We start from the raw sequence: 56030 nt of genomic DNA on the forward strand, positions 1-56030 counted from the left end.
GTCGGGGGGTGTCCGCCCGCAGCGGTTGTCGCGTCAACGAACAGTCAGTCGGCGTGAGACCCCCTCGCGACGTTCCGAGGACGGACACCCCCCGACACGGCCCCGACCCCCCACTCGACGGCCAGCCGCTACGCGACGATCACCGATGCCCGTGATGATGCCTCCGCCGCAACACCCCGACAGCCACCACCGCCCCCGCGGCCGCCCCCACCACCAGCACCGGCCGCGGATGCCGCAACCCGGCCTGAACAGCGTTCCGCACCGGCCGAGGCCCCGTATGCGTCGCCCTGTCCTGCACCGTATGCCCAGCCTCCACCGCACTGCTGCGCAACTGCACCGTCATCGCCCCGGCCTTGTCCCGGAGATCAGCCGCCCGCGCCCGCGCACGCCCCTTCACATCCGCCTTCCCCGCCAACTCCTCCACGGTGTTGCCGAGTTCACTGCGAGTCCGCTCGATCTGCCGCCGCAGCTCATCGGGCCCCTTGGCCCCACTCGTCGCGTCCGTCATCGATGCGCCCTTTCCTTGATCTCCTCCACGTCCGCCTTCACACTGCCGAGGGCCTCCTCAGGCGTGGGAGGCGTGGCCCGCCGCAACTGCCCCCGGCCCACGACACCCAGGACAGCGGCGAGAGCGAACAGCACCCCCGTCACGATGAGCGCCGAGGCCCACACGGACAGCACCAGCGAGAGCGCGGCAATCCCCGTCCCGGCCAGCGCGAGGAACCCGGCATAGGCGACCGCCCCCGCCGCACCGAGCAGCCCACCGCCGCGCCCCGCACGTCGCCCCTTCTCGGCCAGCTCCTCCTTGGCGAGAGCCACTTCCTGCCGCACGAGCAGGGAGAGCTGCTCTGCGGCCTGTCCGACGAGTTCCCCCACGGAGTGGTGCTCGTCGTGCACTACCCGACGTTCCATGGTCCCGGTCACAGCGTTCCGCCTCCTCTCGAAGTAGGAACCCCCGAGTACCCTCACCACCCTCACACAACCTCGAAGTAAATCTAACCAACACCTGGTAGTAAATTTAAGTGGAGCTACATAATCATCGCGCCGACACTACTGAGATGACGACGACGCCACCGTTCGGCCGCACCCTCTGCGCCATGATCACCCCGCTCACCGAGACGGGAACCCTGGACCTCGACGGAGCCCAGCACCTCGCCGCCCACCTCGTCGCGCACGGCTGCGACGGCCTCGTACTCTCCGGCACGACAGGCGAATCCCCCACCACCACGGACGCCGAGAAGTCCGCCCTGATCACCGCCGTCCGCGAGGCCGTGACCGACAGGGCGTCGATCGTCGCGGGCATCGGCACAGCCGACACCAGGCACACCGCCGACCTGGCCCGGGAGGCCGAGAAGGCGGGCGCGGACGGCCTGCTGGTGATCCCGCCGTACTACAGCAGACCCCCGCAGGACGCGATCGAGGCACACTTCCGCGAGATCGCGGACGCCACCGAACTCCCGCTCATGCTCTACGACATCCCGATCCGCACCGGCACCCGCGTCGAACCCGACACGATCCTCCGCCTCGCCGAGCACCCCAGGATCGTCGCGGTCAAGGACTGCTCGTACGACTTCCTGGCCGCCCAGAAGGTTCTGGCCCGCACGGACCTGGCGTACTACGCGGGCTGCGACGAGCACAATCTGGCGCTGTACGCCGTAGGCGGGACGGGCTACGTCAGCACGGTCGCGAACGTGATCCCGGGCCAGCTGCGAGCGGTCCTGGACGCGTTCGACGCGGGCGCCACCACACAGGCGGCCCGCCTCCAGCAGCGGGCCACCCCCCTCATCGAGGCGATCATGTCAGCAGGCCTGCCGGGCACCGTCACGACAAAGGCGCTCCTCACCGAACTGAACCTCCCCGCAGGCCCGGTCCGCGCTCCCCTGCGCCCCGCCGACCGTGCCACGACCGACGGACTGCTGTCGCTCCACAGAACCGTGACCACCACCCGCACCTGACAAACCGGCTCAGTTCCAGGCGTACCCGTCACCGAACAGCAGCGTGTGCTCCAGCACGTCCTCCGCCGGGTCGTCGACCTGGCCGGTGCTGACGTTGACCAGACCGAACCGGTGGCCGTTGTGCGAGTTCGTGTTGGTCTCGTCGGCGTGCGCGGCCCCCGCCGGAAGCCAGCACACCGTCAGTACGGCGACCGCCCCGGCCAGACGACGTGCCACAACCCACTCGCGCTCGTTCCTCATACCCCGGTCGTTCCTCATACCCGGTCCTCGTTTCATCGGTTCGGCGTCAGATCGGACACTGCGTCCACCGGTTCATCTGCCTGGCCCGTCACGAGGTCACGCCCGCTCATGCGTCCGCATATGTCCCGGCTCAGCGGAAGGCGTCACCGTTCTCCGCCGCCCACTGCCGGAACGACCTGGCCGAGGAACCGGTGACCTGCGCGATCGTGTCGCGCACCGCCAGCAACTCGTCGTTGACGTCCCTGCCCATGAGATCGAGCACAGCGTGTGCGGTCTCGTCCCCCAGGAACGACGCCATCTGCCGATGCGCCTCCTCCGGGCTGATCTCGACGAGGGTCACCGCCCGCCCCAGAGCCGCCGCCACGGCAGCGACCTGCTGCCGCACGGTGACGCGTGCCGGCCCGGTCAGTGCGTACGTCCGACCTCGATGCGCCGGCTCGGTCAGAGCCGCCCGGGCGACCGCGGCGATGTCCGCGGGGTGCACGGCGGGAAGCCCGACGTCCGCATACGGCGCCCGCACCACGCCCTCCGCGCGGATCGACGGCGCCCACCACAGCGTGTTCGAGGCGAACTGCGTCGGCCGCAGGATCGTCCAGGCCATACCGCTGTCCTCGAGCAACCGCTCGACGGCCAGGTTCTCGCCTGCCGCGGGCAGGTGCGGATGGGTCTGCACGGTGATCGACGACACGAGCACCACATGCTCCACACCCGCTCGCCGGGCGGCCGCGAGAACCTCCTCCTCAGCCCCCGTCCCCGACAGGAGGAACAGCGAACGCACCCCCTCCAGCGCGCTCTTCAGGGAATCCGCCCGCGCGAGATCGCCCTCGACGACGTCGACCCCCTCGGGAAACGAGACCCGTCCCGCATCCCTCGTCAGAGCCCGCACAGGCACGGAACCCCTCAAGCCCGACTCCCCCAGCAGAGCCCTTCCGATGTTCCCGGTCGCACCGGTCACAAGAATCATCGCCGCCCGCTCCTGCCCCCAGATATCGATCACTTGCCCGGCAGGCTAGGACCTCGACTTTGCTTGAGGTCAAGGCGGCGGAACGGCCCCGGACACACGAGCGCCCTCCCGGGCCGTTCTCGGGTCCGGGAGGGCGCTCGGCGATGACCGAAGCGGATCAGTTGTGGCTGTGCAGGATCTCGTTCAGTCCGCCCCACACCGCGTTGTTCGGCCGGGCCTCGACCGTGCCGGTGACCGAGTTGCGGCGGAACAGGATGTTGGAGGCGCCGGACAGCTCGCGGGCCTTGACGATCTGGCCGTCGGGCATGGTGACGCGGGTGCCGGCGGTGACGTAGAGGCCGGCCTCGACGACGCACTCGTCGCCGAGGGCGATGCCCACTCCCGCCTCGGCGCCGATCAGGCAGCGCTCCCCGATGGAGATGATGACGTTGCCGCCGCCGGACAGCGTGCCCATGGTGGAGGCACCGCCGCCGATGTCCGAGCCGTCGCCGATCAGGACGCCCGCGGAGATACGGCCCTCGACCATCGACGTGCCGAGCGTGCCGGCGTTGAAGTTGACGAAGCCCTCGTGCATGACGGTGGTGCCCTCGGAGAGGTGCGCACCGAGGCGGACCCGGTCGGCGTCGGCGATGCGGACGCCCTTGGGGGCCACGTAGTCCGTCATGCGCGGGAACTTGTCGACGCTCGTCACCTGGAGGTGCAGACCCTCGGCGCGCGCGTTCAGGCGGACCTTCTCCAGGTCGTCGACCGCGACCGGGCCCAGCGAGGTCCAGGCGACGTTCGCGAGGTGGCCGAAGATGCCGTCGAGGCTCTGGCCGTGCGGCTTGACCAGGCGGTGGGAGAGCAGGTGCAGGCGCAGGTAGACGTCGTGCGCGTCGACCGGCTTCTCGTCGAGCGAGGCGATGACCGTACGGACCGCGACGACCTCGACGCCGCGGCGGGCGTCGGGGCCGACGGCAGCGGTCGCGCCGTCGCCGAGCAGCTCCGCGGCACGCTCGGCGGACAGCCGCTCGGTGCCGGACGGGCCGGGCTCGGCGGACAGCTCGGGCGCGGGGAACCAGGTGTCGAGGACGGTGCCGTCGGCGGCGATCGTGGCGAGGCCGGCGGCCACGGCGCCGGTGGTGCGAGGAGCAGTCGTGTCGGTCATAAGGGCAACCTAACCGGCGGACGGCACTCGATGCGAACCGGTACGGGGCCGTCTCACGTGCCGGGCGGTACGTCTCCGTGCTGGTCGGCGGCGGGGACGGCCGCCCCCGCCGACCTCACTCCTTCCGCGCCTCGCGAGGATCCGCCCCCGCCACGACCCGCCCCAGCACCTCCCGCGCATACGCCTCGTCATACGCCGCCCCCGTCAGCAGCACCTGAAGACAGATCCCGTCGACCACCGCCACCAGCGCCCGAGCCGTCACGGGATCCGTACGCCGGGACAGCAACTCGGCGACCCCCTCGGCCCACTCGGCGGCGACAGGCCGCAGGGCGGGCCGGCGCAGGGCGGCCAGGTACAGCTCGTACTCCAGCTCGACGCCGGTACGGTCGCCCGCGAGCCACTCCCCCACCCATGCCGCGAGCTCCGCCGCCAGATCGGTCCGGGGATCCCGCAGTCCGCCGCGCCCCGCGACCACCTTGGCGAACCCTTCGTTGGCCTGCCGCAGGGCGGCGACCAGCAGTTCGTCGAGGGTCTTGAAGTGATACGTCGTGGAGCCGAGCGGCACATCCGCCTCGGCGGCGGCACTGCGGTGGCTCAGCCCCGCGATGCCCTTCGTCCCGACGACCCGGATCGCCGCGTCGATGATCCGCTGCCGCCGCTCGGGGTCGTAGCGCCGGGGCATCAGTGACCGCCGCCCAGGTTCAGCACCACGACCCCGACGATGATCAGCGCGATACCGGCGGCCTTGGCGGCGGTCAGGCCTTCCCCGAGGAAGAGGACACCGATGGTGGCGATGGCCGCGGTTCCGACGCCTGCCCAGATCGCGTAGGCCGTGCCGACGGAGACCGTCCTCAGCGTCTGCGCGAGCAGCGCGAAGGAGACGAGGTAGCCGAGGAGCGTGAGCAGCGAGGGTCCGAGCCTGCTGAAGCCGTCGCTGTACTTCATGGCGGTCGTCGCACCCACTTCGGCGGCTATGGCCGCGGCCAGCAGCAGATATCCCATATGTACAAGCGTACACACCATCTGTACGCCCGTACACATCACAGGACGGAAACCGCTCTCCCAAACGCCCCCGGTGATCCCGGACGTCCACTACGGTGTCACCGATCACACACCGGGCCACCACAACTGCGCCGCCGTCAAGGGTGTCCCGATGGAGGAACCAGCGCATGACTAAAGACAAGTCCCGGCCGCCACAGGACCGTCCGTGGGAGAACGGTTGGGCCCCGGACACCACCCGGGCACCGGGAACGCGACGGCTCTGGCTGGCGGGCGCCCTCGCCCTGGCCACGGTCACCGCGTGCGTGACGGCGATCGCCGTGATGGACAGTCAGGCCGGCGAGCCCGCGCCCGAGTCGGCGGAGCCGACGACACTCAGCAGTTCGGCCCCGGGCGGCCTGATCTCCTTCGCGACGCCCTCCGGGAGCGCCACCCAGACGCCCGGCAAGGACCGCGAACGCCGCCCGTCGCCGACCCCCACGACGAGCGCGTCCACCAGCCCGAGCGCCTCGCCGAAGCCGCGCCCGAAGGCACCGAAGCCCTCGGAGTCCGACCGGACTTCACCGGCCCCGAAGCCCCCGAAGTCCAACGGGATATCCATACGCTCGGTCAACTACCCGGACCGCTACTGGCGTGTGCGTGACGGCTATGTGCGCCTGGACTCGATCGGCTCCGGTTCCGAGCAGCGCGAGGACGCCACGTTCCGGCGTGTCGGCGGCCTCGCCGACTCCTCCTGCTACTCCTTCACCACCGCGGACGGCCGCTACCTCCGCCATCGCAGCTTCGTCCTCGTCAGGGACAGCGACGACGGGTCGGACCTGTTCCGCAAGGACGCCACCTTCTGCCCCCGCCCCGTGTACCCCTCGGGCGCGGTCATGCTGGAGTCGGTGAACTACCCGGGCCGCTTCCTGCGCCACCGCAATTTCCAGCTCCGCCTCGACCCGTACCAGCACTACGGCGACTTCCGCTCGGACGCGTCGTTCCGGCTGGTGGCCGGGCTGGACTGAGCATGCGAAGGGGCGGCACCGGATGGTGCCGCCCCTTCGTCGTACGTGAATCTCAGACCTGGATCTCAGACGTCTCAGACGTCTCAGACGTTGAACCCGAGCGCCCGAAGCTGCTCCCGGCCGTCGTCCGTGATCTTGTCGGGGCCCCACGGGGGCATCCAGACCCAGTTGATGCGCAGTTCGTTGACGATGCCGTCCGTGGCGGACTTCGCCTGGTCCTCGATGACGTCGGTGAGCGGGCAGGCCGCCGACGTCAGGGTCATGTCGATCGTCGCGATGTTCGCGTCGTCGATGTGAATGCCGTAGATCAGCCCGAGGTTGACGACGTCGATGCCCAGCTCGGGGTCGACGACGTCGTACAGGGCCTCACGGACCTCGTCCTCCGAGGCCGGCTTCATCTCGATGGTCTCGCTCATGCCGTCGTCTTCCTTTCGGCTTCGGGCTCGCCCAGGGCCTGGGCCGTAGCGTCCTTCCAGGCCATCCAGCTCAGCAGGGCGCACTTGACCCGGGCCGGGTATTTGGAGACCCCGGCGAACGCGACCGCGTCCTCCAGGACCTCCTCCATGGCGTCGTCGGGCTCGAGCTTCCCCTTGGACTGCATCAGCTCCAGGAAGGTCTCCTGGATCTTCCGCGCGTCGGAGAGGTCCTTGCCGACGAGGAGTTCGTTCAGTACGGACGCGCTCGCCTGGCTGATGGAACAGCCCTGACCCTCGTACGAGACGTCCTCGATCGTCGTGCCGTCGTACTTCACACGGAGCGTGATCTCGTCGCCGCACGTCGGGTTCACGTGGTGCACCTCGGCGTCGCCATCCCTCAGACCACGCCCGTGCGGGTTCTTGTAGTGGTCCAGGATGACTTCCTGGTACATCGAATCCAGCTTCACGGTTTCCGCACGCCTCTCAGCCGAAGAAGTTCCGTACGTGCTCCAGGCCGTCGACCAGTGCGTCGATCTCGGCCGGCGTGGAGTACAGATAGAACGACGCTCGCGTGGTCGCGGGAATTCCGTAGCGCAGGCAGACCGGCCGCGCGCAGTGGTGGCCGACCCGGACCGCGATGCCCTGCTCGTCGAGGACCTGGCCCACGTCGTGCGGGTGGATGTCCCCGAGGGTGAAGGAGATCGCCGCGCCCCGCTCCTCGGCCGTGGTGGGGCCGATGATCCGGAGGTCGGGGACCTCCAGGAGCCGCTTCACCGCGTACTCGGTGAGCGCGTGCTCGTGGGCGAAGATCTTGTCCATGCCGATCGAGTTGAGATAGTCGATCGCCGCGCCGAGCCCGACCGCCTGGGCGATCGGGGGCGTGCCCGCCTCGAACTTGTGGGGCGCCGGGGCGTAGGTCGAGGAGTGCATCGACACCGTCTCGATCATCTCGCCGCCGCCGAGGAACGGGGGCAGGTCCTCCAGGAGTTCCTGCCGTCCCCACAGGACGCCGATGCCGGTCGGGCCGCACATCTTGTGGCCGGTGAAGGCCACGAAGTCGGCCTGGAGGGCCTGTACGTCCAGCGGCATGTGCGGCGCGGCCTGGGAGGCGTCGACGCACACCAGCGCACCGACCTCCTGGGCGCGGCGCACGATCGCCTCGACCGGGTTCTGGGTGCCCAGGATGTTGGAGACCAGCACGAAGGAGACGATCTTCGTCTTCTCCGTGATGACCTGGTCGATGTTGGACAGGTCGAGGCGGCCGTCGTCGGTGAGGCCGAACCACTTCAGCTTCGCGCCCGTGCGCTGCGCGAGCAGCTGCCACGGCACGATGTTGGAGTGGTGCTCCATCTCCGTGATGACGATCTCGGTCTCGGAGTCCACGCGGTAGGGCTCGTCGGCCCAGCCCAGCATGTTCGCCACGAGGTTGAGCGACTCCGAGGCGTTCTTGGTGAAGATCACCTCGTTGCGCGAGGGCGCGTTGATGAACTCCGCGACCTTGTCGCGCGCGCCCTCGTACAGCGCCGTGGCCTCCTCGGCGAGGACGTGCACGCCACGGTGGACGTTGGCGTTGTAGCGCTCGTAGTACTCACTGAGTGCGTCCAGCACCTGGCGCGGCTTCTGGCTGGTCGCCGCGTTGTCCAGGTACACGAGCTTCTGGCCGTCATGGACCTGCCGGTCCAGGATCGGGAAGTCCTTGCGGAGCGCCTCGGTGTCGAGGAGGCCCGGCAGCTGTGTCACGCGGATGCGCCACCCTTCGTGTATGCCTCGTAGCCCTCGTTCTCCAGCTTGTCGGCGAGCTCGGCGCCGCCGGACTCGACGATGCGGCCGCCGGAGAAGACGTGCACGTGGTCGGGCTTGATGTAGCGGAGGATGCGCGTGTAGTGGGTGATCAGCAGGGTGCCGACCTCGCCCGTCTCACGGACGCGGTTGACGCCCTCGGAAACCACGCGCAGGGCGTCGACGTCCAGGCCGGAGTCGGTCTCGTCGAGGACCGCGACCTTCGGCTTGAGCAGCTCCAGCTGGAGGATCTCGTGGCGCTTCTTCTCACCGCCGGAGAAGCCCTCGTTGACGTTGCGCTCGGCGAAGGCGGGGTCGATGTTGAGGCGCTGCATGGCCTCCTTGACCTCCTTCACCCAGGTGCGCAGCTTGGGGGCCTCGCCGCGGATGGCGGTGGCGGAGGTGCGCAGGAAGTTGGAGACGGAGACACCGGGGACCTCGACCGGGTACTGCATGGCGAGGAAGAGGCCGGCGCGGGCCCGCTCGTCGACGGACATCTCCAGGACGTCCTCGCCGTCGAGGGTGACGGTGCCGCCGGTGATCGTGTACTTCGGGTGACCCGCGAGGGAGTAGGCGAGGGTCGACTTGCCGGAGCCGTTCGGGCCCATGATGGCGTGCGTCTCGCCCTGCTTCACGGTGAGGTCGACGCCCTTGAGGATCTCCTTCGTGGCGTTGTCGGCCTCGACGGTGACGTGCAGGTCTCGGATTTCAAGCGTTGCCATGGGTGCCTCAGGACTCCTGGGTGAGGGAGACGAGCACGTCGTCCCCTTCGATCTTTACGGGGTATACGGGGACGGGGCGCGTCGCCGGAAGGGCGTCGGGCTTGCCGGAACGGAGGTCGAAGCGCGAGCCGTGCAGCCAGCACTCGATGTGACAGTCGTCGACCTCGCCCTCCGAGAGGGAGACGTTCGCGTGCGAGCAGATGTCGTACACCGCGAACACCTCGCCCTCGGTCTGCACGATGGACATGGGCGTGCCGTCGAGTTCCACCCGCTTCGGGGTGTCGTCCTCCAGCTCGCTCAGGCCACAGACGCGTACGAATGCGAGGCTCATGCCACCGACGCCTCCAGCTCTTCCTCGATCTTGGCGATCAGGCGCTCCTCGATGTCGGGGAGGCCGATCTGCTGGACCAGCTCGGCGAAGAAGCCGCGGACCACGAGACGGCGGGCCTCGTGCTCCGGGATGCCGCGGGCCATGAGGTAGAAGAGCTGCTCGTCGTCGAAGCGGCCGGTCGCCGAGGCGTGGCCGGCGCCGACGATCTCGCCGGTCTCGATCTCGAGGTTGGGTACGGAGTCCACGCGCGCCCCGTCCGTGAGGACCAGGTTGCGGTTCATCTCGTACGTGTCGGTGCCCTCGGCCTTGGCCTCGATGAGGACGTCGCCGATCCAGACCGCGTGCGCGTCCTCGCCCTGGAGCGCGCCCTTGTAGACGACGTTCGACTTGCAGTGCGGGACGTTGTGGTCGACCAGGAGGCGGTGCTCCTGGTGCTGGCCCTGGTCGGTGAAGTAGAGGCCGAACAGCTCGGCCTCGCCGCCGGGGCCGGCGTAGCTCACGCGCGGGTGCAGCCGGACGACGTCGCCGCCGAAGGTGACGACGACGGACTTGAAGGAGGCGTCGCGGCCGACGAGCGCGTTGTGCTGGGCGACGTGGACGGCCTTCTCGTCCCAGTCCTGGACGGAGACGACGGTCAGCTTGGCGCCGTCGCCCAGGAGGTAGTCGACGTTGGCGGCGAGCACCGCGTCACCGGTGTGGTCGATGACCACGACGGCCTCGGCGAAGGCGCCCAGCTCGATCACCTGGTGGCCGAAGGCGGTGCCGCCCTCGCCGTGCACCGCGATGCGGATCGGTTCGGTGAGGACCGTCTCCTTGGGGACGGTCACGACCGAGGCCTTCTCGAACGCGGAGTAGGCCTGGGCGGCGACGCGGTCCACCGGGGTGCCCGCCTTGCGGAGCCGGGCGTCGTCTCGGCCGACGGCCTCGACGGTGACGCCCTCGGGGGCCTGCACGTCGACCTTCACGCCGTTGCCGTTCGCGACGGCGGTGCCGTCGTGCAGGCCGCGCAGGCGCTCCAGCGGGGTGAACCGCCATTCCTCCTCCCGGCCGTGCGGGACGGGGAAGTCCGCCACGTCGAAGGAGGGGGGCGCGCTCATGCGCGTGGCGACGGTCGACTCGGCCGCCACCGCGATCGAGCCCGTGGTGGTGGCGCCCACGGGGATGTTCTGAGCCTCAGCCATGGCTGTCGTAGTGCTCGCTTTCCGTTACGTAAGGGGCTTGATGGGGCTGCGGACCGGGACTAGCCGACCGCGCCTTCCATCTGCAGCTCGATCAGCCGGTTGAGCTCGAGCGCGTACTCCATGGGGAGCTCCTTGGCGATGGGCTCGACGAAGCCGCGCACGATCATCGCCATGGCCTCGTCCTCCGACAGACCGCGGCTCATCAGGTAGAAGAGCTGGTCCTCGGAGACCTTGGAGACGGTCGCCTCGTGGCCCATGGACACGTCGTCCTCGCGGACGTCCACGTAGGGGTAGGTGTCCGAGCGGGAGATCGTGTCGACCAGCAGCGCGTCGCAGAGCACGTTCGACTTCGAGCCCGGGGCGCCCTCGCCGATCTCGATGAGACCGCGGTAGGAGGTGCGGCCACCGCCGCGCGCGACGGACTTCGAGACGATGTTGGACGAGGTGTTCGGCGCCATGTGGACCATCTTGGCGCCCGCGTCCTGGTGCTGCCCCTCGCCGGCGAAGGCGATGGACAGGGTCTCGCCCTTGGCGTGCTCGCCCATCAGGTAGACGGCCGGGTACTTCATCGTCACCTTGGAGCCGATGTTGCCGTCGACCCACTCCATGGTCGCGCCCTCGTAGGCCACGGCACGCTTGGTGACCAGGTTGTAGACGTTGTTCGACCAGTTCTGGATGGTCGTGTAGCGGCAGCGGGCGTTCTTCTTGACGATGATCTCGACGACCGCGGAGTGCAGCGAGTCCGACTTGTAGATCGGGGCGGTGCAGCCCTCGACGTAGTGCACGTAGGCACCCTCGTCGACGATGATCAGGGTCCGCTCGAACTGGCCCATGTTCTCCGTGTTGATACGGAAGTAGGCCTGGAGCGGGATCTCCACGTGGACGCCCGGCGGCACGTAGATGAAGGAGCCGCCCGACCACACGGCGGAGTTCAGCGACGCGAACTTGTTGTCACCGACGGGGATGACGGTCCCGAAGTACTCCTTGAAGAGCTCCGGGTGCTCCTTCAGGGCCGTGTCGGTGTCGAGGAAGATGACGCCCTGCTCCTCCAGGTCCTCGCGGATCTGGTGGTAGACGACCTCGGACTCGTACTGGGCGGCGACACCGGCGACGAGGCGCTGCTTCTCCGCCTCGGGGATGCCGAGCTTGTCGTACGTGGCCTTGATGTCCTCGGGCAGGTCCTCCCAGGACTCCGCCTGCTTCTCCGTGGAGCGCACGAAGTACTTGATGTTGTCGAAGTCGATGCCCGACAGGTCCGAGCCCCAGTTCGGCATGGGCTTCTTCTCGAACAGGCGCAGGCCCTTGAGACGGAGCTTGGTCATCCACTCCGGCTCGCTCTTCTTGTCGGAGATGTCGCGGACGACGTCCTCGTTGATGCCGCGCTTGGCAGAGGCGCCGGCCGTGTCGGAGTCGGCCCAGCCGTATTCGTACTTGCCCAGGCCCTCGAGCTCAGGGTGGGCAGTCTCCGTGGGGAGAGTCATGCGGGGTTCCTCCCGGCCGTGCTTGCGGATGCGTTGTCAGTGGTGTGGGAAATCTTGGGGATGAACGTCGTGCAGACGCCGTCGCCGTGCGCGATGGTGGCGAGCCGCTGTACGTGCGTACCGAGCAGCTCCGCGAAAAATTCCGTCTCCGCCTCGCACAACTGGGGGAACTGCTCGGCGACGTGGGCGACCGGGCAGTGGTGCTGGCAGAGCTGCTCACCCTTCTGCGGGTGGGGCGCACTGCGCGCCGTAGCAGCGTACCCGTCCGCGCTCAGGGCCTTGGCCAGCGCTTCGGTCCGCTTCTCGGGTGACGCCGCCTCGACCGCCTGGCGGTACGCGCCCGCCTGTGCGGCGATCCTGGCGCGGGCGAAGGCGGCGATCGCCTCGCTGCCGCCCTCGCGGTCGGCGATCCAGCGCAGCGCGTCCGCCGCGAGCTTGTCGTAGGACTGGTCGAAGGCGTCCCGGCCGCAGTCCGTCAGGGCGAACGCCTTGGCGGGGCGGCCGCGGGTGCGCGCGCCGTAGACCCGCTGCTCGCGTGCTTCCACGACACCGTCGCCCGCGAGGGCGTCGAGGTGCCGGCGTACGGCCGCCTGGGTGAGGCGCAGCCGCTCGGCGAGTTCGGCGACGGTCGACGGGCCGTGGTCCAGGATGGACCGCGCGACACGGTTGCGGGTGGACCGCTCACCGGTCGCGAGTTCCTCCTGTGGGGCACCCATGGGAGCCTCCCGAGCCTCGCCGACGTTTTTCACAACGCCATTGTTGCGTAATTCTTCAGGGCCGGGCAAGCCGTGCCCGACCCGCCCGACGGTGCCTTACGTCACTTAGGTAAAGCTAACCTGACCTGCGGAAACGATCTTTGATCGATCAAACCGCTGGCATCCGGCAGCCCCTTCAGGGACACTCCGGAACCATGCCCACACCCCCTCCGACCGGCCCTCTTGTCACCCGGGACACACTGCGGACGCAGTTGGGCGAACTGGGCGTACGGCCCGGCGAGACCCTCCTCGCGCACTCCTCGCTCAGCGCCCTGGGCTGGGTCAACGGCGGCGCCGTCGCGGTGGTGCGGGGACTTCTCGACGCGCTCGGCCCGGAGGGCACCCTGGTGGTTCCCACGCAGACGGGCGAGCTCTCCGACCCGGTCCTGTGGCGCGATCCGCCCGTTCCCCCGGAATGGTGGGCGGCCATCCGGGCCACGATGCCCGCCTACGACCCCCGGATCACGCCCAGCCGCGGGGTCGGCGTCGTCCCGGAGACCGTACGGACCTGGCCCGGTGCCCTGCGCAGCGCCCATCCGCAGACCTCGTTCGCGGCGGTCGGGCCGCGCGCGGCGGAGCTGACCGAGGGACACGCACCCGACTGCAGGCTCGGCGAGCGCAGCCCGCTCGCGAAGCTGGAGGCGACCGGCGCCCGGGTCCTGCTGCTCGGTGCCGGCTACGCCTCCTGCACCAGCTTCCACCTCGCCGAGTACCGGATACCGTCCCCGCGCGTCGCCGTGGGGCGGCCCGGTCCGCGAGGCTGGGAGACCGTGACCGAGGTGTCGATCAGCTCGGACCGCTTCGACGAGCTGGGCTACGACTTCGAACGGGACCGACCCGTCGTACGCGGGAAGGTGGGGGCGGCCGAGGCCCGGCTGTTCCCGGTGGCGGACGCGGTGGCCTACGCCGAACGGTGGCTGGCGGTGCACCGGCCGCGCGAGGACGAGTTCCCGCACCCCCAGGTCTGAGCCCCGTTCGGCGTACCTAGACTCTGGACCCATGCGAAGTGAGCCCGTGGTCCAGGTCCAGGCCCTGGTGAAGCGGTACGGCCCGAAGACCGCGGTGGACGGGCTCGACCTGGTGGCCCGGGAGGGTGTGACCGCCGTGCTCGGCCCCAACGGGGCGGGCAAGACGACCACGGTCGAGACCTGCGAGGGGTACCGGAGGCCGGACGCCGGCACGGTGCGCGTCCTGGGCCTCGACCCGGTGAGGCAGTCCGGGCGGCTGCGGCCCCGCATCGGCGTGATGCTCCAGTCCGGCGGCGTGTACTCGGGCTCCAGGGCCGACGAGATGCTCCGCCACGTCGCCAGGCTGCACGCTCATCCGCTGGACGTGGACGCGCTCATCGAGCGTCTCGGGCTCGGCTCCTGCGGGCGTACGACCTACCGGCGGCTGTCCGGCGGGCAGCAGCAGCGGCTCGCGCTGGCGATGGCCGTGGTCGGGCGCCCCGAGCTGGTGTTCCTGGACGAGCCGACCGCCGGTCTCGACCCGCAGGCCCGCCGCGCCACCTGGGACCTGGTCCGGGACCTGCGCGCCGACGGCGTCTCGGTGATCCTCACCACCCACTACATGGACGAGGCCGAGCAGCTCGCCGACGACGTGGCGATCATCGACGCGGGCCGGGTCATCGCGCAGGGCTCCCCGGAGGAGCTGTGCAAGGGCGGCGCGGAGAACACCCTCCGCTTCACCGGCCGTCCCGGCCTGGACGTGGGCTCGCTGCTCAAGGCCCTGCCCGCCGACTCCTCGGCCGCCGAGCTCACGCCGGGTTCCTACCGGGTCGTCGGCAAGATCGACCCGCAGCTGCTCGCGACGGTCACCTCCTGGTGCGCCCAGCACGGCGTGATGCCGGAGAAGATCTCGGTGGAGCGGCACTCCCTTGAAGACGTGTTCTTGGAGCTCACGGGTAAGGAGCTGCGTTCGTGACCGCCACCGGCACCTATGCGCCGAAGCCGGGGGCCGCGCCCCTCCCCCGCATGATCGCGGCCCAGGCCGCGCTCGAGACGAAGATGCTGCTGCGCAACGGCGAGCAGCTGCTGCTGACGGTCGTGATCCCGACCCTGCTGCTCGTCCTCTTCAGCACCGTGGACATCGTCGACACGGGCGAGGGGAAGACCGTCGACTTCCTCGCCCCCGGCGTCCTCGCGCTCGCGGTGATGTCGACCGCGTTCACCGGCCAGGCGATCGCGACCGGCTTCGAGCGGCGCTACGGCGTGCTGAAGCGGCTCGCCTCCTCGCCCCTGCCGCGCTGGGGGCTGATGACGGCGAAGACGCTGTCCGTGCTGGTCACCGAGGTGCTCCAGGTGATCCTGCTGACGGTGATCGCCTTCGCGCTCGGCTGGTCGCCGCAGGGCAACCCGTTCGCCGTCCTGCTGCTCCTGGTCCTCGGTACGGCGGCCTTCTCGGGCCTCGGCCTGCTGATGGCCGGGACGCTGAAGGCCGAGGCGACCCTGGCCGCCGCCAACCTGGTGTTCCTGCTGCTGCTCGTCGGCGGCGGGGTCGTCGTCCCGCTGGACAAGTTCCCCGAAGGCGCGCAGGACGTACTCGGCCTGCTGCCCATCTCGGCGCTGTCCGACGGGCTGCGGGACGTGCTCCAGCACGGGGCCGGGACGCCCTGGGCGGACCTGGGGATCCTGGCGGTCTGGGCCGTGGCCGGGCTGGTCGCGGCCGGACGGTTCTTCCGCTGGGAGTAAGGCCATGAGGGACCCTCGTGAAAGCGTGCACAAGCGGCGCCCTACGATGGGTCGCGTGCCAAAAGTGACCCGCGCCGACGCCATGGCCGCCCTGCGCAACCCGCTCGCCTTCATCGCCGCACGCTGGACCCCGGAACCCCGGACCGTCCAGCGGGCCGCCATGTCCGCCATCGTGATGTCGGTGCTCATCGTGGTCACCGGCGGTGCCGTGCGGCTGACCGGCTCGGGCCTGGGCTGCCCGACCTGGCCCAAGTGCACCGACAACTCGCTCACCGCGACCAGCGAGATGGGCGTCCACGGCGTCATCGAGTTCGGCAACCGCATGCTGACCTACGTGCTGTGCGCGGCCGTGGGCTGGGCGATCATCGCCGCGCGCTCGCAGAAGCCGTACCGGCGGGGCCTGGTCCGGCTGGGCTGGGCGCAGTTCTGGATCGTGATGAGCAACGCGGTGCTCGGCGGCATCGTGGTGCTGGTCGGTCTCAACCCGTACACGGTAGCGGCCCACTTCGTGGCGACGTCCGCGCTCATCGCGGTGGCCACGGTGATGTGGCAGCGCACCCGTGAGGGCGACACCGCACCGCGCCCGCTGGTCGGCAAGGCCGTGCGGCAGCTCGTGTGGTTCCTGACGGCGGCGGCCGTCCTGCTCATCCTGGTCGGCACGGTGGTCACCGGCGCGGGCCCGCACGCTGGCGACTCCAGCGAGGTCGAGCGGATGCCGGTCGACTGGGAGACGGTGAGCAAGCTGCACGCCGTGCTGGCGTGGATCGTGGTGACGCTGACGTTCGCCCTGTGGTTCGTCCTCAAGGCGGTCGACGCGCCGAAGGACCCGCTGAAGCGCACCCGCGAACTGTTCCTGATCCTGCTCGCGCAGGGCGTCATCGGATACGTCCAGTACTTCACGGACCTGCCCGAGGTCCTGGTCGGCCTGCACATGTTCGGCTCGGCCGTGATGTGGATCTGGGTGCTGCGGGTGGCGCTGTCGCTGCGCGAGCGGCCGGAGGAGGCCGTGGACCTGCCCGGTCCGGCCGCCGAGGCCACCCTGACGAAGGCCTAGTCGAGCCCGTACACCCTGCGCGCGTTCCCCGACGCCAGCATCCCCGCCACCCGCTGCGCGTCGGTCAGGGACCACGCGCCCTCGGCGACCCAGGTGCCGAGCACCCGGCCGAGTGCCTCGCGGAACAGCCGGGCGGCCACCACGTGCAGTTCGGGCAGCCCCTGGGCGCCGCTGGAGAAGAGGATCTTGCCGAACGGGGCCAGCTCCAGGATCTCCGCGAGGACGGTCGCGGCGCGGGCGCCGGTGCGGACCAGGGCGGCGCCGCAGTCGACGTAGACATGCGGGAAGACGCCGGCGAGATGGGCGGCGTGCCGGTGGTACGGGTAGCCGTGCAGCAGCACGAGGTCCGTGCCGAGCCCGGCCGTGGCCCGTACGAAGTCCGTCAGCAGCACCGGGTCCGTACGGTCGATGCGCAGGCCCGGCGCGCCGAGCCCCGCGTGCAGCTGGAGCGGCCGGCCCGAGGCGACGGCGCTCCACAGCAGATGCCGCAGGAGCACGGGGTCGCTCAGCTCCCCGCCGACCCCGCGCCTCGCGAACCAGCGGCCCACAGCCCCCCGCACCTCTCCGGGCCCGGGCGGCTCGGGAGCCAGCGCGAGGCCGTGCCTTACGCCCGCGACCGAGGTGAAGGCGACGGCGTGCGCGGCGGCGGCGTGCACGGACTCGGCGAGGTTGGCGAGGAAGGAGTCGACGGTCCCGGAGGTGTCGGCTACCTGCTCGGCGAGGAGTTCCAGGCGCACGATCTCATGGGCCTCGGCGGCACCGGCGGAGGCCAGCTCGCGGGGTTCGGTGAGGTCTCCGGGGAGGCCGGTGTCGACGAGGTAGGTCGTGATGCCGCTGCCGCGCAGGAGGCGGCGGCCGGACTCCAGGACGCCCAGTTCACGGCGGCGGGCCAGGTAGTGGGCCGGGGCGCAGTGGGGTTCCAGGCCGAGCAGGGGCGGGCACCAGCGGCGTACGGCGAAGCCGGTCTGGGTGTCGAAGAGGGTGGTGCCCGGGGCGGGTGGGCCCTCGGTGCGGGAGAGGTGGGCCTCGAAGGTGCCGAGGCCCAGCTCTGTGCGGAGTACTCCGTGGCAGTACTGGTCCACCAGTGAGGGTGTTTCGATCATCCGGGCCTCCCGGTGTGGACCCTGTTGCTTTCAGGGTCCTAACGGGTGAACCGGGTTTGAGGTCGCGGTCCCGGGGGCGGGGGCGGGGTTTGTTCGGCGGGTGCGGGCTGGATGTGGTTGCTCGCGCGGTTCCCCGCGCCCCCAAGCCAGAAAGGCCGGCGGCTCAGCCGTTGGACGGGCCGCCCACCTGGATGCCCGCCATGCGCGACCACTCGTAGCGGCCCGTCTTCACCTTGGCCGCGAATTCGCCGTCGAAGGACTCGTGGCGGGTGATGCCCGCCTTCTCCACCGCCTGCTCGGCGATCTCGTGCGAGGGGGCCACCAGGTCGCCCCAGTTGCCGTCCTCGCCGACCAGGACGATGCGGGCGCCGCGTTCGCCGAGGTAGGCGATCTGGCCCTCGGCGCCGCCGTGGTCCTTGGAGAAGGAGGTGATCTGCTTGGCGAGCCGGGCGACCTTGCGCTCGGCCTTCGGGTCAACCTGCTGCGTGTCTGCCATGGTCAGGATGCTACTCACGAGTAGATCGACTGGCGAGGGCAGGGCGCTGTGACGTACGTCAGCGCAGGAACGGGTCGACCGCGACGGCCACGAACAGGATCGACACGTAGGTGATCGACCAGTGGAAGAGCCGCATCTCCTTGAGCTTGGCGCCCGTCACCTCGGCCTTGGCGCGGTTCTGCAGGCCGTGGGCCTCCCACAGCCAGAACCCGCCTGCCAGCAGGGCGACCGCCGTGTAGAACCAGCCCGTGTAGCCGAGCGGGGTCAGCAGGAGCGAGACGCCGACCATGACCCAGCTGTAGATCACGATCTGCTTGGCGACCACCTTGTTGGAGGCGACCACCGGCAGCATCGGCACCCCCACGCGCGCGTAGTCCTCTTTCACCTTCATCGACAGCGGCCAGTAGTGCGGCGGCGTCCAGAAGAACATGACGAGGAACAGGATGATCGGCGCCCACGACATGGAGTTCGTGACCGAGGACCAGCCGATCAGCACGGGCAGACAGCCCGCGATGCCGCCCCACACGATGTTCTGCGAGGTACGGCGCTTGAGGATCATCGTGTAGACGACGACGTAGAAGAGGAGCGCGCCGAGGGAGAGCCAGGCCGAGAGCCAGTTGACCGTGAGGCCGAACAGCAGCGTCGAGACCACGGCCAGGGTGATGCCGAAGGCCAGGCACTCGCGCGGGCTGACCATGCCGGTGACCAGCGGGCGCTGCGAGGTGCGGTCCATCAGCGCGTCGATGTCGCGGTCGATGTACATGTTGAGCGCGTTGGCGCCGCCGGCGGACAGATATCCGCCGACACAGGTCAGCAGCACCAGCGTCAGATCGGGCACACCCTGCTGCGCCAGGAACATCACCGGAACCGTGGTGATCAGCAGCAGCTCGATGATCCGCGGCTTGGTGAGAGCCACGAACGCCATGACACGGGCCCCGAGCGGCCGGTGGGCCGGGCTCTGGTCCGTCCCGGTCATCCCCGCTGGACGGGATTCAACGGCCGTCACGCACACCCCTACAGAGACATCCCAGCAAGCCTCAGCCGTGTGAAGTCCCGGTAAAGGCTCGCGCGTACCACGCCACTTTAGACGTTGCCCAGAGTCGGACATTCGCGGGGGTCGGGTCGTGTTGTGGGGAGGGTTCCGACGGGCGCCTGGAAGCTCGATTGAGCACCCGGATGAGCGGCTGCGTATTCACATGCCTAATGCGGTTCGGCCCAGTCAGGAGGCGGATCGGGAGGAGTCCCGGCACTCTGGAACGACCTGGCAGAACGCATGTCCCACGGGGGTAGGCTCGACTGCGGCCGGTGGGCGCCCCGATACACCGGTATCCGAACATGTGGAGAGGAGCCCTGACCCAGGGTGAGCACCAAGCCGACCACAACAGACCTCGAGTGGACCGAGTTGGATCAGCGGTCCGTCGACACCGCGCGTGTCCTGGCCGCCGATGCCGTACAGAAGGTCGGTAACGGCCATCCGGGTACGGCGATGAGCCTGGCGCCTGCCGCCTACACCCTCTTCCAGAAGGTGATGCGGCACGACCCGGCGGACGCCGACTGGGTCGGGCGGGACCGCTTCGTGCTGTCCGCCGGCCACTCGTCGCTGACCCTCTACACCCAGCTGTACCTGGCCGGTTTCGGCCTGGAACTGGACGACCTGAAGTCCTTCCGCACCTGGGGTTCGAAGACCCCCGGTCACCCGGAGTACGGCCACACCACCGGTGTGGAGACCACGACCGGGCCCCTCGGACAGGGTGTCGCGAACGCGGTGGGCATGGCGATGGCCGCCCGCTACGAGCGCGGCCTGTTCGACCCGGAGGCCGCCGAGGGCGAGTCGCCGTTCGACCACTTCATCTACTGCATCGCCGGTGACGGCTGCCTCCAGGAGGGCATCTCCGCCGAGGCGTCCTCGATGGCCGGCCACCAGAAGCTCGGCAACCTGGTCCTGCTGTGGGACGACAACCACATCTCGATCGAGGGCGACACCGAGACCGCCGTGTCCGAGGACACCGTGAAGAGGTACGAGGCGTACGGCTGGCACGTGCAGCGCGTGGCGCCCAAGCCGGACGGCGACCTGGACCCGAACGCGCTCTACGACGCGATCGAGGCGGCCAAGGCGGTCACCGACCGGCCGTCGTTCATCGCGATGCGCTCGATCATCGCCTGGCCCGCCCCGAACGCGCAGAACACCGAGGCGGCACACGGCTCGGCGCTGGGCGACGACGAGGTGGCCGCGACCAAGCGCGTGCTCGGCTTCGACCCGGAGCAGAGCTTCGAGGTCTCGGACGAGGTCATCACGCACACCCGCAAGGCGCTGGAGCGGGGCCAGGCGGCCCGCGCCGTGTGGGAGAAGGCGTACCAGCAGTGGCGGGACAACAACCCCGAGCGCGCCGCCGAGTACGACCGGATCGCCAAGGGCGAGCTGCCCAAGGGCTGGGAGGAGAAGATCCCGGTCTTCGAGGTCGGCAAGGGCGTGGCCACGCGTGCCGCCTCCGGCAAGGTGCTGCAGGCCCTCGGCGGGGTCATCCCCGAGCTGTGGGGCGGCTCGGCCGACCTGGCCGGCTCGAACAACACCACGATCGACAAGACGTCGTCGTTCCTCCCGGCGGACAACCCGCTGGAAGAGGCTGACCCGTACGGCCGCACGATCCACTTCGGTATCCGTGAGCACGCGATGGCCGCCGAGATGAACGGCATCGCGCTGCACGGCAACACCAGGATCTACGGCGGCACGTTCCTGGTGTTCTCCGACTACATGCGCAACGCGGTGCGGCTGTCGGCGCTGATGCACCTGCCGGTGACGTACGTGTGGACGCACGACTCCATCGGCCTGGGCGAGGACGGCCCGACCCACCAGCCGATCGAGCACCTGGCGTCGCTGCGGGCGATCCCGGGTCTCAACCTCGTGCGCCCGGCGGACGCCAACGAGACCGCGATCGCCTGGCGCGAGATCCTCAAGCGCTGGACGAAGGAGTTCGGCAAGGGCCAGCCGCACGGTCTGGCGCTGACGCGTCAGGGTGTGCCGACGTACGAGCCCAACGAGGATGCCGCCAAGGGCGGTTACGTCCTGTTCGAGGCCGAGGGCGGCGAGCCCGAGGTCCTTCTCATCGCCACCGGCTCGGAGGTGCACGTCGCTGTCGAGGCGCGCGAGCAGCTCCAGGGCGCCGGCGTGCCCACGCGCGTGGTGTCCATGCCGTCGGTGGAGTGGTTCGAGCAGCAGGACCAGGGGTACCGGGACAGCGTCCTGCCGCCGGCCGTGAAGGCTCGCGTCGCGGTCGAGGCCGGTATCGGACTGACCTGGCACAAGTACGTCGGGGACGCCGGCCGCATCGTTTCCCTGGAGCACTTCGGTGCTTCGGCCGACGGCAAGGTCCTTTTCCGCGAGTTCGGCTTCACTGCCGAGAACGTGGCCGCCGCCGCCCGGGAATCGATCGCCGCAGCTCAGCGCTGACGCTCATATACGACACGTAGGAGATGGAATTTCCATGACAGACGCACTCAAGCGCCTCTCCGAGGAAGGCGTAGCGATCTGGCTGGACGACCTGTCGCGCAAGCGCATCACGTCCGGCAACCTCGCCGAGCTGATCGACCAGCAGCACGTCGTGGGCGTCACCACCAACCCGACGATCTTCCAGAAGGCGATCTCCGAGGGTGACGGCTACGACCAGCAGCTGTCGGACCTCGCCGCCCGCAAGGTAACCGTCGAAGAGGCCATCCGCATGATCACCACGGCGGACGTCCGCGACGCCGCCGACATCCTGCGCCCGGTCTTCGACGCCACCGGCGGCCAGGACGGCCGGGTCTCCATCGAGGTCGACCCGCGCCTCGCCCACAACACCAAGGCGACGGTCGCCGAGGCCCGCCAGCTGGCCTGGCTGGTGGACCGCCCCAACACGCTGATCAAGATCCCGGCCACCAAGGCGGGCCTGCCGGGCATCACCGAGACGATCGGCAACGGCATCAGCGTCAACGTCACGCTGATCTTCTCGCTGGAGCGCTACCGCGAGGTGATGGACGCCTACCTGACCGGTCTGGAGAAGGCGAAGGCCAAGGGCCTGGACCTGTCCAAGATCCATTCGGTGGCGTCCTTCTTCGTCTCGCGCGTCGACACCGAGATCGACAAGCGGATCGACGCCCTGGGCACCCCCGAGGCCAAGGCGCTGCGCGGCAAGTCCGCCATCGCCAACGCCCGGCTCGCCTACCAGGCGTACGAGGAGGTCTTCTCGAGCGAGCGCTGGAGCGCCCTGGAGCGTGCGGGCGCCAACAAGCAGCGTCCGCTGTGGGCCTCCACCGGCGTCAAGGACAAGGCGTACAAGTCCACCCTGTACGTCGACGAGCTGGTCGCGCCGAACACGGTCAACACCATGCCGGAGGCGACCCTGTACGCCACCGAGGAGCACGGCGAGATCACCGGCAACACCCTCGCCGGCACGTACGAGCAGGCCCGCGCCGACCTCGACGCGGTCGAGCAGCTCGGGATCAAGTACGACGACGTGGTCCAGCTGCTGGAGGACGAGGGCGTCGAGAAGTTCGAGGCGTCCTGGACCGACCTGCTGAAGTCGACCGAGGCCGAGCTCAAGCGCCTCGCCCCCTCGGAGGGCTGAACAGGTGTCGAGCAGCAATCCGCTGCGTGACCCCGCGGACCGACGGCTCCCGCGTATCGCGGGGCCGTCGGGCCTGGTCATCTTCGGCGTCACGGGCGACCTCTCACGCAAGAAGCTCATGCCCGCCGTGTACGACCTCGCCAACCGGGGTCTGCTGCCGCCGGGCTTCTCGCTGGTGGGCTTCGCGCGCCGTGAGTGGGCGCACGAGGACTTCGCGCAGGAGGTCCACGACGCGGTCAAGGAGCATGCCCGCACGCCCTTCCGCGAGGAGGTCTGGCAGCAGCTCATCCAGGGCATGCGCTTCGTGCAGGGCACGTTCGACGACGACGACGCGTTCGAGCGGCTGCGCTCCACGATCGAGGAGCTGGACAAGGCGCAGGGCACGGGCGGCAACTTCGCCTTCTACCTCTCCGTGCCGCCGAAGTCCTTCCCGGTGGTCATCCAGCAGCTCAAGAAGCACCAGCTGGCCGACCAGCAGGGCGGCTCCTGGCGGCGCGCGGTCATCGAGAAGCCCTTCGGTCACGACCTGAAGTCGGCCGAGGAGCTCAACAAGGTCGTGCACGAGGTGTTCGCCCCGGAGCAGGTCTTCCGGATCGACCACTACCTCGGCAAGGAGACCGTCCAGAACATCCTGGCGCTGCGCTTCGCCAACACGATGTTCGAGCCGATCTGGAACCGGTCCCTCGTGGACCATGTGCAGATCACCATGGCCGAGGACATCGGCATCGGCGGCCGGGCCGGGTACTACGACGGCATCGGCGCCGCCCGTGACGTCATCCAGAACCACCTGCTCCAGCTGCTGGCGCTCACCGCCATGGAGGAGCCGGCCTCGTTCGACGCGGACGCGCTGGCCGCCGAGAAGACCAAGGTGCTCGGCGCCGTGCGGCTGCCGAAGGACATGGGCCGGGACACCGTGCGCGGCCAGTACTCGGCCGGCTGGCAGGGCGGCGAGAAGGTGATCGGCTATCTGGACGAGGACGGCATCAACGCCTCGTCGAAGACCGACACCTACGCCGCGATCAAGCTGGAGATCGACAACCGCCGCTGGGCGGGTGTCCCCTTCTATCTGCGCACCGGCAAGCGGCTCGGCCGCCGGGTGACGGAGATCGCGGTCGTCTTCCAGCGGGCCCCGCACTCCCCCTTCGACACGACGGCCACCGAGGAGCTGGGCTCCAACGCGATCGTCATCCGCGTCCAGCCGGACGAGGGCGTGACGGTCCGCTTCGGCTCGAAGGTCCCCGGCACGTCGATGGAGATCCGGGACGTGTCCATGGACTTCGCGTACGGCGAGTCCTTCACGGAGTCCAGCCCGGAGGCGTACGAGCGTCTCATCCTGGACGTCCTCCTCGGTGACTCGAACCTCTTCCCGCGCACCGAGGAGGTCGAGCTGTCCTGGAAGATCCTCGACCCGATCGAGGAGTACTGGGACAAGAACGGCAAGCCCGCCCAGTACCCGGCCGGTACCTGGGGGCCCGTCGAGGCGGACGAAATGCTCGAGCGACACGGACGGAGCTGGCGCCGGCCATGAAGACAGACCTGACGGACACCACCGCCAGCAAGATCAACAAGGCGCTGGTGCAGGGCCGCCGGGCGATCGGCACCCCTGCGGTCGGCATGGTGCTCACGCTGGTCATCGTGACGGACGAGGAGAACGCCTACGACGCGCTGAAGGCGGCCAACGACGCCTCGCACGAGCATCCCTCGCGCACGCTCGTGGTCATCAAGCGCGTCTCCCGCTCGCCCCGCGACCGTACGCAGTCCCGCCTGGACGCGGAGGTCCGCCTCGGCGCGGACGCCGGCTCGGGCGAGACGGTGGTGCTCCGCCTGTACGGCGAGGTGGCCGAGCACGCCCAGTCGGTGGTGCTGCCGCTGCTGCTGCCGGACGCCCCGGTGGTGGTGTGGTGGCCGGTGAACGCGCCGCTCGACCCGGCGAAGGACCCGCTGGGCGCCCTCGGCCAGCGCCGTGTCACCGACACCTACGCCTCCGAGCAGCCGGTACGGGACCTGGCGACCCGGTCGGGGACCTACACCCCCGGCGACACGGACCTGTCCTGGACCCGGATCACGCCCTGGCGCTCCATGCTGGCGGCGGCTCTCGACCAGGTCACCTGCGAGGTCAGGGCCGTCGAGGTGGAGGGCGAGGAGTTCAACCCGAGCTGCGAGCTGCTGGCGATGTGGCTCGCGGACCGGCTGGACGTCCCCGTGAAGCGCTCGTTGTCCGGCGGCCCCGGGCTGACGGCGGTCCGCATGGAGACCAGCTGCGGCCCGATCAAGCTGGACCGCGCGGACGGCTCCCTGGCCACGCTCTCCATCGACGGCCAGCCGGACCGTGGTGTGGCGCTCAAGCGCCGGGACACGGCCGAGCTGATAGCGGAGGAGCTGCGGCGGCTCGACCCGGACGACACGTACGCGTCGGCCCTGCGGTACGGGGTGGACAGGCTGAAGTCCTCCTGGGCGGCTCCGGCGCCGCGGGGCTCCGAGGAGTCGGTGGAATCACTGGCCAAAGGAGAGCGGGGCGAGCCCAAAAGTGACGGGACCGGACGACTCGCCCTCCCCGCGCCGGTCGAACGGGCTGCGAAAGCACCCGCTGCGGAAGCGACGGCGCAGGCACCGGTGAAGCAGGAGCCGCCGAAGCTGGAACCGGTACGGAAGACGACGACGAAGTGAGGGCTACGACGAAGTGAGTACGGCACCGCAGCTGGTCGTGCACCGCGACAAGGAGCTGATGGCGCAGGCCGCGGCGGCCCGGCTGATCACGAAGATCGTGGACGCGCAGGCCTCCCGGGGTTCGGCGTCCGTGGTCCTCACGGGCGGCCGCAACGGCAACGGCCTGCTGGCCGCCCTGGCCGCGGCGCCCGCCCGGGACGCCGTCGACTGGAGCCGGCTCGACCTCTGGTGGGGCGACGAGCGGTTCCTGCCCGAGGGCGACCCGGAGCGCAACATCACGCAGGCGAGGGAGGCGCTGCTGGACTCGGTGCCGCTCGATCCGAAGCGGGTGCACGCGATGCCCGCGTCGGACGGCCCCCACGGCGACGACGTGGACGCGGCGGCGGCCGCGTACGCGGAGGAACTGGCGCGGGCGGCCGGCCCGGAGAACCACGGCCCCGTGCCGACGTTCGACGTGCTGATGCTCGGCGTGGGCCCGGACACGCATGTCGCCTCGCTGTTCCCGGAGTTGCCGGCGGTGCGCGAGACGGACCGTACGGTCGTGGGCGTGCACGGCGCGCCCAAGCCGCCGCCGACACGGGTGACGCTGACGTTGCCGGCGATCCGTGCTGCGCGTGAGGTGTGGCTTCTGGCCGCGGGCGAGGACAAGGCGCAGGCGGCGGCGATCGCGCTCTCGGGCGCGGGCGAGATCCAGGCCCCGGCGGCGGGGGCGTACGGGCGCAGCCGGACGCTGTGGCTGCTGGACGCCGCCGCGGCTTCGGGGCTGCCGCGTTCCTTGTATCCGCCGGCGTCGGCCTGATGTACCAGGAGGCTCCGCCCCCTGGACCCCCGCCTATGCCCACCCACCACCCGAAACTGCCCTTGCATCGGGCAACTCGCGAGCCAGCCTCCTGGCTGACCGCATCGGGTGGTGGGGGCGAAGGACCGGGGGTCCAGGGGGCGAAGCCCCCTGGTACACCGGCTACTTGACCGACCCCGCCATCACGCCCTGCACAAAGTGCTTCTGGAACGCGAAGAACACGACCACCGGAACCACCAGCGACACGAACGCCCCCGGTGCCAGCACATCGATGTTGCTGCCGAACTGCCGTATCTGCGACTGGAGTTCCACCGTCAGCGGCTGCGAGGAACTGTCCGCGAACAGCAGCGCCACCAGCATGTCGTTCCACACCCAAAGGAACTGGAAGATGGCCAGGGAGGCGATCGCCGGCCGCCCCACGGGCAGCACGAGCCGCGTGAAGATACGCCACTCGCTGCCCCCGTCCATGCGCGCGGCCTCCAGCATCTCCTTCGGTATCTCGGAGAAGTAGTTCCGCAGCAGGAACACCGCGAACGGCAGCCCGTAGGCGACGTGGAAGAGCACGACACCCGGGATCGTCCCGAACAGCCCGAGCTGCCCGAAGAGTTTCGCGACCGGCAGCAGCCCGATCTGCACGGGCACCACCAGCAGCGCGACCACGACCAGGAAGATCGTCTCCCGCCCGGGGAAGTCCAGCCACGCGAAGGCATAGCCCGCGAGCGCCGCGAAGACGACGACCAGCACCGTCGTCGGCACGGAGATCAGCACCGTGTTCCAGAACGCCGTAGTGATCCCGGCGTTCCCCAACAGCTCCGAGTAGTTGTCGAAGGACAGCTGCCCCGGGCTGGTGAACACCGTCCACCAGCCGCCCTTCGCGGTGTCCTCGGCGGACCGCATCGAGGACAGGAACAGCCCGGCCAGCGGCGTCATCCACACCAGGCCGACGACCACGAGGAAGGCCTGGACGACTCCGTTGCCCAATCCGCGCCGAACCGCGTTCATCGCTGACTCCTTCGGAAGCGGCGGACGTTGAACACCATGGCCGGGACCACCAGCAGCAGGAGCAGCACACCGAGCGCGCTGCCGAGGCCCTGGTTGTTGCCGCCGCCGAACGACACCAGCCACATCTGCGTCGCGAGCACGGTCGCGTCTTCCTGCACCGGCCCGGGCGCGATGATGTAGACGAGGTCGAAGACCTTCATCACGTTGATCACCAGGGTGATGAAGACGACCGTCAGCACGGGCGCCAGCAGCGGCACCGTGATCCGCCGGAAGATCTGCCACTCGTTGGCGCCGTCCATCCGCGCCGCCTCCAGCGTGTCGCGCGGGAGCGTCGCCAGGCCGGCGCCGATGAGCACCATGGAGAAGCCGGTCCAGATCCACAGGTACGCGCCGATGATCGCCGGTGTGACGAGCGCCGGTCCGAGCCAGGAGACACCCTCGTAGGGCGGGGCGAAGTTGGACGACGGCAGCTGCACGGCGTAGGAGCCCGGTTCGAGTCCCTCGAAGCGGAAGGAGCCGTCGGAAGCGGTGGTCGCCGTGGCGACCGGCTTGCCGTCGCGCACCGCCTCGACCTTCATCTCGGGCAGTCCGCTCTCCCGCCGGTCGACCTTGCCCTGCTGCCCTCCCCCGCCGGGCGTGAAGTCCAGGTAGACGACGCCGCGCAGTTCGTCCGGGGCGGCCTTCTGTCCCGCCGCCGCGTACGCGGGCTGCGTGCCGCCCGGCAGGTCGTCGGGCAGGACCCCGACGAGACCGAGCGTCACCGCGTCCCCGGGTGACACGTTCGCACCCGTGCGGTACGACCCGTCCTTCTCCTTCGTCAGCCCCTGCCCGTCACGCGCCCGGGCCGTCGGGTAGGACGAGGAGCCCTCGAACGCGTCGTGGACGGAGACCGCCGCCGCGTTGAGGACGCCCTTGTCGGGGTCCTCGTCGTAGGCGAGCCGGAAGATGATGCCGGCGGCGAGGAAGGAGACCGCCATCGGCATGAAGAGCAGCAGCTTGAAGGCCGTCGCCCAGCGGACCTTCTCCACCAGGACGGCCAGGATCAGCCCGAGGCCGGTCAGCAGGGCCGGTGCGACGACGACCCAGATGGCCGTGTTGCGGACGGCGTTGAGGGTCGCCGGGTCGCTGAACATCTCGGCGTAGTTGTCGCCGCCGACGAAGGTCGTCCCGGAGGCGTCGAAGAAGCTGCGGCCGATGCTGAACAGCACGGGGTAGACGACGAGCGCGCCGAGCAGCAGCAGCGCGGGCAGCACGAACAGCAGGGCGATGAGCTTGCCGCGCCGACGCAGTCGCCGCGTGCGGTCGGCGATCGTGCCGGGCGGCGGTGGACTCGTCTCTTTCACGAGGGTCGCTGTCATGGCGTATCAGTCCTGGTACGCCTTGGCCGCCGCGGCCTCCAGCTTCGCCGCGGTGCCCTTCGGGTCGGACGGGTCACGCAGGAAGTCCTGGAGGAGCTTCCACTCGCCGGCGCCCTTCGTGCCGCCGAAGGCCGCCGGGGCCTGGTCGGACATGTCGAAGCGGACCGAGTCCCCGGCCTGGACGAGGGACTTGGCGGTGGCGCGGGTGACGTCGTCGCCGTACTTCGCGAGGTCGAGCTCCTTGTTCGGGGAGAGGAAGCCGCCCGCCTCGGCCCACACCGCCGAGGCCTCCGGGGTGGCCAGGAACTCCGTGAGAGCCTGCGCGGCCTTCTGGTTCTTGCCGTCCTTCAGGACCGCGGCCGCGTCGCCGCCGCTGACGACCGGGGCCTCACCGCCGCCGACCGCGGGGAACGGGAAGAAGTTCGCGTCCTTCCCGACGGTCTTGCCGAACTGGTCCTTGGCGACGCCGGCGACGAAGTCGCCCTCGTAGACCATGCCGGCCTCGGGCTCCGGCCCGAAGACCTTCTCCACGGAGCCGGGGAAGTCGGTGTTCAGGGCGCCCTTCTGGCCGCCCGCGATGAGCTGCTTGTCCTTGAAGAGCTTGCCGAGCGTGGTGAGGGCGTCGACGACCGAGGCGTCCGTCCACTTCAGCTTGTGCGCGGCGAGGGCGTCGTACTTCTCGGGTCCGGCCTGGGAGAGGTAGACGTTCTCGAACCAGTCGGTGAGGGTCCAGCCGTCCTGTCCGGCGACGGAGAACGCGGCGAGCCCGGAGTCGGACACGGTCTGCCCGGCCTTCAGCATCTCGTCGTACGACTTCGGCGGCTTCACACCGGCCTGGGCGAGGGCGTCGGGGCTGTACCACACGGTCGACTTGTGGGCGGCCTTGAAGTACAGGCCGTAGAGGGTGCCGTCGACGCTGCCGTAGTCCTTCCACACGGGGGCGTACCCCGCGTCCACGGACTGCTCGGTCTTCTTCGACAGCGGCTTGAGCCAGCCCTTGGCGGCGAACTGCTTGAGCACGCCGACCTGCGGGACCATCACGACGTCGGGGGCGTTGCCGCCCTCGATCTTGCTGCCGACGACGGTGGAGACGTTGTCGCCGGTGGACGTGAACTGCGTCTTGGCGCCGGTCTTCTCGGTGAAGGCGTCCAGCACCTTCTGGAAGTTCTTCTGCTCGGTGCCGGACCAGACGCCGGCCACGGTGACCGTCTGGCCGCTGAGGGCCTTGTCGCCGCCGCCGGCCGTGACGGGGCCGCCGCCGCAGGCGGTCGCGCCGAGCGCCAGGACGAGTGCGGTGCAGCCGGTGAGCAGGGTGGTACGTCGTCGCATCATCGTTGATGTCCCTTCGGGGAGTTGACTTGCGGGGAGTTCAGGAACCGATCCACCAGGCGGCCGTGGAGCCGGGCAGCACCCCGGCGGGGCACGGGCCGCTGGCGAGCAGGGGGGTGCCGGAGACCGGCGCGGGGGTGGGTGCCGTGCCGAAGTTGACGGCGCACACCAGGTCGTCGCCTCGGGAGAAGGCCAGCACGCCGGGCGGGGCGTCCAGCCAGCGCAGTGTGCCCTCGCCCAGCTGGGGCAGGGTGCCGCGCAGTTGGAGGCCGTCGCGGTACAGGTGCCAGAAGGAGCGGGTGTCGGCGAGGGCGCGGTCGGTGGCGTACTCGGCGAAGTACTCCGGCTGCGGCAGCCACGGCTTGGCGCTCTCCACGCCGGAGGTGAAGCCGAAGGGCGACGCCTGCCCCGACCAGGGCAGCGGCACTCGGCAGCCGTCGCGGATGCGGGCCCGGCTGCCCGTGCGATGGAAGATCGGGTCGGTGAGCACGTCGTCGGGCAGGTCCACGACCTCGGGCAGGCCGAGCTCCTCGCCCTGGTAGATGTAGGCGGCGCCGGGCAGCGCCAGCATCAGCAGCGCGGCGGCCCGGGCCCGGGCAGTACCGAGGCCGCTGCCCTCCGTGGCGGGTTCGCCGTAGCGGGTGACGGTGCGGACCTGGTCGTGGTTGTTGAGGACCCAGGTGACGGTCGAGCCGGTCCCGGCGATGTCCTGCATGGCCTCCGCGATGACCTTCTGGAAGGCGTCGGGGTCCCAGGGGGCGCTGAGCAGATCGAAGAAGAAGGCCTGGTGGAGTTCGTCCGGGCGGACGTACCGGGCGTGTTCGCGGGCGGTCGGGACGGAGACCTCGCCGACGAGGAGGCGTTCGCAGCCGTCGCGCTCGGTGTAGTCCTCGCATATGGAGCGCCAGCGGCGCCACACCTCGTGCACCTCGGGCTGGTTCCAGGCGAGCGGGTTGACCGAGTCGCGGGTGCGGGCGTCAACCTCCGGGTCGTCGGAGTCGGGCAGCTCGGGATGCTTGTAGAGGCCGGCGGCGACGTCGATGCGGAAGCCGTCGACGCCCCGGTCCAGCCAGAAGCGCAGCACCCGGTCGAACTCGGCGGCGACCTCCGGGTCGCGCCAGTTCCAGTCGGGCTGCTCGGGCGTGAACATGTGCAGGTACCACTGGCCGGGCCGCCCGTCCGCCTCGGTCACCCGGCTCCACGCCGGGCCGCCGAACATCGCGTGCCAGTTGTTGGGCGGCTCGTCGCCGTCCGGGCCGCGGCCGTCGGCGAAGTGGAAGCGGGCGCGGGCCTCGCTGCCGGGAGCCGCGGCGAGGGCCTCGCGGAACCAGGGGTGCTCGCTGGAGCAGTGGTTCGGGACGATGTCGAGCAGCACCTTGACGCCGAGCCGCCGCGCGGCGCCCACCAGCAGGTCGAACTCGGCGAGGTCGCCGAAGAGCGGGTCGACGTCGCAGTAGTCGGCCACGTCGTAGCCGTGGTCGTGCTGCGGCGAGGGATAGAAGGGGCTCAGCCAGATCCCGTCGACGCCGAGCTTCTTCAGGTACGGCAGCCCGGCCCGGACCCCGGCGAGGTCGCCGACGCCGTCGCCGGTGCTGTCGAGGAAGCTGCGGACGTAGACCTGATAGATCACTGCGTCACGCCACCAGTGGTGCCTGTTCAACCCATCGACCTGTCTCTGTGGAGGGCAGCGGTTATGCATGCATGTTAAGTAGGCATGTCGAGAGGGTGTCAATGAAAAGGCAGAAGCTACCGAGGAGTTGACATGGTGCATAGCTGTATCAATCGGGCATATCTCAGCCAGATGAGACGTCCGCGTTACCTAACAAGTAACTAGAAGCGGGTCACTGGAAGGCGCTAGCCGCGCGAGATGACGGCGAGCTCCCGTGCCAGACGGCGCACCGCCGCCGTCGGCGTCTCGTGCCCGGCCATCGCGTCGCGCACGACCGCCTGGACGACCAGGCTGACCTGGTCGTAGCGCGGGCTCTTGGGGCGCGGCGCGGCCGCGAGCACGCTCTCGCGCAGCGTCGGCAGGTACGGGAACCTGCGGATGAGCTGCGGGTCCTTGTAGAGGTCGGCCCGCACGGGCGGCAGGGCGCCACGGGTGAGGACCTGCCGCTGGACGCGCTCACTGGTGAGGTACGCGAGCAGTCGGGCGGCCGAGTCGGGATGCCGGGCATGTGAGCTGACGGCCAGGTTGGAGCCGCCGAGGACACTCGTCCCCGGACCGTCCCGTCCGGGCAGCGGCACGGCGCCGATCTTCCCGGCGACCGGGGAGCCCGGGGCGGAGGCGCCGACGTACGCGTACGGCCAGTTCCTCAGGAAGAGCAGCCGTCCGTCCTGGAAGGCCTGCTTGGACTCCTCCTCCTTGTAGGCCAGCGCCTCCTTCGGGATCCAGCCCTCGCGCACTCCGCGGGCCAGGAAGCCGATGCCCTCGCGGGCCGCCGCCGAGTCGACGGTGACGCGCTCGCCCTCGTCGCCGAGGATCGAGCCGCCCGCCGAGTAGACGGCTTCCGCCGCGTTGACGGTGAGGCCCTCGTACGGCAGGAACTGCCCGGCGTAGCCGTCGAGGCCGTGCTTCGGGGCGATGGCCTTCGCGTACCGCTCCAGCTCCGCCCAGGTGCGCGGGGGTGCTACGCCCTCCTCGGCGAGGACGTCCTTGCGGTAGAGGAGCAGGCCGGCGTTGGTGACGTACGGGACGGCGTACAGCTGTCCGTCGTAGGTCGCCGTGTCGACGACCGGCGGGAGGAAGGTCTTGAGCGGGAAGCGGTCGCGGGGCAGGGGCCTGATCCAGCCCGCGGCGGCGAACTCCGAGGTCCAGTTGACGTCGATGTTGAGCACGTCGAACCGGCTGCGGTCGCCGTCGCGCAGGTCGGTGGCCATCTGCGCCTGGGTCTCGTCGGCCGAGTCGGGCAGCTCGACGAGGGTCACCTTCTCGCCCGGGTGCGTGCGGTTCCAGCCCTCCAGCAGGGGGCCGAGATAGCCGGTGAGGTCTCCGGCGGTGGCCAGGGTGAGCGGTCCGCGACCGCCGTCGGCCGGCTCGCCCGCCTGTGCCCCGGCGGCGACGTAGCCGGTCATGACCACGACGAGAACGAGAAGGCCCCTACCCGCGGCATGGATCCACCGCATAGGTTCCTCCCTGTACACCGGCGTCGGGCTCCCTTGCCCGGAATCAGAGGCCATGTATACCTGTTAGGTATGGGCGATACTAGGGTCTGGAGCACATTGACCGGACAGGAGGACTGCACGCGTGCGCCTGCACCTCCTGGCACTCCTCGCCCGCGGCCCCGCCCATGGCTACGAGCTCAAGCAGGACCTTGAGCAACTGCTGGGCTCCGCGTACCCTCAGCCGAATGTCGGCCAGATCTATGTGACCCTCGGCCGCCTCGAGAAGTCGGGACTGATCGAGGGCGAGGACGTGGCGCAGTCCAGCCGGCCCAATAAAAAGGTCTACCACCTCACCGACGCCGGGCGGGAGGCGCTGCGCGCCTGGTTCGAGGAGCCCGAGGACGAGCCGCGGGTACGGGACGACTTCTTCATGAAGCTGGCGCTCGCTCCGCAGACCGGGCTCGCCGACCAGATCTCCCTGATCAACCACCAGCGGCGCCAGTATCTGAACACCATGCGGCAGCTGTCGAAGCTGGCCGCCACCGAAGACCGCGACAACCGCATCGCGCATCTCCTGATAGAGGGCGCGATGCTGCACCTGCAGGCCGATCTCGACTGGCTGGAGCGGTGCCAGGAAGAGCTGGAGGAGCTGGAGTGAGCGACGACCGTCCCGCTCCTGTGCTGCGCGCCGAGGGGCTGGTGAAGACGCACCACGGCGAGGGTGCGCCCGCCCATGCCGTGCGCGGGGTCGACCTGTGCGTACGGCAGGGCGAGTTCGTGGCGATCACCGGCCCGTCCGGCGCCGGCAAGTCCACGCTGCTGCATCTGCTCGGCGGGCTCCAGCGGCCGGACGCGGGCCATCTCTGGCTCGACGGCGAGTCCACCGACACCTACGGCGAGGCCCGCTGGGCGGTGGAGCGCAGGAAGCGGATCGGGATCGTCTTCCAGTTCTTCAACCTGGTGTCGAACCTGTCCGTCGCCGACAACGTGGAACTGCCCGCCCTGCTCGCCGGGAGCTCGCCGAAGCGGGCGCGCACCGAGCGCGAGCAGCTGCTGGCCGAGCTGGGCCTGACGGGCAAGGAGCGCAGCATGCCGGGCGAGCTGTCCGGCGGTGAGCAGCAGCGGGTCGCCCTGGCCCGGGCCCTGGTCAACCATCCCCCGCTGCTGCTGGCCGACGAACCGGCCGGCAGCCTCGACAGCAAGGGCACCCGCGAGGTGATGCGGCTGCTGTCCCGCTTCCACCAGCGCGGCCAGACGATCCTGCTGGTCACGCATGACGCGCGGCTGGCGAGCGCCGCGGACCGTGTGATCAGCTTCTTCGACGGCCGGATCGCCGACGACGCGGAAATCGACGGCGGCACACCCCCGCGCCGGTCCGGCATCTCCGGTGTGCTGGAACTCAAGGACTGAGATGCGGGTGTACGACGGCTGCGCCGCGAGTGAGCCGAGGGGCCGGGTGCCCGGCCGCCCCACGCCCGGGCCGAGAGGCTGAGGCCCGTGCGAGCCACCCTGCGCTGGGCGCACTCCGATCTGCGCACACACCGCGGCGAGGCGCTGTTCCTCGTCCTCGCCACCGCGGGCATCGTCGCCTCGCTGCTGCTGGCCACGGCCCTGTTCGGCTACGCGACCAACCCCTGGCAGCGTGTGTTCACGCAGTCGCACGGCGCGCATGTGTGGCTGCACACCGACAGCGCCGCCGACACCGGGAAGCTGGCCGGCCTGGACGGCGTCGACTCCGTCGCCGGGCCGTACCCCACCGCCGACGCCACCGTCTCCTCACGGGGCAGCCGCGCCGCCGTGGAACTGCGCGGTACCCCGGAACGGCCCTCCGTCGGCCGCCCGCCGGTCGTCTCCGGCCACTGGCTCGACCCCGCGACGCCGAACGGTGTGGTCCTGGAGAGCCGCCTCGCCCGTGCGCTGCTGGCCGAGCCCGGAGACCCCCTCAGCCTGCCCGGCACCGCCCGGGAGCTGACCGTCGTGGGGGTCGCCGACAGCGCCGAGCCGCGCTACCGGCCCGGTGAGCAGCCGGGCCTGGTGTGGGCGCTGCCGTCGGCCGTGCCGGATCCCGGCGGCCAGGTGATCGGGCTGCGGCTGACGGACCCCGGCGACACCTCCTACGTCGTGCAGCGTGCCGTGACCGTGCTGGGGGCCGGGGCGATCGGCGAGGTGTCCACCTGGCAGCAGGCACGCGCCGAGGCCCAGGGCGACAACCGGCTCCTCGGCCAGGTGCTGGGCCTGTTCGGGCTGGGCGCGCTGGTCGCCGCCGGGCTCGCCGTGCACGGGGCGATCAGCACCCGTATCCGCGGCCACCTGCGAGATCTGTCCGTCCTGAAGGCGATCGGCTTCACCCCGGGCCAGGTGGTCCGCGTCTTCCTGCTCCAGCATCTCGCCTACGCCCTGCTGGGCGCCGTGGCCGCCGCCGCGCTCGCCGAGGCGCTGGGCAGCCGGATCCCCGGGCGCCTCGGGGACGCGGTCGGTGTGTGGCAGGGCCTTCCCGGGCACACCGTGGCGCTGGTCGTCATCCCCGTGGGCGCGGTGCTGTTCATCGGCGCGACCACCGGTCTTGCCGCGTGGCGGGCGGGACGGGTGCCGCCGGTGCCGGTGCCGAGGCCCGCGGGGGCGCTGGGCGGGCGGTTGTCCGGGGCGACGGGCCGGAGCCGCGGCACACGATCGGCCGGCCCGTCGGGGCGGCCCGCTTCCGCATGGCCGGGCAGGCGGCTTGCGAGCGGTGTGCGCCGCGTCCTCAGGCTCCCGCCCGCGGCTGCACGGACCGGACAACTTTCCGGTATGGCCCGCTGGGCGCTCGGCCTGCGGATTCCGCCCGCGCTGGTGCTGGGCTGGCACAAGGCGTTCACCCGCCGCCCCCGCTCCCTGGCCACGGTCGCCCGCCTCACGCTGCCGCTGCTGCTGATCGTCGTGGCGATGAGCGCGTGGACCACCATCGACCGCTTCCACAGCGAGCCGGAGCAGATCGGCCTGCCCACCACGCTCAGCGTCCGCGCCGACGCCGGCCTGAACGAGCGGCAGACCCGCACCCTTCTGGAACGCGACCCGCAGGTCGCCGCCGCCTACCCCGGCGTCGAGACGGCCGCCCTGGTCCCGGGCCAGACGGCCACCATCGCCCTGCGCGGCCTCGGCACCCACCAGGACCCTTTCCCGTACACCCTCGCCGAGGGCCGCGCCGCCCGCGGAGCCGACGAGGCGGTGGCCGGGCAGGGGCTGCTCGACCTGCTGGACGTGCGCGTCGGCGACTGGGTCCGTATGACCGTCGGCGACCAGCCGCAGATCCTGCACATCGTGGGCCGCAGCATCGAGCCGGAGAACGCCGGCCGCGTCATCTCCACCTCCCTCGACACCCTCCGGGCGAACGATCCCGGGCTCCGCCCGACCCTCTACGAGCTGCGCCTCGACCCAGGCGCCGCCCCGGGGGAGGTCGCCGACCGGCTCGCCACGGCCGGGCGCGGCCATCTGGACGTGCACACCGTGGCCAACCCCGCCGACGGGCTCTCCCCGCTGCGGGCCGTCGTCGCCGGGCTGATCGCCGTGCTCGCCCTCATCGGGCTCATCGAGCTGATGACCGCGATCGGCGGCGCCGTCCGCGAGGGCGAACGGGACCTGCTGGCACTGAAGGCCATCGGCCTGTCCCCCCGCCAGATCACGGCGATCACGGTCACGGCCACCGGCTGTACGGCCCTGGCCGCCGTGCTCGCCGCCACCGCCCTGGGCCTGCCGCTCGCCCACTGGCTCATCGACGCCCAGGGCAGGTCGAGCGGTATCGGCGCGGGGATCGCCCAGGGCCCGTCGGCCCTCCTCATGGTGCTGCTGGGAGCGGCGGCGGTGCTGTGTGCTGCGGCCCTGGCCGCCGTACCCGCGGCCAGGGCCGCACGGCGGCGGCTGGCGGACACACTGAGCGCCGTGGCCTGACCTCGGCCCGGCGGCGGCCCGGTCAGCCGCCGGGCGCTGCGGGTGCCCGTCGGGCTGGTCGTCACTCCCTGCCGCGCAGCTCCCGGTAGGTGGCGACCAGGGCCTCGGTGGAGGCGTCCAGGCCCTCGACCTCGGCGCCCTCGGTCAGCGCGGGCTCGACGCGCTTGGCGAGGACCTTGCCCAGCTCCACTCCCCACTGGTCGAAGGAGTCGATGTTCCATACCGCGCCCTGCACGAACACCTTGTGCTCGTAGAGTGCGACCAGCTGGCCGAGGACCGACGGGGTCAACTCGGGCGCCAGGATCGTGGTCGTCGGGTGGTCGCCCTGGAACGTCTTGTGCGGCACCAGCTCCTCCGGCACACCCTCGGCCCGCACCTCCTGCGGCGTCTTGCCGAAGGCCAGCGCCTGCGTCTGGGCGAAGAAGTTGGCCATCAGCAGATCGTGCTGCGCCTTGAGCTCCTCACTCAGCTCGGCGATGGGCCGTGCGAAGCCGATGAAGTCCGCCGGGATCAGCTTCGTGCCCTGATGGATGAGCTGGTAGTAGGCGTGCTGCCCATTGGTGCCCGGCGTTCCCCACACCACCGGCCCCGTCTGCCACTGGACAGGATGCCCGTCGCGGTCCACCGACTTGCCGTTGGACTCCATGTCGAGCTGCTGGAGGTAGGCGGTGAACTTCGACAGATAGTGGCTGTAGGGCAGCACCGCGTGCGACTGGGCGTCGTGGAAGTTGCCGTACCAGATACCGAGCAGACCCATCAGCAACGGCGCGTTGGCCTCGGCGGGCGCGGTCCGGAAGTGCTCGTCGACGATCCGGAAGCCGTCGAGCATCTCCCGGAAGCGGTCCGGCCCGATGGCGATCATCAGGGCCAGGCCGATCGCGGAGTCGTACGAGTAACGCCCGCCGACCCAGTCCCAGAACTCGAACATGTTGGCCGTGTCGATGCCGAACCCGGCGACCTTCTCGGCGTTCGTCGACAGGGCGACGAAGTGCTTGGCGACGGCGGCCTCGTCACCGAGCGCGGCCAGCAGCCATCCGCGGGCGGACGTGGCGTTGGTGACCGTCTCGATGGTGGTGAAGGTCTTGGAGGCGACGACGAACAGCGTCTCCGCCGGGTCCAGATCCCTGACCGCCTCGTGCAGGTCGGAGCCGTCCACGTTCGACACGAAGCGGAACGTCATCGAGCGGTCCGTGTAGGCGCGCAGCACCTCGTACGCCATCGCGGGGCCGAGGTCGGAACCGCCGATGCCGATGTTGACGACGTTGCGGATGCGCTTGCCGGTGTGGCCGGTCCACTCCCCGGAACGGACGCGGTCGGCGAAGCCCTCCATCCTGTCGAGCACCGCGTGCACAGCCGGCACCACGTTCTCGCCGTCGGCCTCGATCATCGCGTCCCGCGGCGCCCGCAGCGCGGTGTGCAGCACGGACCTGTCCTCGGTGCTGTTGATCTTCTGCCCGTGGAACATGGCGTCGCGGAGCCCGAAGACGTCGGTGGCGGCGGCCAGTTCCCGCAGCAGTCGCAGCGTGTCATCGGTGACGAGGTGCTTGGAGTAGTCGACGTACAGGTCGCCGACCCGGAGGGCGTACGCGGTGCCGCGGCCGGGCTCGGCGGCGAACAGCTCGCGCAGCCCGACCTCGCCCAGCTCCTCACGGTGCTTGGCCAGTGCCGTCCACTCGGGCGTCTGGTTGAGCCTGGTACGGCCGTCTGCGTTCATCTCGGACTTCAGCCTTCTTTCCTGTCCTGCCTGCGTACCTTGCCCCGCTGCCGGACCAACCTAATTGATCAGCGCGTGGCGTCGGTGGTCGTGGCCCCGTCGTCCGGTTCGACAACAGATACGTTCGCGTGGAGCGTGGGTATCAGCGCGATCACGGCCAGGAGGAAGAACGCGGCGGTGAGCAGGGGCGGGGTGTTCGGGCCCCAGGCGGTGGCGACGGCTCCGCCCAGCAAAGCCCCGAGGGGTACGCCGGCGAAGGCCAGGGTACGGAAGGCCGAGCTGACCCGGCCCAGGAGCCCGGCGGGGCTGCGTTCCTGCATCAGCGTCGTCGTGTTGACGTTCCACACCATGCCCATGAGCCCGAAGACCGCCAGCATCACCACCAGCACGGGCAGGCTGCGCACGGAGCCCATGACGACGAGGGCCGCGGTCTGCACCGATCCGGCGAGCAGCACCGACCGCTGCCGGCCGAGCCGCGCCACCAGCCGGCTGTTCACCACTCCCCCGGCCAGGCTGCCCAGAGTGAAGGCGGTGCCCGCCGCCGCGTAGCCCGCGGGGCCCGCCTCCAGCCAGTCGGTGACGAGGACGACGAGCAGGGCGAGCAAGGTGCCCATGCCGATGTTGCACAAGGCCGTGGCCGCGCACAGGCCGCGCAGGGCGCGGTCGCGCCACAGGGTGCGCAGTCCCTGCGCGATCTCACCGCGCAGGGTGCTGCCCGCCCGCCTCGGCTCACGGTCGGTCCCGGCGGCCGGCAGTGTGGCGATCAGCGCGGCCGCCGCCAGGAAGGTCACCGCGTCGGCCGCGAAGGGCACGGCGGCCCCCGCCGCCAGCAGCAGCGGCACGACCGGCCCGCCCAGCAGGCCGCCCGCGACGCGCTGGCCGGTCATCAGCCGGGCGTTGGCACTGCCGAGCGCGTCCCGGTCCACCAGGGCGGGCAGCAGCGCGGTCGCGGCGTTGTCGAAGAGGGTCTGGAGGGTGGTGAGGGCGACGGCCAGCACGATGAGCAGGCCGATCGAGGCGTGACCGAGCGCCACGGCCACGGCGAAGCCGGCGACCAGCAGGCCGCGTAACGCGTCCGCCATCCACATGGCGCGCCGCTGGTCCACGCGGTCGGCGACGGCCCCGCCGAGCAGTCCGAACACGATCCAGGGCAGATAGCCGCAGGCCGTGACGGAGGCGATGAGCAGCGGCTCATCGGTCAGTGTGACCGCAAGCAGGGGCAGCGCGGCCGTACGCAGCGCGTCACCGAAGCTGGACAGCACGGCAGCGCTCCACAGCCGTCCGAAACCCCCGCGCCACGTGGGCGCGCCCACGCTCCCCACCTCGACCGTCGCCACTGTTCCCCCTCACGGTTCGCCCCGATGCACAAACCGTAGAGGGCACCACTGACAATCGGTCCGCGAGCGGGCCGGCGGCGGGCTCGGAAACCAGCTCCGGCCGGGCACCTGCTGGTGTCCGGCCGGTCAAGTCTCAGATCTCGCCCCGCAGTTTGGCGAGCGCCTCGGCGAGGATCGCCTCGCCGTCCGCGTCGCTGCGCCGCTCCCGTACATACGCCAGGTGCGTCTTGTAGGGCTCGGTGCGCGGCGGGTCCGGGGGGTTGTCCCGGTCCTGGCCGGCCGGGAATCCGCAGCGGGGACAGTCCCAGGTTTCGGGCACCTGCGCGTCGCTGGCGAAGCTCGGCTGGGTCTCGTGTCCGTTGGAGCACCAGAAGGAGATGCGCAGCCGCGGCGCGGACTCGCCGCGCTCGGCCTCGCCCATCGGCCCCGCCCCGACCCGGCTTCCCCGGATCGCGTTGCCACTTGCCACGGTCGTAACTCCCTGCGTGATGGTGCCGCGAAGCGAGTCGGCGTTCCGCTTCGCTGCGAGCGCCTCAGTCTACGTAAGGCCCAACGCGCGTCCAGTGATTGGAGTTACAACCCTCACACGAAGACGCAAGCCCCATGATAGGCCGCGCTCAGCTGCGCGTACCGAACATGGGGCCTTGCGTACGAGTTCGTGCGAAGTGCGTCTCGGTCAGTTGTTCACCTTCATCAGGATGCCGAGCACGACAATGCACGCGAACCAGGCCAGACCGACCACGACGGTGATCCGGTCAAGGTTGCGCTCGGCGACCGAGGAGCCGCCGACGGAGGACTGCATGCCGCCACCGAACATGTCGGAGAGGCCGCCGCCCTTCCCCTTGTGCATCAGCACCAGCAGCATCAGCAGCAGGCTGAAGACGATCAGGGCGATCGAGAACCCCATAACCACGGCTGGACCAACTTCCTCGGATTCTGACGGACGACGCGGGGCCCAGCACAAGGCTGGACCCCGCAAGGGTACGACGTTACGCCGCTACCGCATACTCACTGGTCGCGGAACCGCACGATCTTGACGAACTCGTCGGCGTCCAGCGAGGCGCCGCCGACCAGGGCGCCGTCGATGTCGGCCTGGGCCATGATCTCGGCGACGTTGCCCGCCTTGACCGAGCCGCCGTACTGGATGCGGACCTGGTCGGCCAGGTCCTGCGAGTACAGCTCGGCGATCTTGCCGCGGATCGCCGAGCAGACCTCCTGGGCGTCCCCGGCTCCGCAGACCTTGCCGGTGCCGATGGCCCAGACGGGCTCGTAGGCGATCACGATGGTCTCGGCCTGCTCGGCGGGGAGGTCCTTCAGACCGCCCTCGACCTGGGCAAGGGTGTGGGAGACGTGGTTGCCCGCCTCCCGGACCTCCAGCTCCTCACCGACGCACAGGATGGGCGTCAGGCCGTGCTTGTAGGCGGCCTTGACCTTGGCGTTCACCAGCTCGTCGGTCTCGGCGTGGTACTGGCGCCGCTCGCTGTGGCCGATCGCGACGTACGAGCACTTCAGCTTGGCCAGCATCGGGCCGGAGATCTCGCCGGTGAAGGCACCGCCGTCGTGCGCCGAGATATCCTGGGCGCCGTACTTGATCTTGAGCTTGTCGCCGTCGACCAGGGTCTGCACGGAGCGCAGGTCGGTGAAGGGCGGCAGGACGGCGACCTCGACGGCCTCGTAGTCCTTGTCGGCCAGGGCGAAGGCGAGCTTCTGGACGTGGGCGATGGCCTCGAGGTGGTTGAGGTTCATCTTCCAGTTGCCCGCCATCAGCGGCGTGCGCGCGGTCATGTGGGTCAGTCCTCCAGTGCGGCGAGGCCGGGGAGCGTCTTGCCCTCGAGGTATTCGAGGGAGGCGCCGCCACCGGTCGAGATGTGGCCGAATGCCGTCTCGTCGAAGCCCAGGGTGCGCACGGCGGCGGCGGAGTCGCCACCGCCGACCACGGTGAAGCCCTTGGATTCGACGAGGGCCTGGGCGACCGCCTTGGTGCCCTCGGCGTAGTCGGGGTGCTCGAAGACGCCCATGGGTCCGTTCCAGAAGACGGTGGCGGCGTCGGCGAGCTTGGACGCGTACAGCTTGCAGGTCTCGGGCCCGTTGTCGAGGCCCATCCGGTCGGCCGGGATGGCGTCCGCGGCGACGGTCGTGGGGTTGGCCGGGGCCTTGGTCTTCAGGTCCGGGAACTCGGTCGCGACGAGGATGTCCACCGGCAGGACCAGCTCGACGCCGGTCCTCTCGGCCCGCTCCATGTACTCCTGGACGGCGGGGATCTGGTCCTCCTGAAGGAGGGAGATGCCGACCTCGTAGCCCTTGGCCTTGAGGAAGGTGTAAGCCATCCCGCCGCCGATGAGGATGCGGTCGGCCTTGCCGAGCAGCTCGTCGATGACGGCGAGCTTGTCGGAGACCTTGGCCCCGCCGAGCGCGACGACGTACGGCCGCTGGACCTCGTCGGTGAGCTTCTTGAGGACGCCGACCTCGGTCGCGATGAGGTAGCCGGCGTAGTGCGGCAGCCGGGCCGGGAGGTCGTACACGGAGGCGTGCTTGCGGTGCACGGCTCCGAAACCGTCGCCGACGTATACGTCGGCGAGGGCGGCGAGCCGGTCGGCGAAGGCGCCGCGCTCGGCGTCGTCCTTGCTCGTCTCGCCGGCGTTGAAGCGCAGGTTCTCGATGACGGCGACCTGGCCGTCGGTCAGGGCGGCGACTGCGGCCTGGGCGGACTCGCCGACCGTGTCGGCCGCGAAGGCCACCTCGGCGCCCAGGAGCTCACCGAGGCGCGCGGCGGCGGGGGCGAGGGAGAAGGCCGGGTCCGGGGCGCCCTTGGGGCGGCCCAGGTGGGAGGCGACGACCACGCGGGCGCCCGCCTCGGCGAGGGCCTTGACCGTGGGCAGCACGGCGCGGATACGGCCGTCGTCGGTGATCGACGTGCCGTCCAGCGGCACGTTCAGGTCCGCGCGGACGAAGACCCGCTTGCCCGCGACCCCTTCGGCGAGGAGTTCGTCGATCGTCTTCATGAGGGGACTCCTGAAAGAGCTCGTGATCGCTCGTAAGCGCTCGTGATCGAACAGCTCTGATCTGTACGTGCGTCAGGGCTCGGGCAGCGCGTCCTCGCGCCGCCCGAGCCCTGCACTCACATGGTCGTGCCTGCTTGGTCGATCAGAGCTGGTTGCCGACGAAGACCGTAAGGTCGACGAGGCGGTTGGAGTAGCCCCACTCGTTGTCGTACCAGCCGAGGATCTTCACCGAGTTGCCCTCCTGGACCATGGTCAGGGAGGCGTCGAAGGTGCAGGAGGCCGGGTCGCTGACGATGTCCGAGGAGACGATCTGGTCCTCGGTGTAGGCCAGGTAGCCCTTGAGGTCGCCGTCCTCGGACGCCTTCTTGAACGCGGCGTTGACCTCGTCCTTGGTGACCTCGCGCTGGAGCGTCACGACCAGGTCGGTGGCCGAGCCGGTCGGGACCGGGACACGCATCGCGATGCCGTCGAGCTTGCCCTTGAGCTGCGGCAGGACCAGCGCGGTGGCCTTCGCGGCACCCGTGGTGGTCGGGATGATGTTCTCGGCGGCGGCGCGGGCGCGACGCAGGTCCGAGTGCGGGAAGTCCAGGATGCGCTGGTCGTTGGTGTACGCGTGGACCGTCGTCATCAGGCCCTTGACGATGCCGAAGTTCTCGTCGAGGACCTTGGCCATCGGCGCCACACAGTTCGTGGTGCAGGAGGCGTTGGAGATGACGTGGTGGTTCGCCGGGTCGTACTTGTCCTGGTTGACACCCATCACGATGGTGATGTCCTCTTCCTTGGCCGGAGCCGAGATGAGGACCTTCTTGGCACCGCCGGTGAGGTGCTTGGCGGCGTCGGCCTTCTTCGTGAAGATGCCGGTGGACTCGATGACGATGTCGACGCCCAGCTCGCCCCACGGGATGTCGGCGGGGTTGCGCTCGGAGAGCACCTTGATGGTGTGGCCGTCGACCGTGATCGTGTCCGCGGTGTGCGACACCTCTGCCTTCAGGCGGCCCAGGATGGTGTCGTACTTGAGCAGATGAGCGGTGGTCGCGGTGTCACCCAGGTCGTTGACAGCCACGATTTCGATGTCCGCGCCCTGCTCGAGCAGTGCACGGAAGTAGTTGCGGCCGATGCGGCCGAAGCCGTTGATGCCTACGCGGATCGTCACGAACCGATCTCCTCGTTGGTACGCCGGCCATGAAGAGCCGGCGAGCTCTGTTTGGGATGTCCCCGACCGCCTACGACCCTACCTCCCTGAGCCCCAGGTGGTGACATCCAGATGCCCCATACACGGCAGGGCGGTCCGTACCCGCCAGTAGGGGTACGGACCGCCCACCGCTGAGATCAAGATCACTCGATTTCGCTATACGGAGCGCATCCCTGTTGACCAGGGACGTCACCCTTTCAGGGCAGGAAGGTCACCCGTCCAGGGAAGCGAGCGCCTTCCTCATCAGAGCCGTACGGTCGGCCGCCGCGGCGACGTGTTCGAGGCCGAAGCCCAGCAGCACGGTGTCGTCCGTGCTGACCGCGCCGAATGTCTGGAACAGCGCCCCGGTGCGCGTCCAGTTCTTGAGGACGGCCGGGCTGCCCGCGGGCGGGCCGGCCGTCTTCCAGGCGCCGAGGGAGGTCTCGAAGCCCTCGGTCTCCTTCGCCGTGCCGCCGACGACGAGCGAGGCGTCGTCGGCGAGGACTCCGTGTCCGCCGGTGCCCGGGTCGGTGACGTAGCTGATCGACAGCTCGACCGTCTTGCCGGCGTAGGCGCTCAGGTCGAAGTTCACCTGCTGCCAGCCATTGGAGGCGCCGGTGAGGCTGTGCCACTGGCCTGAGCTGCCGGACGCGGTGCAGCCGCCGTCCGTGAGGGTGAGGTAGTGCTTCAGCCAGGGGTGCCCATTGACGTAGTAGCCGGCCGCGCACTCCTCCGGCACGGTGGCCTTGGTGGCGCCGCCCGCCTCGGGCAGGGTCGTCCAGTCGTCGGCGCCGGTGGTGTGGGCCTCGACAAGGACGTGGTCGTACCCGGGCTCGGTGTCCCACAGCAACTGGCTGCGCAGCGTGGGCTTGTCGGCGGCCGTGGTGCCGGTGAGGTCCACGGTGCGGGTGAGGCGCTTGTAGCCGTCATTGGTGTGGACGGCCGCCGCCATGGAGGAGCCCGCGTACGGGCCGTACGGGTTCACCGTGCCGGCGAACTGCCCCGCGCCCTCGCTCGCGAACTGCGGGTATGTGTCGGCGGGCAGTTCGCCGGAGGTGACCGCGTAGGTGCCCGCCTTGTCCAGCGGGTTGCCGGGGGCGCCTGCGAGCGTGCCCGTGAAGCCGCCGAGCCTGCCGGAGCCGGTGAAGCCGGTCGCCCCTGGGGTGGAGGTGCGGCTGTAGGCACCCAGGTAGTACTGACTGAAGTCGTTCGACAGGGTGCCGCCGCCGAGGTCGACGCTGCCGCCGGCCTGCTCGCCCGCCTCGATCAGCCGGCCGCCCTCGTTGAGGAAGGCCCGCAGCTGGAGCTGGGTGGCGACGCCCGGGGCGCCCGCGCCCGTGTAGTGGACGACGGTGTCGTAGTGGCTCAGCACGCCGAGCGCGTCGGGCGCGCCCTGCTGGGCGACGTCCCAGACGACCGCCTTGCGGCCGTTGGCCTTGAGCGCGGCGACGTAGCTCTGCGCCTGGGTGGCGGTAGCGCCTTCCTCGGCGACCACGAGGGTGTTCGCCCTGGGCAGCTCGGCCACGGTGTAGGTGAAGCGCTTGCTGGAGACCGGCCTGCCGTTCTTCGTCTCCCCGGTGAACCACACCTCGACCTTGTCGCCCGGGTCGCCGTCCTTGACCTTCGCCCGGTACTCGTCGAAGTAGAGGTTGTCCTCACCGCCGTACGTCTCGCCGCCCTTCCAGGGCTTGAGCGCCATGTCCTCGGTGCGGCCGCCGTTGACGCGGTACCTCAGCTCCTTGTCGCGCAGGGACTTGCGTGCGACGACGGAGATCTCCTGGTCGGCGCCGCGCGAGTACGACGTGGAGAAGGCGGCCGGGGTGAAGTCGGCGGCGCTCATGCCGACCGAGGAGGACGGCCGGTCGGGGTGGGCGGCCGACTCGGCGACGGAGAGCGCGAACGGGACGTTCTTGGCGAACTCCTGCTGGATCAGCTTCTCGTCGTCCGGGAAGGTGAAGACCGACCGGCAGTCGGACGCCTTCCACTCGTCGTTCGGGTCGACGTTCGAGGCGGTCGCGCAGGTCGACATCTCGGGGGTGAACATCGCCAGGCCGTTGACGTTCGCCGCGTGGCCGTCGGCCTCGCCGTTCGTCGTGTACAGCTCGGAGGAGACCTGCGGGTGGTAGCCGGGTACCGCCGGGTTCTCGGGCGTGCCGGCGAGTGCCTTGTACAGGACGTCGTCCGGGGTCTCGGTGGCCACCTGCCAGCCGACTCCGTAGAGGATGAGTTCGGCGGCGGAGTGGTAGTTGATGCCGTACGTGAAGCCGATCCGCTTCTGGAAGGCGTCCAGGGCCTTGGTCTCCGGCTCGGAGCCCGGGCTCGCGCCACGGTAGGTCTCGCTGGTGGGGTTGGGGGACGAGCCCTCGTCGTCGTAGCCCCACTTGTAGGTGAAGTTGCGGTTGAGGTCGACGCCGTCGCCGGTGCCGATGACGCCGTCGCCGTTGTTGTCCCGCAGGTTCTTGCGCCACATGCGGTTGTCGTCGCTCTTGAAGGTGTGGTCGTAGCCGTCGGGGTTGGCCGACAGGAGGAACCACAGCTCGGTGGAGTCGACGATCTTCTTGACGCGCTTGTCCGTCTTGTACTTGTCCAGGTAATGGTGCATCAGGCGCCGGGTCATCTCCGGCGTGATCCACTCGCGCGCGTGCTGGTTGGACATGTAGAGGACGGAGGGCTTGGAGCCGTCCTTCGTCTTCTTCGCGTTCTTGGTGAGCTTCAGGGCGAGGATGTCCTGGCCGTTCACCGTCCTGCCGATGGAGACGACCTTGGTGATGCCGGGGTGCCGCTGCGCGGCGCGGAGGATCTCCTCCTTCAGGCCGCCCCCTCCGCTGTACGGGCGGAACACGCCCTCGGCGGCGTTCTTGACGCGCTTCTCGGCACCTGCGGAGACTTTGTGCTCGGTGAGGCCGACGCCCTGCTTGCGCAGCTTCGTCGCCTGCTGGTCGGTGAGATAGACCTCGACGGTTCCCGTGCCCTTCTCGGGCACCTGCTCGCCGAGTTCGTGGCCGTCCTGGCCGGCCGCCAGCAGCAGGGGTACCTGCTTCTGGGTGACCTCGGCCCGGAAGACCTTGACTTCGTCCGCGTCGGACGGGGCCGAACTTCCCGGTTGTGCCTGGGCGATGGGTGCGATGCTCGCTCCGCCGATCAGGAGCGCGCCGACAGCGAGGATCGATCTCGCTCTTCGTCTCATGAACCCCCCTTGCGTGGGTTCGCCACAGCAGCGAACAGATGCCAGGCTCATGACAGTCCATGATCGAGTCAAGGGTGCCTCAGCGACACGCGAAAGCCGGTGCCGGTCACCCAAGTGGGCGCCGGGCACCGGCTGATTGACGGACTGTGAGATCAGCCGACGAGGTTGTCGGCGAGGTCGTCCGCGAGGTTGGACTCCGTGCCCGGGATGCCGAGGTCGGAGGCGCGCTTGTCGGCCATGGCCAGCAGGCGGCGGATCCGGCCGGCGACGGCGTCCTTGGTCAGCGGCGGGTCGGCGAGCGCGCCCAGCTCCTCCAGGGAGGCCTGCTTGTGCTCCATGCGCAGCCGGCCGGCGGCGGCGAGGTGCTCGGGGACGTCGTCGGCGAGGATCTCCAGGGCGCGCTGCACCCGGGCACCGGCGGCGACGGCCGCACGGGCCGAGCGGCGCAGGTTGGCGTCGTCGAAGTTGGCGAGCCGGTTCGCCGTGGCCCGCACCTCGCGGCGCATCCGGCGCTCCTCCCAGGCCAGCACCGACTCATGGGCACCGAGCCGGGTCAGCAGGGCGCCGATGGCGTCTCCGTCACGGACGACGACCCGGTCCACGCCGCGCACCTCACGGGCCTTGGCGCCGATGTGCAAGCGGCGGGCGGCACCGACCAGCGCGAGCGCGGCCTCGGGACCCGGGCAGGTCACCTCCAGGGAGGAGGAGCGGCCGGGCTCGGTGAGCGAGCCGTGCGCCAGGAACGCGCCACGCCAGGCGGCCTCGGCGTCGCAGGTGGCACCCGAGACCACCTGCGGGGGCAGGCCGCGGATCGGGCGGCCGCGCCCGTCGACCAGGCCGGTCTGGCGGGCCAGCTGGTCCCCACCGGCGATGACGCGCACGACGTAGCGGGAGCCGCGGCGCAGTCCGCCGGGTGCCATCACGATCAGTTCGGAGCTGTGGCCGAAGATCTCCAGGATGTCCCGCTTCAGCCGGCGGGCCGCCATCGCCGTGTCCAGCTCCGCCTCGATCACGATCCGACCGCTCACCAGGTGGAGGCCGCCGGCGAACCGCAGCATGGCGGAGACCTCCGCCTTTCTGCAGCAGGTCCGGGTGACGGGGAGCCGGGAGATCTCGTCCTTCACCGCTGCCGTCATCGCCATGGGCCGATCCTTCCATGCATCCGAAAAATACGGTCGTACGCGGCGGCCAACAGCTCCGGGTCGTGCCTCGGGGTCCCGTCGGGTCTGGCCACCGGCGCCAGCTCGACCGCGGCCCCGAAGCGCTTGGCGGCGTCGGTCAGGGAGTCACGGTCGGGCACGGCGGCCTCGTCGGCCAGCACCACGTCCAGGGCGAGTTTAGGGGCGTGTCGTCCCAAAACCTCCAAATGACGCTGCGGGGAGAAGCCCTCGGTTTCTCCGGGCTGCGGGGCGAGGTTCAGGGAGAGTACCCGGCGTGCCTTGGTCTGCGTGAGCGCGTCCAGCAGCTCGGGCACGAGCAGGTGCGGGATGACCGAGGAGAACCAGGAGCCGGGGCCGAGCACCACCCAGTCGGCGTCCAGGACGGCCTCGACCGCCTCGGGTACGGCGGGCGGGTCGTGCGGCACGACGTGCACGGACTGCACCTCGCCCGGGGTGAGGGCGACGGTGGCCTGCCCGCGGACCGTGTCGACCTCCTCCGGGCGCTCCGGGTCGTGGCCCTTGACCAGGGCCTGGAGCTCCAGCGGGACGGCGGACATGGGCAGCACACGCCCCTGGGCACCCAGCAGGCGCCCGACCAGGTCGAGGGCTTGCACATGATCGCCGAGCTGCTCCCACAGGGCGACGATCAGCAGGTTGCCGACCGCGTGCTCGTGCAGGTCGCCCTGGGACTGGAAACGGTGCTGGATGACCCGGGCCCAGGTCTGGCCCCAGTCGTCGTCACCGCACAGCGCGGCCAGCGCCTTGCGCAGGTCGCCGGGCGGCAGCACGCCCAGCTCGTCGCGGAGCCGGCCGCTGGAGCCGCCGTCGTCGGCCACGGTGACGACGGCGGTGAGATCGCCGGTGATGCGGCGCAGCGCTGCCAGCGAGGCGGACAGACCCATGCCGCCACCAAGGGCGACGACCTTGGGCTGAGCGCCCCTGCGGCGTGGTCTGCCGCCCCGGGCCTCGGCGGGCCGGCCGGCCCGTGCGTCGGTGGAGCCGTCGGGCACCACCCGGCGCAGCCGGCTCAGCCGCGGAGTACGTCGTGTCATTCGCGTCCCATGTCCCGGTGTACGACCACTGTCTCCACGCCCTCGGACGCGAGCCGGGCGGCGAGCTTCTCCGACATGGCGACCGAGCGGTGCTTGCCACCCGTGCAGCCCACGGCGATGGTCACGTAGCGCTTGCCCTCACGGCGGTAGCCGGTGGCGACGAGCTGGAGGAGCTCCGTGTACCGGTCGAGGAACTCCTTGGCTCCGGGCTGGTTGAAGACGTACCCGGAGACCTCCTCGTTGAGGCCCGTGAACGGGCGCAGCTCCGGGACCCAGTGCGGGTTCGGCAGGAAGCGGCAGTCGACGACGAGGTCGGCGTCGACCGGCAGGCCGTACTTGTAGCCGAAGGACATCACCGTGGCCCGCAGCTCCGGCTCCTCCTCGCCCGCGAACTGGGCGTCCATCTTGGCCCGCAGCTCGTGCACGTTCAGGCTGGAGGTGTCGATCACCAGGTCGGCGTCGCCGCGCAGCTCGCGCAGCAGTTCCCGCTCGGCGTCGATGCCGTCGACGATCCGGCCGTCGCCCTGGAGGGGGTGCGGGCGGCGGACCGACTCGAAGCGGCGCACCAGGGCATCGTCGGAGGACTCCAGGAAGACGATCCTCCGGGTGACGTTCTTCGCCTCCAGGTCGGCGAGGGACTCGCGGAGGTTGTCGAAGAAGCGGCGGCCGCGGACGTCGACGACGACGGCGATCCGGGCCACGTTGCCCTGGGAGCGGGCGCCGAGCTCCACCATGGTGGGGATCAGCGCGGGCGGCAGGTTGTCGACGACGAACCAGCCGAGGTCCTCCAGACACTTCGCGGCCGTCGAGCGGCCCGCCCCGGACATGCCGGAGATGATCACCAGCTCGGGGATGGCCGCCTCCGGGACCGGGGCCTTGTCGTTGGGCGTGCCCGTGCTCACCTGTGCTCCGTCTCCGGCTTGCCGTTCTTGCCCGTCGTGCTCGTTCACGTTCATGTCTCCTGCCCCCGTCGTTCGTCCGGGGCTCCCATCGTCACGGGTTCCCCACTGGCACCCATGGTGCCGGGTTCCGCGCCGGCATCCGTGCCGGGTTCCTCTTCCATGATCTCTCCAGTCGCCGTGTTGACGGCGGGTGCGGCCGGGGCCGCCTGGGCGAGGGCCGCCGCGATGGTCTCGGCGGTCTTCCGGCCTATGCCGGGAACCTCGCAGATCTGGTCGATCGTGGCGGATCGCAATTTCTTCAACGAACCGAAGTGTTTCAGGAGTGCCTGCTTCCGCGTGTCCCCGAGTCCCGGCACGTCGTCCAGGGGGCTGGAGCGGAAGCGCTTGGCCCGCTTCGCGCGCTGGTAGGTGATCGCGAACCGGTGGGCCTCGTCACGGACCCGCTGGAGCAGGTAGAGGCCCTCGCTGGTGCGGGGCAGGACCACCGGGTCGTCGTCGCCGGGCAGCCAGACCTCCTCCAGGCGCTTGGCGAGGCCGCACACGGCGATGTCGTCGATACCGAGCTCGTCCAGGGCCCGCCGGGCGGCCGCGACCTGGGGGGCGCCGCCGTCGACGACGACGAGCTGGGGCGGGTAGGCGAACTTCTTGGGGCGGCCGTCGTCCTCGGTGAGGCCGGGCCCGACGATCTCGCCGTTGCTGTTGATCTCAGGGGTGTTGTCCTCGGGGGTGTCCGCGCCCTCGCCGTCGGTCCACTCGCCCGTCTTCTCCTTCTCGGCGAGGTAGCGCCGGAAGCGGCGGGTGATCACCTCGTGCATGGAGCGGACGTCGTCCTGCCCGGCGAAGCCCTTGATCTGGAAGCGCCGGTACTCGCTCTTGCGGGCGAGGCCGTCCTCGAAGACGACCATGGACGCCACGACGTCGTCGCCCTGGAGGTGGGAGATGTCGTAGCACTCGATCCGCAGTGGGGCGCTGTCGAGGTCGAGGGCGTCGGCGATCTCCTCCAGGGCACGCGAGCGCGTGGTCAGGTCGGAGGCGCGCTTGGTCTTGTGCAGGACGAGCGCCTGCTGCGCGTTGCGCTGGACCGTCTCCATGAGGGCCTTCTTGTCGCCGCGCTGCGGGATGCGCAGGGAGACGATCGAGCCGCGCCGCCCGGTGAGCCACTCCTGGACGGGCTCCACGGGGTCGGGCAGGGCCGGGACCAGGACCTCTTTGGGGACGGCGTCGCCGGTCTCCTCGCCGTAGAGCTGCTGCAGGGCGTGCTCCACGAGGGCGCCGGTGGTGATCTCCTCCACCTTGTCGGTGACCCAGCCGCGCTGGCCGCGCACGCGTCCGCCGCGTACGTGGAAGATCTGGACGGCCGCCTCCAGCTCGTCCTCGGCGACCGCGATCAGGTCGGCGTCGGTCGCGTCGGCGAGCACGACCGCGCTCTTCTCCATGGCCTTCTTCAGGGCCCCGATGTCGTCGCGCAGCCGGGCCGCCCGCTCGTACTCCATCTCGTCGGCCGCTTCCACCATCTGCTTCTCCAGGCGGCGGATGTAGGTGTTCGTGCGGCCGGTCATGAAGTCGCAGAACTCGTCGGCCAGTTCGCGGTGCTCCTCGGCGGAGACCCGGTCCACGCAGGGGGCCGAGCACTTGCCGATGTAGCCGAGGAGGCAGGGGCGGCCGGTGCGGGCGGCGTTCTTGAAGACACCGGCCGAGCACGTGCGCACGGGGAAGACGCGCAGGAGCAGATCGACCGTGTCGCGGATCGCCCACGCGTGCCCGTACGGCCCGAAGTAGCGGACGCCCTTCTTCTTGTGACCGCGCATCACCTGCACGCGCGGGTACTCCTCGTTCATCGTCACCGCGAGGTACGGGTAGCTCTTGTCGTCGCGGTACTTGACGTTGAACCGGGGGTCGTACTCCTTGATCCAGGAGTACTCCAGCTGGAGCGCCTCGACCTCCGTGGACACCACCGTCCACTCCACGGACGCGGCCGTGGTGACCATGGTCCGGGTGCGCGGGTGCATTCCGGCCACGTCCTGGAAGTAGTTCGCCAGGCGCTGGCGCAGGCTCTTCGCCTTTCCGACGTAGATCACCCGGCGGTGCTCGTCGCGGAACCTGTAGACCCCCGGCGTGTCGGGGATCTCACCCGGTTTGGGGCGGTAGCTGGAGGGGTCGGCCATGTCTCACACCCTACTGGCGAGCACCGACAGTCCGACGGGAGCGCGGGGCACGATCACGGGCTTGGCGGGTGGCAGTTTCCAACGGCATGTCCCGCTGCGGGGATTACGGCGGGCCGGTAGCGGGAATGCAGGCTTCCCACGGGGACACGGCGGCGTCCGGCGGACGAGGGCCGTGTCGGTGCAGGCACAGGTTGTCAGTGCGGACCGGCCGCTTCCCCCACGGAGCGGGCGGGCCACGGGTCGGAGGGCTGCGCAGATGAAGCAGATGCGGATCGAGAAATCCCGGCGGACGGTCCGTGCCCGCCGGTACGCGGACGAGCCGTTCGCGCTGCGCGACGCCCTGGACCCGCGCGACCCCGACATAGTGCGGGCCAAGCGTCTCGCCCTCGAGGAACAGGGCGGCAACGACCGCTCCTAGAGACTCACCGTCTGCCGCGAACGCCCGGGGTGCAAGCCGCCCCGGGCGTTCGCATGTCCGGCCGGGCGTACATCACTGTCCGGCATCAGGTGTTGTCGGGACCAGGTCAACACGCTTCAATGCGGTGGAACTCGGGGCAGCCGTTGCCGACTCACAGAGAGGCCCCTGCATGCCGCACGCCACACAGCACGCGGATGTCGCCAGCGCGGACCTGGACTCGGCCCTGCGAGGCGGCCCCTTCCACGTCGCCCTGCGTGCGGCGATCGCGGCCCGCGGGCTGCCACTGCAACGCGTGCAGCACCATCTGTCCCGCCACGGCGTGAAGGTCGGTGTCACGAGCCTGAGTTACTGGCAGCAGGGGGCCAGGCGTCCCCAGCGCCCCGAGTCGCTGCGAGCCGTCCGTGCGCTCGAAGAGATCCTGGAGCTTCCCGAGGAGTCGCTGATCAGACTGCTCGCCGAGTCCGACGCCGGCGCGTCCGGGCAGCGGTCCGCGGCCCGGTCGTATCGATCCCTCGTGGAGGCCTCCGGGGCCCTGGACCAGCTGCTGGCCGAGCTGGACTGCCCGCCGGACGGGGGCCTGCACACCCTCGGGCACCACGAGCGGCTGCGGATCGGCGCGCGGCGTGAACTGGCCGAACGGGAGTCGCACCACATCGTGCGCGCCCACCGGGACGGCATCGACCGCTTCGTCGCCGTCCATCACGGTGACCGTGGGGCCTCGCCGGAGCACATGCGGGTGCACGCCCTGGAGAACTGCCGTACGGGGCGTGTCCGTTGGCACCGCGACACCGGCATGCTCGCCGCCGAGCTGCTCTTCGACATCCGGCTGCGGGCCGGGGACACGTTCCTCTTCCGCTACGGCGTCGAGGACGGGACGGCGGACGAGGCGCGCGAGTACGTCCGCGGTTTCGACGTCCCCGGCGGTCAGTACGCGCTCCAGGTGTGCTTCGACGCGGCGGCCCTGCCGGTGCGCTGCCACCGGTTCGCGCAGCACTCGGCGGCGGCACCGCGCAGTGGCTGCCAGGACCTGGCGCTGAGCGGACGGCACCGGTCGGTGCACGTGGTCGAGCCGCGCGTACGGGCCGGGTTCCTGGGGATCGGCTGGGACTGGGAGTAGGCGTCACGACGGCGGGTCCGGGTCCGGGTCCGGAGGCCTGTGGACGCGGTCTCCCAGGCTCGGCCCTGGGACTGGTCCGGCGTGTCCGGCGGCCACGTAAACGTTTGCGCAAGCGTTTACGTCCGCCGACGGATGCGATACGTTCCCCGCCGGGCCACCTGCAGCGGAGGAGGGAACGGCATGGCGACCATGGCCGACGTCGCGCGGAGCGCCGGTGTCTCCGTGGCGACCGTCTCCCACGTGCTGAACGGCACCCGGCCGGTGCTGCCGCACACCCGGCAGGCGGTCCTGGACGCCGTGGAGGAGCTCGGTTACACCACGAACACGCTGGCCCGCTCCCTGGTGACCTCCCGCACCCGTTCCATCGGGCTGGCGGTGTCGGCGATCAGCAACCCGTACTTCACGGAGATCCTCCAAGGCGTCGAGGCCGGTGCCCTGGAACACGGCTACAGCCTGCTGATCGCCGATCCGCACGACGACCCGGAGCACGAGCGCAAGGTCGTCCGGCTGCTGCACGAGCGCCGGGTGGACGGCATGATCGTCGCGCCCTCTGCGGATCCGCGCGGGCTGCTCGCCTACCTGGAGCGGCACGACGTACCGGCGGTGTTCCTCGACCGGCTGGTCGACGCCCCGGCGGACGGCGGTCCGCGTTTCGACCAGGTGTGCGCCGACAACGCCGAACCGACGTCCCGGCTGGTCACTCATCTCGCCGTCCTCGGCCACCGGCGGATCGGGCTGGTCGCCGGACGGCCCGGGTTCAGCACCACGAGCGAGCGGATCACCGGCTACCGGACCGGTCTCGCCTTCGCGGGACTGCCGTACGACGAACGGCTCCTGGTGCACGGCGACTCGGAGACGGCCGGTGGCGAAGAGGCAGCCGCGGCCCTGCTGTCGCTCGCCGTGCCGCCCACCGCGATGATCACCGGCAACAACGCCATGACCATCGGGGCGCTGCGTGCCCTGCGTGCCGGCGGCCTGTCCGTGCCGGGTGACATCGCGCTCTGCTGTTTCGACGACTTCGCCTGGGCGGATCTGTTCTCGCCCCGGCTCACCGCGATCGCGCAGCCCAGCAAGGAGATCGGCGCCCGGGCCGTACGTGTGCTCCTGGAGCGTCTCGCCGAGCCGGACCGGCCGGCGCGGACGGTGCGGCTCCCCTCCGCCTTCGTCCATCGCACCTCGTGCGGCTGCCCCGAGGAGTCCGGGCAGCCCGTCCGGTTCGAGCAGTCCGCACAGCCCGAGAGAGGAACCGTCGCATGATCGTCGTCGCCGGTGAGGCACTGATCGACCTGGTACCGCGGGGCGCGGGTGCGCTGGCGGCGCTGCAGCCGGCGCTCGGCGGCGGCCCGTACAACACGGCCGTCGCGCTGGGCCGCCTCGGCTCCCCCGCCGCCTTCTGCTCCCGGGTGTCGTACGACGCCTTCGGGGAGGCGCTGCTGGACCGGCTGCGGGAGACCGGGGTCGGCGTGTCGTCGGTGCAGCGCGGCGCCGAGCCGACGACCCTCGCCGTCGCCACGGTCGGTGTGGACGGCTCGGCGGCGTACTCCTTCTATGTGGACGGGACGGCGGACCGGTTGTTCGCGGCGCCCTCCGCGCTGCCGCCGGGCACCCGTGCGGTCTCTTTCGGGACCTGTTCGCTGGTGCTGGAGCCCGGGGCGAGCGCATACGAGGAGCTGATGCGTTCGGCGGCCGCGCAGGGCGTT

Annotated in this window: 53 protein-coding genes (1 of these 53 running past the window's edge); 18 read left to right on the forward strand and 35 right to left on the reverse strand. The window is 70.4% G+C overall.

The features are described 5' to 3' along the window. Positions 1-139 precede the first annotated feature (139 nt). Positions 140-508, reverse strand: a complete 369-nt coding sequence (locus ACFZBT_RS36005; protein ID WP_391113101.1) for a DUF3618 domain-containing protein — start codon at positions 506-508, stop codon at positions 140-142. Next, on the reverse strand, positions 505-924 hold the full coding sequence (locus ACFZBT_RS36010; RefSeq protein WP_391113103.1) for a phage holin family protein: 420 nt from the start codon (positions 922-924) through the stop codon (positions 505-507). Before ACFZBT_RS36010 ends, ACFZBT_RS36005 begins: the two co-directional genes overlap by 4 nt. A 134-nt stretch (positions 925-1058) precedes the next feature. On the opposite strand from ACFZBT_RS36010, the gene dapA reads away from it, so the two are divergent. Continuing rightward, entirely contained in the window at positions 1059-1955 is an 897-nt protein-coding gene (gene dapA / locus ACFZBT_RS36015) for a 4-hydroxy-tetrahydrodipicolinate synthase (protein WP_391113105.1), read from the forward strand. Between the two features lie 9 nt (positions 1956-1964). On the opposite strand, the gene ACFZBT_RS36020 is transcribed toward dapA, so the two are convergent. From ACFZBT_RS36020 to ACFZBT_RS36040, 5 genes are all read right to left on the reverse strand, one after another. After that, positions 1965-2195 (reverse strand): hypothetical protein, encoded by a 231-nt coding sequence (locus tag ACFZBT_RS36020; RefSeq protein WP_391113107.1) that lies wholly within the window; start codon positions 2193-2195, stop codon positions 1965-1967. Between the two features lie 130 nt (positions 2196-2325). After that, positions 2326-3159 (reverse strand): NAD(P)H-binding protein, encoded by an 834-nt coding sequence (locus ACFZBT_RS36025; protein WP_391113110.1) that lies wholly within the window; start codon positions 3157-3159, stop codon positions 2326-2328. Positions 3160-3316: 157 nt separating this feature from the next. After that, on the reverse strand, positions 3317-4306 hold the full coding sequence (dapD, locus tag ACFZBT_RS36030) for a 2,3,4,5-tetrahydropyridine-2,6-dicarboxylate N-succinyltransferase (protein WP_391113112.1): 990 nt from the start codon (positions 4304-4306) through the stop codon (positions 3317-3319). A 115-nt stretch (positions 4307-4421) separates the two neighbouring features. Further along, positions 4422-4988, reverse strand: coding sequence for a TetR/AcrR family transcriptional regulator (locus tag ACFZBT_RS36035; RefSeq protein WP_391113114.1), 567 nt, complete (start codon positions 4986-4988; stop codon positions 4422-4424). Next, positions 4988-5308, reverse strand: a complete 321-nt coding sequence (locus ACFZBT_RS36040; protein WP_391113117.1) for an SMR family transporter — start codon at positions 5306-5308, stop codon at positions 4988-4990. Before ACFZBT_RS36040 ends, ACFZBT_RS36035 begins: the two co-directional genes overlap by 1 nt. A gap of 167 nt (positions 5309-5475) precedes the next feature. On the opposite strand from ACFZBT_RS36040, the gene ACFZBT_RS36045 reads away from it, so the two are divergent. Then, entirely contained in the window at positions 5476-6312 is an 837-nt protein-coding gene (locus ACFZBT_RS36045) for an AbfB domain-containing protein (protein WP_391113120.1), read from the forward strand. An 83-nt stretch (positions 6313-6395) separates the two neighbouring features. Here the strand turns inward: ACFZBT_RS36045 and ACFZBT_RS36050 are convergent, their stop codons facing one another. Genes ACFZBT_RS36050 through ACFZBT_RS36085 form a run of 8 tightly spaced genes read right to left on the reverse strand, consistent with a single transcriptional unit; the run spans position 6396 to position 12971 of the window. After that, the gene (locus tag ACFZBT_RS36050; protein WP_184596910.1) at positions 6396-6728 is read right to left on the reverse strand and encodes a metal-sulfur cluster assembly factor; all 333 of its coding nucleotides are present in this window, start codon (positions 6726-6728) and stop codon (positions 6396-6398) included. Further along, a complete protein-coding gene (gene sufU / locus ACFZBT_RS36055; protein WP_391113124.1) occupies positions 6725-7195 on the reverse strand; it encodes a Fe-S cluster assembly sulfur transfer protein SufU in 471 nt (156 codons plus the stop codon). The genes ACFZBT_RS36050 and sufU overlap by 4 nt, the downstream gene beginning before the upstream one ends. Positions 7196-7211: 16 nt before the next feature. Next, on the reverse strand, positions 7212-8468 hold the full coding sequence (locus ACFZBT_RS36060; protein WP_391113127.1) for a SufS family cysteine desulfurase: 1257 nt from the start codon (positions 8466-8468) through the stop codon (positions 7212-7214). Then, positions 8465-9229, reverse strand: coding sequence for a Fe-S cluster assembly ATPase SufC (gene sufC, locus ACFZBT_RS36065; protein ID WP_215122217.1), 765 nt, complete (start codon positions 9227-9229; stop codon positions 8465-8467). Before sufC ends, ACFZBT_RS36060 begins: the two co-directional genes overlap by 4 nt. Before the next feature lie 7 nt (positions 9230-9236). Then, on the reverse strand, positions 9237-9560 hold the full coding sequence (locus ACFZBT_RS36070; protein WP_189731059.1) for a non-heme iron oxygenase ferredoxin subunit: 324 nt from the start codon (positions 9558-9560) through the stop codon (positions 9237-9239). After that, the gene (gene sufD / locus ACFZBT_RS36075; protein WP_391113133.1) at positions 9557-10741 is read right to left on the reverse strand and encodes a Fe-S cluster assembly protein SufD; all 1185 of its coding nucleotides are present in this window, start codon (positions 10739-10741) and stop codon (positions 9557-9559) included. Before sufD ends, ACFZBT_RS36070 begins: the two co-directional genes overlap by 4 nt. Before the next feature lie 59 nt (positions 10742-10800). Next, positions 10801-12222, reverse strand: coding sequence for a Fe-S cluster assembly protein SufB (sufB, locus tag ACFZBT_RS36080; protein WP_053670664.1), 1422 nt, complete (start codon positions 12220-12222; stop codon positions 10801-10803). Further along, a complete protein-coding gene (locus ACFZBT_RS36085) occupies positions 12219-12971 on the reverse strand; it encodes an ArsR family transcriptional regulator (RefSeq protein WP_391113138.1) in 753 nt (250 codons plus the stop codon). Before ACFZBT_RS36085 ends, sufB begins: the two co-directional genes overlap by 4 nt. Before the next feature lie 161 nt (positions 12972-13132). On the opposite strand from ACFZBT_RS36085, the gene ACFZBT_RS36090 reads away from it, so the two are divergent. From ACFZBT_RS36090 to ACFZBT_RS36105, 4 genes are read left to right on the forward strand one after another with little or no spacing between them, the layout of a single operon-like run. Further along, positions 13133-13945 (forward strand): AAC(3) family N-acetyltransferase, encoded by an 813-nt coding sequence (locus ACFZBT_RS36090; RefSeq protein WP_391113141.1) that lies wholly within the window; start codon positions 13133-13135, stop codon positions 13943-13945. A gap of 31 nt (positions 13946-13976) precedes the next feature. After that, on the forward strand, positions 13977-14900 hold the full coding sequence (locus ACFZBT_RS36095) for an ATP-binding cassette domain-containing protein (protein ID WP_391113144.1): 924 nt from the start codon (positions 13977-13979) through the stop codon (positions 14898-14900). Positions 14901-14950: 50 nt separating this feature from the next. Then, the gene (locus ACFZBT_RS36100) at positions 14951-15667 is read left to right on the forward strand and encodes an ABC transporter permease (RefSeq protein ID WP_391113268.1); all 717 of its coding nucleotides are present in this window, start codon (positions 14951-14953) and stop codon (positions 15665-15667) included. A 4-nt stretch (positions 15668-15671) separates the two neighbouring features. After that, positions 15672-16721, forward strand: coding sequence for a COX15/CtaA family protein (locus ACFZBT_RS36105; protein WP_391113147.1), 1050 nt, complete (start codon positions 15672-15674; stop codon positions 16719-16721). Here the strand turns inward: ACFZBT_RS36105 and ACFZBT_RS36110 are convergent. From ACFZBT_RS36110 to ACFZBT_RS36120, 3 genes are all read right to left on the reverse strand, one after another. After that, positions 16718-17824, reverse strand: a complete 1107-nt coding sequence (locus ACFZBT_RS36110) for an amidohydrolase family protein (RefSeq protein ID WP_391113150.1) — start codon at positions 17822-17824, stop codon at positions 16718-16720. The two genes, ACFZBT_RS36105 and ACFZBT_RS36110, sit on opposite strands and share 4 nt — an antisense overlap. 163 nt (positions 17825-17987) lie before the next feature. Then, positions 17988-18320: a hypothetical protein gene (locus tag ACFZBT_RS36115; RefSeq protein ID WP_391113153.1), complete on the reverse strand. Its 333-nt coding sequence runs from the start codon at positions 18318-18320 to the stop codon at positions 17988-17990. A 58-nt stretch (positions 18321-18378) separates the two neighbouring features. Then, positions 18379-19296 (reverse strand): heme o synthase, encoded by a 918-nt coding sequence (locus tag ACFZBT_RS36120; RefSeq protein ID WP_391113156.1) that lies wholly within the window; start codon positions 19294-19296, stop codon positions 18379-18381. Between the two features lie 384 nt (positions 19297-19680). On the opposite strand from ACFZBT_RS36120, the gene tkt reads away from it, so the two are divergent. The 5 genes from tkt to pgl are packed head-to-tail and all read left to right on the forward strand — an operon-like array spanning position 19681 to position 26387. Beyond that, on the forward strand, positions 19681-21768 hold the full coding sequence (gene tkt, locus ACFZBT_RS36125) for a transketolase (protein WP_391113159.1): 2088 nt from the start codon (positions 19681-19683) through the stop codon (positions 21766-21768). 34 nt (positions 21769-21802) lie between these two features. Next, complete coding sequence (gene tal, locus ACFZBT_RS36130) at positions 21803-22921, forward strand: transaldolase (protein ID WP_391113162.1); 1119 nt, start codon at positions 21803-21805, stop codon at positions 22919-22921. A 4-nt stretch (positions 22922-22925) separates the two neighbouring features. Beyond that, entirely contained in the window at positions 22926-24449 is a 1524-nt protein-coding gene (gene zwf / locus ACFZBT_RS36135) for a glucose-6-phosphate dehydrogenase (RefSeq protein ID WP_391113165.1), read from the forward strand. Beyond that, on the forward strand, positions 24446-25588 hold the full coding sequence (opcA, locus tag ACFZBT_RS36140) for a glucose-6-phosphate dehydrogenase assembly protein OpcA (RefSeq protein ID WP_391113168.1): 1143 nt from the start codon (positions 24446-24448) through the stop codon (positions 25586-25588). Before zwf ends, opcA begins: the two co-directional genes overlap by 4 nt. A 13-nt stretch (positions 25589-25601) precedes the next feature. Next, positions 25602-26387, forward strand: coding sequence for a 6-phosphogluconolactonase (pgl, locus tag ACFZBT_RS36145; RefSeq protein ID WP_391113171.1), 786 nt, complete (start codon positions 25602-25604; stop codon positions 26385-26387). A gap of 162 nt (positions 26388-26549) precedes the next feature. Here pgl and ACFZBT_RS36150 read toward each other — a convergent pair whose 3' ends face one another. The 5 genes from ACFZBT_RS36150 to ACFZBT_RS36170 all read right to left on the reverse strand — a co-directional run bounded on the left by ACFZBT_RS36150 (position 26550) and on the right by ACFZBT_RS36170 (position 33202). After that, positions 26550-27389 carry an ABC transporter permease subunit gene (locus ACFZBT_RS36150; protein ID WP_391113175.1) on the reverse strand — a complete coding sequence of 280 codons (840 nt, stop codon included), beginning with the start codon at positions 27387-27389 and terminating at the stop codon, positions 26550-26552. Next, entirely contained in the window at positions 27386-28747 is a 1362-nt protein-coding gene (locus ACFZBT_RS36155; RefSeq protein ID WP_391113178.1) for an ABC transporter permease subunit, read from the reverse strand. Before ACFZBT_RS36155 ends, ACFZBT_RS36150 begins: the two co-directional genes overlap by 4 nt. Before the next feature lie 6 nt (positions 28748-28753). Then, positions 28754-30079, reverse strand: coding sequence for an extracellular solute-binding protein (locus ACFZBT_RS36160; protein ID WP_391113181.1), 1326 nt, complete (start codon positions 30077-30079; stop codon positions 28754-28756). Between the two features lie 37 nt (positions 30080-30116). Further along, positions 30117-31775 (reverse strand): alpha-amylase family glycosyl hydrolase, encoded by a 1659-nt coding sequence (locus ACFZBT_RS36165; RefSeq protein ID WP_391113184.1) that lies wholly within the window; start codon positions 31773-31775, stop codon positions 30117-30119. 155 nt (positions 31776-31930) lie between these two features. Beyond that, complete coding sequence (locus ACFZBT_RS36170; protein ID WP_391113187.1) at positions 31931-33202, reverse strand: extracellular solute-binding protein; 1272 nt, start codon at positions 33200-33202, stop codon at positions 31931-31933. Between the two features lie 121 nt (positions 33203-33323). Here ACFZBT_RS36170 and ACFZBT_RS36175 point away from each other — a divergent pair, with 121 nt between their 5' ends. The 3 genes from ACFZBT_RS36175 to ACFZBT_RS36185 all read left to right on the forward strand — a co-directional run bounded on the left by ACFZBT_RS36175 (position 33324) and on the right by ACFZBT_RS36185 (position 37105). Further along, entirely contained in the window at positions 33324-33839 is a 516-nt protein-coding gene (locus tag ACFZBT_RS36175; RefSeq protein ID WP_391113190.1) for a helix-turn-helix transcriptional regulator, read from the forward strand. Then, positions 33836-34591, forward strand: a complete 756-nt coding sequence (locus ACFZBT_RS36180) for an ATP-binding cassette domain-containing protein (protein ID WP_391113193.1) — start codon at positions 33836-33838, stop codon at positions 34589-34591. The genes ACFZBT_RS36175 and ACFZBT_RS36180 overlap by 4 nt, the downstream gene beginning before the upstream one ends. Before the next feature lie 87 nt (positions 34592-34678). Continuing rightward, positions 34679-37105, forward strand: a complete 2427-nt coding sequence (locus tag ACFZBT_RS36185; protein ID WP_391113197.1) for an FtsX-like permease family protein — start codon at positions 34679-34681, stop codon at positions 37103-37105. 61 nt (positions 37106-37166) lie between these two features. Here the strand turns inward: ACFZBT_RS36185 and pgi are convergent, their stop codons facing one another. The 12 genes from pgi to uvrC form a co-directional block, all read right to left on the reverse strand. Beyond that, the gene (gene pgi, locus ACFZBT_RS36190) at positions 37167-38819 is read right to left on the reverse strand and encodes a glucose-6-phosphate isomerase (RefSeq protein ID WP_391113200.1); all 1653 of its coding nucleotides are present in this window, start codon (positions 38817-38819) and stop codon (positions 37167-37169) included. Between the two features lie 68 nt (positions 38820-38887). Continuing rightward, entirely contained in the window at positions 38888-40156 is a 1269-nt protein-coding gene (locus tag ACFZBT_RS36195) for an MFS transporter (RefSeq protein WP_391113203.1), read from the reverse strand. 133 nt (positions 40157-40289) lie between these two features. Then, positions 40290-40625: an RNA polymerase-binding protein RbpA gene (locus tag ACFZBT_RS36200; protein ID WP_003976875.1), complete on the reverse strand. Its 336-nt coding sequence runs from the start codon at positions 40623-40625 to the stop codon at positions 40290-40292. A gap of 207 nt (positions 40626-40832) precedes the next feature. Further along, positions 40833-41063: a preprotein translocase subunit SecG gene (gene secG / locus ACFZBT_RS36205; RefSeq protein ID WP_030852761.1), complete on the reverse strand. Its 231-nt coding sequence runs from the start codon at positions 41061-41063 to the stop codon at positions 40833-40835. Between the two features lie 101 nt (positions 41064-41164). Continuing rightward, positions 41165-41941 (reverse strand): triose-phosphate isomerase, encoded by a 777-nt coding sequence (gene tpiA, locus ACFZBT_RS36210; protein ID WP_391113206.1) that lies wholly within the window; start codon positions 41939-41941, stop codon positions 41165-41167. Between the two features lie 5 nt (positions 41942-41946). After that, a complete protein-coding gene (locus tag ACFZBT_RS36215; RefSeq protein WP_391113209.1) occupies positions 41947-43158 on the reverse strand; it encodes a phosphoglycerate kinase in 1212 nt (403 codons plus the stop codon). A gap of 142 nt (positions 43159-43300) precedes the next feature. Next, complete coding sequence (gene gap, locus ACFZBT_RS36220; RefSeq protein WP_391113212.1) at positions 43301-44311, reverse strand: type I glyceraldehyde-3-phosphate dehydrogenase; 1011 nt, start codon at positions 44309-44311, stop codon at positions 43301-43303. A gap of 250 nt (positions 44312-44561) precedes the next feature. Next, positions 44562-47516, reverse strand: a complete 2955-nt coding sequence (locus ACFZBT_RS36225; protein WP_391113215.1) for a M14 family zinc carboxypeptidase — start codon at positions 47514-47516, stop codon at positions 44562-44564. Between the two features lie 152 nt (positions 47517-47668). After that, on the reverse strand, positions 47669-48658 hold the full coding sequence (gene whiA / locus ACFZBT_RS36230) for a DNA-binding protein WhiA (protein WP_391113218.1): 990 nt from the start codon (positions 48656-48658) through the stop codon (positions 47669-47671). After that, positions 48649-49728, reverse strand: coding sequence for a uridine diphosphate-N-acetylglucosamine-binding protein YvcK (gene yvcK, locus ACFZBT_RS36235; RefSeq protein ID WP_391113221.1), 1080 nt, complete (start codon positions 49726-49728; stop codon positions 48649-48651). Before yvcK ends, whiA begins: the two co-directional genes overlap by 10 nt. Continuing rightward, on the reverse strand, positions 49725-50684 hold the full coding sequence (rapZ, locus tag ACFZBT_RS36240; RefSeq protein ID WP_391113224.1) for an RNase adapter RapZ: 960 nt from the start codon (positions 50682-50684) through the stop codon (positions 49725-49727). The genes yvcK and rapZ overlap by 4 nt, the downstream gene beginning before the upstream one ends. Further along, positions 50681-52795, reverse strand: a complete 2115-nt coding sequence (gene uvrC / locus ACFZBT_RS36245) for an excinuclease ABC subunit UvrC (protein ID WP_391113227.1) — start codon at positions 52793-52795, stop codon at positions 50681-50683. The genes rapZ and uvrC overlap by 4 nt, the downstream gene beginning before the upstream one ends. Positions 52796-53051: 256 nt before the next feature. Between uvrC and ACFZBT_RS36250 the strand changes: the two genes are divergently transcribed. From ACFZBT_RS36250 to ACFZBT_RS36265, 4 genes are all read left to right on the forward strand, one after another. Beyond that, positions 53052-53213: a hypothetical protein gene (locus ACFZBT_RS36250; RefSeq protein ID WP_391113229.1), complete on the forward strand. Its 162-nt coding sequence runs from the start codon at positions 53052-53054 to the stop codon at positions 53211-53213. A gap of 169 nt (positions 53214-53382) precedes the next feature. Next, positions 53383-54330 carry a hypothetical protein gene (locus ACFZBT_RS36255; RefSeq protein ID WP_391113232.1) on the forward strand — a complete coding sequence of 316 codons (948 nt, stop codon included), beginning with the start codon at positions 53383-53385 and terminating at the stop codon, positions 54328-54330. 180 nt (positions 54331-54510) lie between these two features. Next, positions 54511-55587 carry a substrate-binding domain-containing protein gene (locus ACFZBT_RS36260; RefSeq protein ID WP_391113235.1) on the forward strand — a complete coding sequence of 359 codons (1077 nt, stop codon included), beginning with the start codon at positions 54511-54513 and terminating at the stop codon, positions 55585-55587. Further along, positions 55584-56030, forward strand: partial view of a PfkB family carbohydrate kinase gene (locus tag ACFZBT_RS36265; RefSeq protein ID WP_391113238.1) — the 5' end (the start) only. The gene runs 462 nt beyond the window's last position; only the first 447 of its 909 coding nucleotides appear in the window; its start codon is at positions 55584-55586; its stop codon lies off the right edge, out of view. Before ACFZBT_RS36260 ends, ACFZBT_RS36265 begins: the two co-directional genes overlap by 4 nt.

The organism is Streptomyces sp. NPDC008137, from assembly GCF_042957035.1.
GTDB lineage: Bacteria > Actinomycetota > Actinomycetes > Streptomycetales > Streptomycetaceae > Streptomyces.

Excerpts from the sequence above, each read along its gene's own strand:
- ACFZBT_RS36005 (WP_391113101.1), bottom strand. The coding sequence starts at position 508 with ATGACGGACGCGACGAGTGGGGCCAAGGGGCCCGATGAGCTGCGGCGG.
- dapA (WP_391113105.1), top strand. The coding sequence starts at position 1,059 with ATGACGACGACGCCACCGTTCGGCCGCACCCTCTGCGCCATGATCACC.
- ACFZBT_RS36020 (WP_391113107.1), bottom strand. The coding sequence starts at position 2,195 with ATGAGGAACGAGCGCGAGTGGGTTGTGGCACGTCGTCTGGCCGGGGCG.
- ACFZBT_RS36025 (WP_391113110.1), bottom strand. The coding sequence starts at position 3,159 with ATGATTCTTGTGACCGGTGCGACCGGGAACATCGGAAGGGCTCTGCTG.
- dapD (WP_391113112.1), bottom strand. The coding sequence starts at position 4,306 with ATGACCGACACGACTGCTCCTCGCACCACCGGCGCCGTGGCCGCCGGC.
- ACFZBT_RS36035 (WP_391113114.1), bottom strand. The coding sequence starts at position 4,988 with ATGCCCCGGCGCTACGACCCCGAGCGGCGGCAGCGGATCATCGACGCG.
- ACFZBT_RS36040 (WP_391113117.1), bottom strand. The coding sequence starts at position 5,308 with ATGGGATATCTGCTGCTGGCCGCGGCCATAGCCGCCGAAGTGGGTGCG.
- ACFZBT_RS36045 (WP_391113120.1), top strand. The coding sequence starts at position 5,476 with ATGACTAAAGACAAGTCCCGGCCGCCACAGGACCGTCCGTGGGAGAAC.
- ACFZBT_RS36050 (WP_184596910.1), bottom strand. The coding sequence starts at position 6,728 with ATGAGCGAGACCATCGAGATGAAGCCGGCCTCGGAGGACGAGGTCCGT.
- sufC (WP_215122217.1), bottom strand. The coding sequence starts at position 9,229 with ATGGCAACGCTTGAAATCCGAGACCTGCACGTCACCGTCGAGGCCGAC.
- ACFZBT_RS36070 (WP_189731059.1), bottom strand. The coding sequence starts at position 9,560 with ATGAGCCTCGCATTCGTACGCGTCTGTGGCCTGAGCGAGCTGGAGGAC.
- sufD (WP_391113133.1), bottom strand. The coding sequence starts at position 10,741 with ATGGCTGAGGCTCAGAACATCCCCGTGGGCGCCACCACCACGGGCTCG.
- sufB (WP_053670664.1), bottom strand. The coding sequence starts at position 12,222 with ATGACTCTCCCCACGGAGACTGCCCACCCTGAGCTCGAGGGCCTGGGC.
- ACFZBT_RS36090 (WP_391113141.1), top strand. The coding sequence starts at position 13,133 with ATGCCCACACCCCCTCCGACCGGCCCTCTTGTCACCCGGGACACACTG.
- ACFZBT_RS36095 (WP_391113144.1), top strand. The coding sequence starts at position 13,977 with ATGCGAAGTGAGCCCGTGGTCCAGGTCCAGGCCCTGGTGAAGCGGTAC.
- ACFZBT_RS36100 (WP_391113268.1), top strand. The coding sequence starts at position 14,951 with ATGATCGCGGCCCAGGCCGCGCTCGAGACGAAGATGCTGCTGCGCAAC.
- ACFZBT_RS36105 (WP_391113147.1), top strand. The coding sequence starts at position 15,672 with ATGAGGGACCCTCGTGAAAGCGTGCACAAGCGGCGCCCTACGATGGGT.
- ACFZBT_RS36110 (WP_391113150.1), bottom strand. The coding sequence starts at position 17,824 with ATGATCGAAACACCCTCACTGGTGGACCAGTACTGCCACGGAGTACTC.
- ACFZBT_RS36115 (WP_391113153.1), bottom strand. The coding sequence starts at position 18,320 with ATGGCAGACACGCAGCAGGTTGACCCGAAGGCCGAGCGCAAGGTCGCC.
- ACFZBT_RS36120 (WP_391113156.1), bottom strand. The coding sequence starts at position 19,296 with ATGACCGGGACGGACCAGAGCCCGGCCCACCGGCCGCTCGGGGCCCGT.
- tal (WP_391113162.1), top strand. The coding sequence starts at position 21,803 with ATGACAGACGCACTCAAGCGCCTCTCCGAGGAAGGCGTAGCGATCTGG.
- opcA (WP_391113168.1), top strand. The coding sequence starts at position 24,446 with ATGAAGACAGACCTGACGGACACCACCGCCAGCAAGATCAACAAGGCG.
- ACFZBT_RS36150 (WP_391113175.1), bottom strand. The coding sequence starts at position 27,389 with ATGAACGCGGTTCGGCGCGGATTGGGCAACGGAGTCGTCCAGGCCTTC.
- ACFZBT_RS36155 (WP_391113178.1), bottom strand. The coding sequence starts at position 28,747 with ATGACAGCGACCCTCGTGAAAGAGACGAGTCCACCGCCGCCCGGCACG.
- ACFZBT_RS36160 (WP_391113181.1), bottom strand. The coding sequence starts at position 30,079 with ATGATGCGACGACGTACCACCCTGCTCACCGGCTGCACCGCACTCGTC.
- ACFZBT_RS36165 (WP_391113184.1), bottom strand. The coding sequence starts at position 31,775 with ATGCATAACCGCTGCCCTCCACAGAGACAGGTCGATGGGTTGAACAGG.
- ACFZBT_RS36170 (WP_391113187.1), bottom strand. The coding sequence starts at position 33,202 with ATGCGGTGGATCCATGCCGCGGGTAGGGGCCTTCTCGTTCTCGTCGTG.
- pgi (WP_391113200.1), bottom strand. The coding sequence starts at position 38,819 with ATGAACGCAGACGGCCGTACCAGGCTCAACCAGACGCCCGAGTGGACG.
- secG (WP_030852761.1), bottom strand. The coding sequence starts at position 41,063 with ATGGGGTTCTCGATCGCCCTGATCGTCTTCAGCCTGCTGCTGATGCTG.
- tpiA (WP_391113206.1), bottom strand. The coding sequence starts at position 41,941 with ATGACCGCGCGCACGCCGCTGATGGCGGGCAACTGGAAGATGAACCTC.
- ACFZBT_RS36215 (WP_391113209.1), bottom strand. The coding sequence starts at position 43,158 with ATGAAGACGATCGACGAACTCCTCGCCGAAGGGGTCGCGGGCAAGCGG.
- ACFZBT_RS36225 (WP_391113215.1), bottom strand. The coding sequence starts at position 47,516 with ATGAGACGAAGAGCGAGATCGATCCTCGCTGTCGGCGCGCTCCTGATC.
- whiA (WP_391113218.1), bottom strand. The coding sequence starts at position 48,658 with ATGGCGATGACGGCAGCGGTGAAGGACGAGATCTCCCGGCTCCCCGTC.
- yvcK (WP_391113221.1), bottom strand. The coding sequence starts at position 49,728 with ATGACACGACGTACTCCGCGGCTGAGCCGGCTGCGCCGGGTGGTGCCC.
- rapZ (WP_391113224.1), bottom strand. The coding sequence starts at position 50,684 with ATGAACGTGAACGAGCACGACGGGCAAGAACGGCAAGCCGGAGACGGA.
- uvrC (WP_391113227.1), bottom strand. The coding sequence starts at position 52,795 with ATGGCCGACCCCTCCAGCTACCGCCCCAAACCGGGTGAGATCCCCGAC.
- ACFZBT_RS36250 (WP_391113229.1), top strand. The coding sequence starts at position 53,052 with ATGAAGCAGATGCGGATCGAGAAATCCCGGCGGACGGTCCGTGCCCGC.
- ACFZBT_RS36255 (WP_391113232.1), top strand. The coding sequence starts at position 53,383 with ATGCCGCACGCCACACAGCACGCGGATGTCGCCAGCGCGGACCTGGAC.
- ACFZBT_RS36260 (WP_391113235.1), top strand. The coding sequence starts at position 54,511 with ATGGCGACCATGGCCGACGTCGCGCGGAGCGCCGGTGTCTCCGTGGCG.